45 protein-coding genes and 1 tRNA gene (1 of these 46 running past the window's edge) are annotated in these 57,671 nt (G+C 54.0%); 20 read left to right on the top strand and 26 right to left on the bottom strand.

Going from position 1 to position 57,671, the window contains the following annotated elements; all coding sequences use genetic code 11:
- The 5 genes from HY913_06160 to HY913_06140 form a co-directional block, all read right to left on the bottom strand.
- Positions 1 to 113, bottom strand: partial view of a PAS domain S-box protein gene (locus tag HY913_06160; protein ID MBI4962842.1) — the 5' portion only. Its footprint begins 2,044 nt before the window's first position; the window shows 113 of its 2,157 coding nt (coding positions 1-113); the start codon lies at positions 111 to 113; its stop codon lies off the left edge, out of view.
- An 840-nt stretch (positions 114 to 953) separates the two neighbouring features.
- Positions 954 to 1,628, bottom strand: a complete 675-nt coding sequence (locus HY913_06155) for a TrkA family potassium uptake protein (protein ID MBI4962841.1) — start codon at positions 1,626 to 1,628, stop codon at positions 954 to 956.
- Complete coding sequence (locus tag HY913_06150) at positions 1,625 to 3,019, bottom strand: ATPase (protein ID MBI4962840.1); 1,395 nt, start codon at positions 3,017 to 3,019, stop codon at positions 1,625 to 1,627. Before HY913_06150 ends, HY913_06155 begins: the two co-directional genes overlap by 4 nt.
- Before the next feature lie 325 nt (positions 3,020 to 3,344).
- Positions 3,345 to 4,496, bottom strand: coding sequence for a sodium ion-translocating decarboxylase subunit beta (locus HY913_06145; protein ID MBI4962839.1), 1,152 nt, complete (start codon positions 4,494 to 4,496; stop codon positions 3,345 to 3,347).
- Complete coding sequence (locus tag HY913_06140; protein MBI4962838.1) at positions 4,493 to 4,657, bottom strand: OadG family protein; 165 nt, start codon at positions 4,655 to 4,657, stop codon at positions 4,493 to 4,495. Before HY913_06140 ends, HY913_06145 begins: the two co-directional genes overlap by 4 nt.
- 346 nt (positions 4,658 to 5,003) lie before the next feature.
- Here HY913_06140 and HY913_06135 point away from each other — a divergent pair, with 346 nt between their 5' ends.
- Both HY913_06135 and scpB read left to right on the top strand, forming a co-directional pair.
- A complete protein-coding gene (locus HY913_06135) occupies positions 5,004 to 5,795 on the top strand; it encodes an ABC transporter permease (protein ID MBI4962837.1) in 792 nt (263 codons plus the stop codon).
- Between the two features lie 179 nt (positions 5,796 to 5,974).
- Positions 5,975 to 6,754: a methylmalonyl-CoA decarboxylase gene (gene scpB, locus HY913_06130; protein MBI4962836.1), complete on the top strand. Its 780-nt coding sequence runs from the start codon at positions 5,975 to 5,977 to the stop codon at positions 6,752 to 6,754.
- Between the two features lie 162 nt (positions 6,755 to 6,916).
- Here scpB and pstB read toward each other — a convergent pair whose 3' ends face one another.
- The 8 genes from pstB to HY913_06090 all read right to left on the bottom strand — a co-directional run bounded on the left by pstB (position 6,917) and on the right by HY913_06090 (position 16,859).
- Positions 6,917 to 7,729: a phosphate ABC transporter ATP-binding protein gene (gene pstB, locus HY913_06125; GenBank protein ID MBI4962835.1), complete on the bottom strand. Its 813-nt coding sequence runs from the start codon at positions 7,727 to 7,729 to the stop codon at positions 6,917 to 6,919.
- An 11-nt stretch (positions 7,730 to 7,740) separates the two neighbouring features.
- On the bottom strand, positions 7,741 to 9,510 hold the full coding sequence (gene pstA, locus HY913_06120; GenBank protein MBI4962834.1) for a phosphate ABC transporter permease PstA: 1,770 nt from the start codon (positions 9,508 to 9,510) through the stop codon (positions 7,741 to 7,743).
- Between the two features lie 127 nt (positions 9,511 to 9,637).
- Entirely contained in the window at positions 9,638 to 12,229 is a 2,592-nt protein-coding gene (locus HY913_06115) for an ABC transporter permease subunit (GenBank protein ID MBI4962833.1), read from the bottom strand.
- 462 nt (positions 12,230 to 12,691) lie between these two features.
- Entirely contained in the window at positions 12,692 to 13,471 is a 780-nt protein-coding gene (locus HY913_06110; protein MBI4962832.1) for a prepilin peptidase, read from the bottom strand.
- Positions 13,461 to 15,071 (bottom strand): hypothetical protein, encoded by a 1,611-nt coding sequence (locus HY913_06105; GenBank protein MBI4962831.1) that lies wholly within the window; start codon positions 15,069 to 15,071, stop codon positions 13,461 to 13,463. Before HY913_06105 ends, HY913_06110 begins: the two co-directional genes overlap by 11 nt.
- A gap of 114 nt (positions 15,072 to 15,185) precedes the next feature.
- On the bottom strand, positions 15,186 to 15,395 hold the full coding sequence (locus HY913_06100) for a hypothetical protein (protein MBI4962830.1): 210 nt from the start codon (positions 15,393 to 15,395) through the stop codon (positions 15,186 to 15,188).
- A gap of 101 nt (positions 15,396 to 15,496) precedes the next feature.
- Complete coding sequence (locus tag HY913_06095; GenBank protein MBI4962829.1) at positions 15,497 to 15,838, bottom strand: hypothetical protein; 342 nt, start codon at positions 15,836 to 15,838, stop codon at positions 15,497 to 15,499.
- Between the two features lie 253 nt (positions 15,839 to 16,091).
- Positions 16,092 to 16,859, bottom strand: coding sequence for a DUF4115 domain-containing protein (locus HY913_06090; GenBank protein ID MBI4962828.1), 768 nt, complete (start codon positions 16,857 to 16,859; stop codon positions 16,092 to 16,094).
- A gap of 234 nt (positions 16,860 to 17,093) precedes the next feature.
- Between HY913_06090 and HY913_06085 the strand changes: the two genes are divergently transcribed.
- The 6 genes from HY913_06085 (at position 17,094) to HY913_06060 (ending at position 22,230) form a co-directional block, all read left to right on the top strand.
- Positions 17,094 to 19,685 carry a DNA internalization-related competence protein ComEC/Rec2 gene (locus HY913_06085; GenBank protein ID MBI4962827.1) on the top strand — a complete coding sequence of 864 codons (2,592 nt, stop codon included), beginning with the start codon at positions 17,094 to 17,096 and terminating at the stop codon, positions 19,683 to 19,685.
- A gap of 96 nt (positions 19,686 to 19,781) precedes the next feature.
- Positions 19,782 to 19,867: transfer RNA gene (locus tag HY913_06080), tRNA-Leu, on the top strand.
- 226 nt (positions 19,868 to 20,093) lie between these two features.
- Positions 20,094 to 20,387 (top strand): hypothetical protein, encoded by a 294-nt coding sequence (locus HY913_06075; protein ID MBI4962826.1) that lies wholly within the window; start codon positions 20,094 to 20,096, stop codon positions 20,385 to 20,387.
- Positions 20,388 to 20,520: 133 nt separating this feature from the next.
- Positions 20,521 to 20,964, top strand: a complete 444-nt coding sequence (locus HY913_06070; GenBank protein ID MBI4962825.1) for a DMT family transporter — start codon at positions 20,521 to 20,523, stop codon at positions 20,962 to 20,964.
- Positions 20,965 to 21,057: 93 nt separating this feature from the next.
- The gene (locus HY913_06065; protein ID MBI4962824.1) at positions 21,058 to 21,525 is read left to right on the top strand and encodes a protease inhibitor I42 family protein; all 468 of its coding nucleotides are present in this window, start codon (positions 21,058 to 21,060) and stop codon (positions 21,523 to 21,525) included.
- 66 nt (positions 21,526 to 21,591) lie between these two features.
- Positions 21,592 to 22,230: a DNA ligase gene (locus HY913_06060; protein ID MBI4962823.1), complete on the top strand. Its 639-nt coding sequence runs from the start codon at positions 21,592 to 21,594 to the stop codon at positions 22,228 to 22,230.
- Between the two features lie 77 nt (positions 22,231 to 22,307).
- On the opposite strand, the gene HY913_06055 is transcribed toward HY913_06060, so the two are convergent.
- Both HY913_06055 and HY913_06050 read right to left on the bottom strand, forming a co-directional pair.
- On the bottom strand, positions 22,308 to 23,507 hold the full coding sequence (locus tag HY913_06055; protein MBI4962822.1) for an acyl-CoA N-acyltransferase: 1,200 nt from the start codon (positions 23,505 to 23,507) through the stop codon (positions 22,308 to 22,310).
- Between the two features lie 253 nt (positions 23,508 to 23,760).
- Positions 23,761 to 24,318 (bottom strand): pentapeptide repeat-containing protein, encoded by a 558-nt coding sequence (locus HY913_06050; GenBank protein ID MBI4962821.1) that lies wholly within the window; start codon positions 24,316 to 24,318, stop codon positions 23,761 to 23,763.
- A 473-nt stretch (positions 24,319 to 24,791) separates the two neighbouring features.
- On the opposite strand from HY913_06050, the gene HY913_06045 reads away from it, so the two are divergent.
- The 3 genes from HY913_06045 (at position 24,792) to HY913_06035 (ending at position 26,461) form a co-directional block, all read left to right on the top strand.
- The gene (locus HY913_06045; GenBank protein ID MBI4962820.1) at positions 24,792 to 25,424 is read left to right on the top strand and encodes a LysE family transporter; all 633 of its coding nucleotides are present in this window, start codon (positions 24,792 to 24,794) and stop codon (positions 25,422 to 25,424) included.
- A 101-nt stretch (positions 25,425 to 25,525) separates the two neighbouring features.
- A complete protein-coding gene (locus tag HY913_06040) occupies positions 25,526 to 25,999 on the top strand; it encodes a GNAT family N-acetyltransferase (GenBank protein MBI4962819.1) in 474 nt (157 codons plus the stop codon).
- Positions 26,000 to 26,023: 24 nt separating this feature from the next.
- Positions 26,024 to 26,461: an MGMT family protein gene (locus tag HY913_06035; protein MBI4962818.1), complete on the top strand. Its 438-nt coding sequence runs from the start codon at positions 26,024 to 26,026 to the stop codon at positions 26,459 to 26,461.
- A 396-nt stretch (positions 26,462 to 26,857) separates the two neighbouring features.
- Here the strand turns inward: HY913_06035 and HY913_06030 are convergent, their stop codons facing one another.
- From HY913_06030 to HY913_06020, 3 genes are all read right to left on the bottom strand, one after another.
- Positions 26,858 to 27,370, bottom strand: a complete 513-nt coding sequence (locus HY913_06030; protein MBI4962817.1) for an O-acetyl-ADP-ribose deacetylase — start codon at positions 27,368 to 27,370, stop codon at positions 26,858 to 26,860.
- A 356-nt stretch (positions 27,371 to 27,726) separates the two neighbouring features.
- A complete protein-coding gene (locus tag HY913_06025) occupies positions 27,727 to 29,775 on the bottom strand; it encodes a TIGR04283 family arsenosugar biosynthesis glycosyltransferase (protein ID MBI4962816.1) in 2,049 nt (682 codons plus the stop codon).
- 81 nt (positions 29,776 to 29,856) lie between these two features.
- The gene (locus HY913_06020; GenBank protein MBI4962815.1) at positions 29,857 to 31,221 is read right to left on the bottom strand and encodes an iron-sulfur cluster-binding protein; all 1,365 of its coding nucleotides are present in this window, start codon (positions 31,219 to 31,221) and stop codon (positions 29,857 to 29,859) included.
- 187 nt (positions 31,222 to 31,408) lie between these two features.
- On the opposite strand from HY913_06020, the gene HY913_06015 reads away from it, so the two are divergent.
- On the top strand, positions 31,409 to 32,839 hold the full coding sequence (locus HY913_06015) for a DUF4139 domain-containing protein (GenBank protein MBI4962814.1): 1,431 nt from the start codon (positions 31,409 to 31,411) through the stop codon (positions 32,837 to 32,839).
- A gap of 145 nt (positions 32,840 to 32,984) precedes the next feature.
- On the opposite strand, the gene HY913_06010 is transcribed toward HY913_06015, so the two are convergent.
- The 4 genes from HY913_06010 to HY913_05995 all read right to left on the bottom strand — a co-directional run bounded on the left by HY913_06010 (position 32,985) and on the right by HY913_05995 (position 38,178).
- Complete coding sequence (locus tag HY913_06010; GenBank protein ID MBI4962813.1) at positions 32,985 to 33,521, bottom strand: universal stress protein; 537 nt, start codon at positions 33,519 to 33,521, stop codon at positions 32,985 to 32,987.
- A gap of 43 nt (positions 33,522 to 33,564) precedes the next feature.
- Positions 33,565 to 35,802, bottom strand: a complete 2,238-nt coding sequence (locus tag HY913_06005) for a PAS domain-containing protein (GenBank protein MBI4962812.1) — start codon at positions 35,800 to 35,802, stop codon at positions 33,565 to 33,567.
- Between the two features lie 277 nt (positions 35,803 to 36,079).
- On the bottom strand, positions 36,080 to 37,471 hold the full coding sequence (locus HY913_06000) for a (Fe-S)-binding protein (protein MBI4962811.1): 1,392 nt from the start codon (positions 37,469 to 37,471) through the stop codon (positions 36,080 to 36,082).
- A 35-nt stretch (positions 37,472 to 37,506) separates the two neighbouring features.
- Entirely contained in the window at positions 37,507 to 38,178 is a 672-nt protein-coding gene (locus HY913_05995) for a hypothetical protein (protein MBI4962810.1), read from the bottom strand.
- 639 nt (positions 38,179 to 38,817) lie between these two features.
- Here HY913_05995 and HY913_05990 point away from each other — a divergent pair.
- The 4 genes from HY913_05990 to HY913_05975 all read left to right on the top strand — a co-directional run bounded on the left by HY913_05990 (position 38,818) and on the right by HY913_05975 (position 44,078).
- Positions 38,818 to 39,594, top strand: a complete 777-nt coding sequence (locus tag HY913_05990) for a M23 family metallopeptidase (protein ID MBI4962809.1) — start codon at positions 38,818 to 38,820, stop codon at positions 39,592 to 39,594.
- A 164-nt stretch (positions 39,595 to 39,758) separates the two neighbouring features.
- Positions 39,759 to 40,946 (top strand): ankyrin repeat domain-containing protein, encoded by a 1,188-nt coding sequence (locus HY913_05985; GenBank protein ID MBI4962808.1) that lies wholly within the window; start codon positions 39,759 to 39,761, stop codon positions 40,944 to 40,946.
- Between the two features lie 135 nt (positions 40,947 to 41,081).
- Entirely contained in the window at positions 41,082 to 42,785 is a 1,704-nt protein-coding gene (locus HY913_05980) for a M3 family oligoendopeptidase (GenBank protein ID MBI4962807.1), read from the top strand.
- A gap of 69 nt (positions 42,786 to 42,854) precedes the next feature.
- The gene (locus HY913_05975; protein ID MBI4962806.1) at positions 42,855 to 44,078 is read left to right on the top strand and encodes a DUF4185 domain-containing protein; all 1,224 of its coding nucleotides are present in this window, start codon (positions 42,855 to 42,857) and stop codon (positions 44,076 to 44,078) included.
- A gap of 355 nt (positions 44,079 to 44,433) precedes the next feature.
- On the opposite strand, the gene HY913_05970 is transcribed toward HY913_05975, so the two are convergent.
- From HY913_05970 to HY913_05955, 4 genes are all read right to left on the bottom strand, one after another.
- A complete protein-coding gene (locus tag HY913_05970) occupies positions 44,434 to 47,511 on the bottom strand; it encodes an efflux RND transporter permease subunit (GenBank protein MBI4962805.1) in 3,078 nt (1,025 codons plus the stop codon).
- A complete protein-coding gene (locus HY913_05965; GenBank protein ID MBI4962804.1) occupies positions 47,508 to 48,629 on the bottom strand; it encodes an efflux RND transporter periplasmic adaptor subunit in 1,122 nt (373 codons plus the stop codon). The genes HY913_05970 and HY913_05965 overlap by 4 nt, the downstream gene beginning before the upstream one ends.
- A gap of 429 nt (positions 48,630 to 49,058) precedes the next feature.
- Positions 49,059 to 49,481: a hypothetical protein gene (locus tag HY913_05960; protein MBI4962803.1), complete on the bottom strand. Its 423-nt coding sequence runs from the start codon at positions 49,479 to 49,481 to the stop codon at positions 49,059 to 49,061.
- 168 nt (positions 49,482 to 49,649) lie between these two features.
- A complete protein-coding gene (locus tag HY913_05955; protein ID MBI4962802.1) occupies positions 49,650 to 51,125 on the bottom strand; it encodes a TolC family protein in 1,476 nt (491 codons plus the stop codon).
- Between the two features lie 926 nt (positions 51,126 to 52,051).
- Between HY913_05955 and HY913_05950 the strand changes: the two genes are divergently transcribed.
- The 4 genes from HY913_05950 to HY913_05935 all read left to right on the top strand — a co-directional run bounded on the left by HY913_05950 (position 52,052) and on the right by HY913_05935 (position 57,417).
- Positions 52,052 to 54,190: a hypothetical protein gene (locus tag HY913_05950; GenBank protein ID MBI4962801.1), complete on the top strand. Its 2,139-nt coding sequence runs from the start codon at positions 52,052 to 52,054 to the stop codon at positions 54,188 to 54,190.
- 378 nt (positions 54,191 to 54,568) lie between these two features.
- A complete protein-coding gene (gene rfaD, locus HY913_05945) occupies positions 54,569 to 55,555 on the top strand; it encodes an ADP-glyceromanno-heptose 6-epimerase (GenBank protein MBI4962800.1) in 987 nt (328 codons plus the stop codon).
- Positions 55,556 to 55,732: 177 nt separating this feature from the next.
- A complete protein-coding gene (maf, locus tag HY913_05940) occupies positions 55,733 to 56,341 on the top strand; it encodes a septum formation inhibitor Maf (GenBank protein ID MBI4962799.1) in 609 nt (202 codons plus the stop codon).
- Positions 56,342 to 56,727: 386 nt separating this feature from the next.
- The gene (locus HY913_05935; GenBank protein MBI4962798.1) at positions 56,728 to 57,417 is read left to right on the top strand and encodes a YggS family pyridoxal phosphate-dependent enzyme; all 690 of its coding nucleotides are present in this window, start codon (positions 56,728 to 56,730) and stop codon (positions 57,415 to 57,417) included.
- Positions 57,418 to 57,671: the final 254 nt, after the last annotated feature.

Genomic DNA, 57,671 nt, shown 5'->3' with positions numbered 1-57,671 from the left:
GTTAGTGTGATGTTTCGGCTCAACAGGCCCGTAAGGTCAATGGTTTCCGTACCTAGACCCTCTGCCTGCTGGTCGCTTTCAACTTCCAGTGGTGGAACACTTGGCTCGGTCATTTGTTCACTTCCCGGTTGGCTCCGTGAACTACGACTTATGTGGGAAATCCGGGCAACGCACGGTTAGTGCATGGATCGGTCCCCCTGCATGCAATCGTCTCCATCCTTAATTCATATTAGGCAGCGGCTATCCCCCCATAATCGTTTCAGTCCCGCAATCGGGTTGGCCCCGCCACGGCCGGGCATGATTTACCCGAGCCGTATTAATCAAATCCAGCGTCTCGATCCTCGGATCGCGTCAATTAAGCATCCGGCCCTTTTTGCAGCACACCGCTTCCAAAGACGAAAGACTCGCTCTCCCGGCGGACTGCTGGTCTTACCAGGAGTTGAGCGCGCCGCATTTGGTCGGCTTGCCCCCACGATAGAAACACATGTGACCGGGTTGCCGGCTTCTAAGATATCAATTAAAACCCCTTCCAGGTGAAGCCTGGCTTCACAACCATTCTTATCCCCCCACTGAAGTCTTGTCAAGGCACAACTTCTCCGATGGATCTCCCGCTATGGCTGGGCCTGATAGGGCTTCCCGGGGTAACTGATGAGGAAATTGAAATGGGGGAACTGCCGCGGGAGCCTCATTCAATTGAATACCATCACGCCTATGGAAATTCGGTCCAGCCAGGAAGACAAGGGCCAGCCGAAACGTACGGTGATCCGCCGGTGTGCCAACTCGTATTCAACTACCTGTCCAGCAGTTCTCGAAAGCAATCACGCCTTAACGTGGGGGTGCCCCTGCCGGCTTGGCCAGCCGTGCAACCTTTTCTTGATTCCGGTCTTTGCCGTAATGATATTGCCTGATCCCTGTAAGGCGCACACAGTTTGGCACTGGCCTTGGGCAGTTTGTCAACCTCTCTCGGAGTCACGGCGCAATTTGAACAGATCCGCCTCTCGGCCGATAAGTACTAGAATATCACTAGGTTTAATTACGAAATCGGGGCCAGGAAGAAATACGAAACGTTCCGGTACCAGTTCCTTAACAGCAATGACGAAGACTCCGAATTTTTCGCGTACGTTCAGGTCCTGAAGAGTCCGTCCGTAAAACGAGTCAGGCGGTGCAACGTTCATGACTTCGAAGTCTTCCGCTAGAGGTATGAAATCCAACAGATTCGGATTTTTGATCTGTGCTGCAACTCGTCGCGCTGTTTCTCGCTCGGGGAAAATAGTTTCATTGGCCCCGATGGCGTGCAAAATCGTGGCATGATCCTCACTGACCGCTTTGGCCCGGATGCTTTTCAGGCCGAGACGTTTCAGGTGGAGGGTGCACAATATGCTGGCCTCCACGCTCTCTCCAAGGCTCACAACCGCCTCATCGAATTCGGAATTTACCACTTGCCTGAGAACAGAGAACTCCCTAGCGTCGGCTACAAGAGCGCGCTGCACATCGTCGGCTATCGCGTTGACTCGTTCCTCGCTGGTATCCAAGGCCAAGACGTCGCATTCGACTGCCAGAGCGCGAGCCAATGCATTCCCGAACTGCCCGAGCCCTACGACACAGATGAGTTTCCGGTGGCCCTTCATCCTATCATCACCTTTCCTTTGGGGTAGCTTATCTTAATGATATCTCTAGAAAACATCCACAGCGCCACCGTCAACGGTCCAGTTCTGCCGACAAACATTGTCGCGCAGATCCATAGCTTTCCTGTAATCGACAATTCAGGCGTCACACCGGTCGAAAGTCCCACTGTTCCGAACGCGGAAACCTGCTCAAAGATGAGGTCCAGCGCCGATACCCGGAGATGAGTCTGGGTGGACAGCATGATCAGAATCCCTATCACATTCCAAAATACCGCCAGCGCCAACAGGAAGTCCACTCTGTTGAGGACGTCCTGAGGTATTTGGCGGTCGAGCAAGCGAACTTCTTTTCTACCGCGGACGCTCGCTTTGAGGCGCGCAAGCCATATAGCGAATCCGGTAGTTTTTACTCCTCCAGCGCAGGAGGCCGGTGACCCACCGATAAACATGAGCATAACCAGGATAAACAATGATGCCGAGGGCATACGTCCAACATCCACCGTATTGAATCCTGCTGTCCTGGCGGTAACGGATTGAAATAGGGCATGCAGCAACTTGTCTGTCCAGTGAAGGTCCTCACCCAAACCACAAAAGAGGATGCCAACCCCGCCCCAGAAAAGCAGAAGAGCTGTTACAATGAGCACGACCCGAGCGTGAAAGGAAAATCGTGTAGCCGCAGAGAAGGACCTAGCCTTCATAATCACACGTGCATTGGTCCATATCTCGTGGAGCACCATATAGCCCAGGCCGCCCGACACTATGAGGATCATGATAACCAGTATGCTGCCCGCCGACCCACGAACTTCCACAAGATTCATCGTAAAAAGAGAAAACCCAGCGTTGCAGAAAGCCGAAATGGCGTGAAATACTGCAGAGAATGCCGCATTCGGGGCTTCCATGCGACCGAGAAACAACGCAAATAGGAGCGACGCTCCAGCTGCTTCCATCAGGAACGTAATCGCGAGTATGGTCCTGAAAGTGGAGCGGAATTCGGTGGCAAGGTCTTGTTGAAAAAATGACTCGCTCACTACAGCCTGGGATCTCAATGGTAGGCGTTGACCGGCAAGAATGAAAGCCAGAGCCGCAAGGGTCATTATTCCTAGACCGCCGATCTGTATAAGGGCAAGTATTACGGTTTGTCCAAAAAGAGTGAAGTCCTTCCCTGTATCCAGGACGGCTAGGCCAGTGACACACACCGCGGAAGTGGCTGTGAAAAGCGCATCCACAAATCTCATTTCTTCGGCCTTGTTATGAGACCATGGTAGCCAAAGGACTAAAGCGCCCAGCAATATGGCGCCTGCAAAGCTTCCCAGCAGCATGCTCTCAGGCGACGTTAGGACCCGCGCGGCGCCCTGTTTTATGTAGACTTCTATGGTGGCAAATGTAGGTTGCTTCATATCTTCCTTCGCATAATCCCTACGGGACGAAATACCATATATCAGGTTTTTCTCTACGGCAATTGGATTTGGGATCGCGAAGCGAGCGATGGACCGGTCCAGGCTTGGCAAAGATGATCAGTCGGTCGGTCGGAGTATTTTGGGATAGGATCGGCGGACCTTTTTGTCCCTTTGAGTCCAGCTCCACCGCCCAAATATGAGGTCAGGAGGGCGGGTTTTCTCGGCAGAACAAAACAGATGCCTCAAAGGGCCACGCTAAGGATTACGAGAACTCCCATTTTCATTTGGTTGCACGCGCGGCAATGTGCTGCATTTCAAGGAGAGGCTATACCAGTCCCATGCCCTTGAGAATAGACAGCATTATCGCCGCTGCCATGACCGATCCTATCTGGCCGCCGGTGTTGGCCCCCATGGCATGCATAAGCAGGTAGTTTTTCTTGTCATACAGTCGCCCCTGGTTCTGCACCACTCGGGCGGCCATCGGGTATGCCGAAATACCTGCTGCACCTATGAGGGGATTGATTTTTCCGCCCGAGAGGAAGCACATGAGCTTCCCGAACATTACGCCCGCCACAGTGTCGAGACAGATGGCCAGAAGGCCCAATCCGAAGATTTTGAGCGTCGCCACCTTCAGGAATGCATGGCCCTCCATGGTTCCGCCGATGGCAAGACCCAGAAACAGCGTGACCACGTTTGCAATCTCGTTTTCAGACGCGTTGGTCAAGCGGGTGACCACTCCACTCTCTTTGAGAAAGTTCCCCAGCATAATCATGCCCATAAGCGGAAGACCCTTGGGGGCGATCAAGCCTGTTACAACGGTCACAAGAATGGGAAACAGAATCCGGGTGTTCTTGGAAATGGTTCCTTGCACCATTTTCATATGAATGGTTCTTTCCCGCTGCGTTGTAAGTAACCTCATAATAGGCGGCTGAATAATGGGTACCAGCGACATATAGGAATAGGCCGCGACGGAAACCGCGGCCAAAAGGTGTGGTGCGTATTGAGTGGTGACATAAATCGCGGTCGGACCGTCGCATGCGCCTATGATCCCTATGCACACGGCTTCGGCTTGAGAAAATCCCAGTGCCAACGCAAGAAGCAGGGTCATAAAAATCCCAAACTGTCCAGCCGCACCTAGTAGCAGGATCTTCGGATTCTCCAGCAACGGGCTAAAATCCGTCATGGCTCCGATCCCCACGAAGATCAGCAGGGGAAATAATTCGGTGATGATTCCTGTGTCATAGAAGAACTTTAAGATACCCCCTTGCTCCATCAAATCGCCCAAGGGAATATTTACCAGGAGGCAGCCGAACCCGATAGGGACAAGCAAGAGAGGCTCGACGTCTTTCTTTATCGCCAGATAAAGCAGAACGCCTCCGATTATCATCATGATTATGTTAGGGAGCCCCTTAGCAGTGGCCAGGTAGGCAAATCCCTCACCCAGACCGGAAAGCGCAATAAGAATGCTCTCAATCATTTTGCCCCTCCTCCTTGGGAATTCCCGGCTGAAGGCGATTCCGGCACCGGTGGAAAGGCTTTCTTCAGGAGCATTATGCACAAGCTAAGAAACCAAAGAGTGAGGAGCGTCCCCCCCATACCCACTACCGTAACACTTATGCCGAAGACCCATTTGTCCATGAGTTCTCCCTGATAGACATAGAATGGTTTTGCACAAAAAACAGATCGCGATAATAGCAGGCCAGAAGTATTTTTCAATTGTCTTTTTTAATGCAGATGGTTCGCTATGGCGAACGTCCTTACCCAAGTCCCGGCCTTTTGAAACCAGTCGCCGGAAAGAGCCAAAAGCCTTGACCGGCAAATGCTGAAAATCTAGTATCATGTCGGCAAACCGGCGAAGCATCCCTACATTCAATCAGCGAGGTTTGCGAGTGCAACTTAGTTTGACGAGGTGCGATCAGTGACGCGGACGACAAGAATTACCGGTATTGCCCCTTCTGCTGCGGAGTTTATTAATCCGCTGAAGATGTTTCACGACCTCTTCTCCTATCGAGACATGATCAGGCAGTTTGCTTGGAGAGAAGTGGTCGGACGTTATAAGGGCACGTACTTAGGATTATTTTGGTCATTGCTGAATCCGTTGCTGACACTGGCTGTGTATACCGTGGTGTTCGGCGTCATCCTCAAGGCCAGGTTCGGGCCGGCCGCGGAAGCCGGAACAGGCCAGTTCGCCCTGGCACTCTTCTGCGGAATAATCATATACAACGTTTTCTCGGTATGCGCTTCCAAAGCCCCGTCAGCGATTTATGAGAACCCAAGCCTGGTGAAAAAAGTCGTTTTTCCGCTGGAGATCCTGCCTGTCGCCATATTGTTGGCAAGCATCGTCAATGCCGGCTTCGGCCTGGCCATCCTGATTCCCACGCTGCTCATCCTCTCCCCCGAGATATCGTCGACCATTTACATGTTCCCCCTGGTTCTGTTGCCGCTGTGTGCGCTGAGCCTGGGCGTGGCGTGGTTCCTGGCCTCTCTGGGAGTCTTTGTCAGGGACGTGGGGCAAGCCATCGTGATATTGCTTCAATTGCTTTTCTTCGCATCGCCCGTAATCTATCCGCTGTCTGCGGCACCCGGGATGTTTCGAGCGCTTCTCAGGCTAAACCCGCTCACCACTATTCTTGAGGATGCGCGACGCACCCTGATATGGGGCCAACCCATTGAATGGGGTTGGTGGTTCGCGGTGACAATCGTTTCGCTGGTGTTGATGCAGCTGGGGTATGTGTGGTTCATGAAGAGCAAGAGGGTCTTCGCAGACATTATATGACACAAGACCTTTGGTCGCAATTTAGCATGAGCAGCGGAATCCACTGATCCCTTGAGCGCACTAAACTTGATACCCAAGAAGACCCCGGGAATATCTTTGTGAAGGTCGAACTTGAGGAATGCAGAGGGACAGGGCGGTCATCGGAATCCGTGCACATGGAATAACAAGGAGGATCGGATATGGGATTGGTCGAAACAAATCTTTCAAACGGCATAGGCACTATTACTCTCAACAACCCTAAGAAACACAATTCCCTGAGTAAGGAACTGATCGACGACCTCTGTTGCGCTCTAGAAGACATGAAGAAACAGGGGGTCCGCGTGGTCATTCTCAGGGCGCCTGCCGGGTCAAAGGTTTTCTCGGCCGGACACGATGTGAACGAGTTGCCGCTGGACGGCAGGGACCCGTTGACGTACACCGACCCGCTTAGACTTGCCGTGAGGACCATGGAGCATTTTCCTGCACCGGTAATTGCCATGATCGAAGGGAGTGTGTGGGGTGGGGCCTGTGAACTCGTTATGAGTTGTGACATCATCATCGCTGCGGAAGATTCTACCTTTGCCATTACTCCCGCGAAACTCGGGGTTCCCTACAACATTTCAGGTGTCCAGAACCTAATTGTCACCGGAGGCACGCCGCTCTGCAAAGAGATGCTGTTTACCGCGGAGCCCTTTCCGGTAAAACGTTTGGTCGACGCGGAGGTCGTGAACCGTGCAGTTCCCGTCGAGCAACTGGAGTCTGTTGCCCGGAGCATAGCCGAGCAGATTTGCCGGAACTCACCCCTCGTCATTAGTCTTCTCAAAGAAGAAATTCGATTGCTGTCAACTTCTCATAACCTCAGCCCTGAGACTTTCGAAAGGGTGCAGAGCATGCGACGTCAGGTATACGACAGCCATGACTACAAGGAAGGAATAGGGGCGTTCTTTGAAAGACGGCCGGCGGTTTTTCAAGGAAAATGAAATTGCTCCCCACAGGAGGGCCAGGCACGGATAGTTTCGCGAGATATAGCAGTTCTCGAAAGCAGTAATCACGCATTAATTTGTGGGTGTCCCGCCAACGCGGGACTGGCTTGTCCCGCAGTGCGACTCCATTCGGAAAAAACCTTTGAGAATCACTAAGTATTAGCCGAAGCGGCCTGTTACGTACTCCATTGTCTTTTCGACCTTAGGATTTGTGAATATTCTCGAAGTCTCGCCGTATTCGATGAGCCTGCCCAAATACATGAAGGCGGTATTGTCAGAGACCCGCGCAGCTTGCTGCATATTGTGGGTCACTATTACGATGGTGTAGCGGCCGCGCAACTCATCGATCAAGTCCTCGATCTTTCCTGTGGCAACGGGGTCCAAAGCCGAGCATGGTTCATCCATCAGGAGCACGTCAGGTTCCCCGGCGATTGCCCGAGCAATACAGAGCCGCTGCTGCTGTCCGCCGGATAATCCCAGAGCATTCTCATGAAGGCGGTCTTTAACCTCGTCCCAAAGTGCGGCTGATTGAAGGGCGGTTACAGCGGTTTCCTGGAGGACTCGCTTGTCCCGGACCCCATCTACTCTCAGCGGATAGATAACGTTGTCAGCTATTGACATTGGGAACGGGTTCGGTTTCTGAAACACCATCCCCATGGACTTGCGCAAGCCTATTACGTCAACGGCAGGACTGTAGATGTCGGTCCCGTCCAGGAGAATCTTTCCCTTGGTGTGCAGGCCGTCTATCAGATCGTTCATTCGATTGATCGCCCTCAGGAGAGTTGACTTCCCGCAGCCGGAAGGTCCGATGAGAGCCGTAACCAGACCTTTCTCAACGGTCATGTTCGTATCGAAAAGGGCCTGCTGTTGACCGTACCAGAGATCGAATTGCTCAATGGAGAGCACGCGCCCGTGAGGACCTTCCTTAACGTGATAGACCGTGCCGTTGGAATTATCTTCCCTGATGGGCATCAGGATTCCTCCTAAAACTGTCCTATGGAAAACTTGCGTTTCAGGCGATTGCGAATCATTATCGACGCGGCGTTCATGGCGAACACCAAACTGATCAGCAAGAGCGTTGTCGTGTACACCATGGGTCTGGCCGCCTCGGAATTCCTCGATTGAAATCCCACGTCGTAAATATGAAATCCTAGGTGCATGAAACTCCGTTCCAGGTGTATATAGGGGAAGATTTGATCAATCGGTAATTCCGGAGCCATCTTGACCACGCCCACAAGCATCAGGGGCGCTACCTCGCCCGCGCCTCGTGCCATGGCCAGGATCAACCCGGTCATGATTCCGGGCATGGCCCTCGGGAGCACGATATATTTTATGGTCTGCCATTTGGAAGCGCCACAGGCCAAGGACCCTTCGCGCATAGATTGAGGCACAGCGGCAAGTGCCTCTTCGGTGGCCACGATGACTACCGGGACGGTCAAGAGGGCGAGGGTCAGGGAAGCCCACATTAGGCCTCCGGTGCCGTAAGTCGGTGTGGGGAGACGTTCGGGAAAAAAGAGTTGATCCAGGCTCCCTCCCAGCACGTAGGCGAAGAACCCAAGACCGAAGACCCCGTACACAATAGAAGGCACGCCCGCCAGGTTGTTCACACATATTCGGACGAGAGAAACCAACCGTCCCTGTTTGGCATACTCCCTCAAGTACAGCGCTGCTATGACTCCGAAAGGGGAAACGGATAGAGCCATGAGAACCGTCATGCAGAAAGTCCCGAAAATGGCCGGCATCACTCCGCCTTCGGTGTTTGCTTCACGCGGCTCTTGGCTAAGGAATTCCCACCAGCGCGATAGATACACTCCGGCCTTTTGCTGGAAAGTCAAGGTGTTGGCCTGATATACACGGACGATATCAGACAATTTGAATGTCTTTTCTTTTCCGCTCACGTCTGCCAGGGAAATGGTGTACTTCGCGTCCTTTTCTTTGATGCTTGCAGCTTCCGATGAAAGGTCCCGATACTGGGCGTCGAGTTTTTCGGACTCTTGCTTGAACTTTGACTCCGCCTGTTGATATTCAGGGCTCTTTTGGCCGTGGGCCAGTTCGACCTTTCTGAGCTTCAACCGGCCCTGTTCCAGGTAATAGTTCACCGCGGCGATTTCATTTCGTTCAATATCGTGGATGCGTTTCCGGCGATGGGCCGCAGCCTCTTGTTCCGCTTGGAGTTTGGCCAGGGAAAGGGAATTCACGTCTAAAACGGTTCCGTTAAGGTCAAGCTGCCGGATGGTGCCTATAAATGGCCCCCATTCAATCCGCTCAAAGAAAAACATGTCGGACGGCCGAGTGACCTTGTCTATTTCATACGCGGATACCCAGCGGAAATCCTGATTATATAGATCGAAATTGCCTGTCTTGTAGAGAAATCTACGAATAAGCCCTTTGTTGACCTCGATCTCCTTTCGAGCCGCTTCCGAGAGTGTTGCGATCAACTCCGGCCCAGGCCTGTACATCTCAGAGCGCGATAATTCTCCAGCGATCGTGGTGCCGTCGCGAAGCGTAGCCACTTCAATAGATTGCGGATAGAAGGTCAGTATGCCGTTGTACAAGATGAGGATCAGAAATGCGACTATCATCAAGATGCCGACGACCAGCGCGCCTCCGAAACCCCATAGAAAGGGCTCGCCTCTGGCCTTGAAATCCCAGACCAGGGACCTTCGAGGCACAATAGGCCCCCGATCAGCCACCTCTTCCGCTCCGTCGGGGCCTGGCTTCTCCGCGACAGGCCGTTTCGTAGCGTCTATCATGATGCCTGATTCAAGCGTCCTTGGTGTTTCGTCCAATGGCTCTGCAGCGGCTGCCGAAGCTCCATCCGCACCATCCTTCATTCCGAATTCCTTGTGTGGCCTCAGTGGCAAGGTTGCCCTCATGCCCTCATAGCTGCATCGCGCGTTTGCGGAACCTCAAGCGCACCAATTCCGCCACAGTGTTGATGACGAAGGTCATCCCAAACAGAACCAACCCCGTCAAAAAGAGCACCCGGTACAAGGTGCCATCTTTAGGCGCTTCAGGAAGTTCCACGGCAATATTTGCAGAGAGGGCCCGTAGTCCATTGAAAATATTAAGGTCTATCAGAGGCGTGTTCCCGGCGGACATCACGACTATCATGGTTTCGCCCACCGCACGTCCCATTCCAATCATAATCGCGGAAAAAACACCGCTCATTGCCGTGGGCAATATGATCCACATTGCGGTCTGCCAAGGGGTTGCGCCACATCCCAGGCTTGCCGCCCGCAGGTGATCCGGAACTGCGTTGAGCGCGTCTTCGGCCAGTGTGTAAATTATCGGGATGACCGCAAATCCCATGGCAAAGCCTACGATGAACGTATTCCGTTGAACGTACGTTGAAACCACCTCTCCTCGAGGGTCCACACCCATCGCTTCCAAAAAGAGAGCCAAAATGTAGGAAAGGCCTCCAATTACCGCGGCCAGGGCCATCCACCGTAGCAGGTCCAGGATCGCCGAATAAAGCGGGGGAAAATTGCGGAGATAGAGGCTGAAGCGCTGACCAAAAACCCGCGACGCGGCGAGACTCACGGCCACTGCCATTAACGGCAAAATGAGAATAAAGAGGAACGGCGCAGGACGTCCCGTGTCGCGATTGAGCCACGCCTGAAAATTGCCGTTGAAGAATACCTTCTCGAATAGGGGACCTGCCTGATAAGCCAACCACAGCGCTGCCCCCACAACAACGAACATCAAGAGGAATTTCGTCAATCCATGCAAGCGCAAGGCCAAGGATGGGGGCAGGAGTTGCCACAAATAGGCCGCCAGCACAAGTGATAGGGGCACAATAGCGAACACCAGCATTACCGAGCCGATCCAGTTCTCCACGAATGGAGCGAGCACAAGCGCGGCCACAAATCCAAGAACAACCGATGGAATGGACGCCATGACCTCCATAACGGGTTTGACTTTCCCGCGTGCGCTCTGTGGAAGGAACTCCGAGGTGTAAATTGCCGCCAACAAGGCAACGGGGACGGCAAACAGCAGCGAATAGAACGTGCCTTTCAATGTGCCGAAAATTAACGGAACGAGCGACAACTTAGGCTCGAACGCGTCCGTTGCTGCGGACGATTGCCAGGTATAGGTTGGTTGCGGGTAACCCTCATACCAGACTTTCCCGAAAAGAGTGTGCAGGGAGACTTCCGGATGAGGTATGTCAATGTCCCAGAAATTAACTTGCCCCCCTTGGCCCAAAAGCAGCAGGCCATTCAGTCGCGGCGCGAGAACTAGCCCATGTGGCGCCACGCCCTGCTGAGCGGTAAGTCGAAGCAGAGTCCTTTGGCTCGTGCCGTGGCGGACCCACACGCCTCCGCGAGCGTCCGCTGTGGCGAAGGTTTTTCCACGTGCTTCCGCTGCGAATCCAGTGACAGCCGCAATTTGTGGCTCGAGTTTGCGGGTCTGAACAAGAGAAAGCCCATCGGAAGAGGAGGCGCCTTTCTTCTCCAATAGAAAATATATGCTGAGCGACCCGTCCGATCCGCCTACAACCAAAGAGACGTCGCCGACGAGGAAACCCAAAGCGGTCAAACCCACGCCTGTTGGCAGCACATCCTGAGTGTCCACCAATTCAGGGTGATTCAGGTCCCTTGTGGCGAATCTGTAAATTCTGCCACTTTTCTCTGCAAAATAAACCTGGTCTCCCGCTTCAGTGACCGAAATCTGCGACACAACCGCGCCGGCCGGCAGCGCGGGAAGAATCGTCTTTGTAACGTCAGTCTTCACCTTCCTGGTAAAGAGGTTCAGCTTGGATTCGGCGATGTTCAAGCTTGCCACCCCTTGGCTGTCAAGAGCTACGAAGGTCCTCTTGGGCCTTTCGCCAAAGTCGGTCAAGCGATAGTTCAGCGCCACTATGGGACTGCCGGTTTCCGAGACAACTACCTGCTCATCCAGTTGCACTTCCACGGAGATCTTGCGAATCTGTTTTCCAGGGATCACTGAAAACACAGCCGAGCCGTCAGTACTGTCTTGGGAATCCAATGGCTTGAGGTCAGGTGGCGCCGGATCCGCGGGCAACAGATCGTTCTTGAAAATAATTCTCCCGAATCGGACGCTGCCGTCGGAAAACCCGAAGGCCGCGTTTGTAGTGTCGAGGGTCTGCGCAAAGGCCGTAACGGTCTTGCCTCCAAAATCGAAGCTCGGGGCTTTGAGGGCAGTACCGGTCCGTGCGTGCCAGGCAAGTATGGTTCCATCTCTGGTTATTCCAACGGCAACGGTCCGGTAATCGTCCATGCTCAAGCCAAGAGTCTCTTTAGGCTTTCCTTCAAAAGCGTAGTTCGAGGCGGATTCCAGGGAGCCACCTCTAAACAAAGGCGTTACCTCATACACAAGAAAAACCATCATTAAAAGAACCGCGGCAATTACCAGGACTCCGCCGATGGTTATCGTGCGGTCGGCGATGCGGTCTACAATTAACACCCAGCGGCGGGTCTGCTTTGGTCCTGCTCCTGCTGTATTCGCCATAAGTTGACGACTTTCCTCAATAGTTGCGATAATACGGATCTGCGTTCAAAACGAGAACGTCCCTGGTGTCCTCAAAGGCCCTTCTCACTTGATCGCTGTTTTGGCCAAAAGTCCGTCTGCCCAAGTCCCGGACAAGACATGGAAGCTGTCTTTCATGAAGTTTTTCTGACCTCTCCGGCTAAGAAATGTTCAATACTCTCGTTCATAAGGCTATGCGGTGACGCCCGGAAATTGAGACAGGCCCGACGCGGACATGGCTCCCTAAAAATCCTGCCGGCGCGGGACATCGGTGTCGGAGAAGGAAGCGGCTCCCAGACATGCTACTTCGATGCGTATCAACGTAGGGTATCTATATATGCATCACAACAGAACGATGGGCCATTTATGTTAGAGAATTGTTAGGACAGCAATAGAAGATTGTGAGACCCACCAAAGGCCTGTCTATGGCTAAATCGGCCAAATTTATCCGAAGAAACGGTCAATTATCTCATTTCCGAAAAACACATAGAATACGGCTGCCGCAGTCAGGAACGGTCCGAAGGGGATGGGGGTCGTGGAATCAATTCGCCTGGTCCACATGGATATGAGGGCTCCGATCGAGCCCATCAGTGAAGCGGAAAACATCACGAAGATCACGCCATACGGACCGGTGAAGGCACCAATCATGATCAACAGCTTCACATCCCCTCCGCCCAGCCCTTCTATTCCCCGAAGCCTTTCATAAATCAGTGCCGGCACATACAAAGCGACTCCTCCCAGGCCTGCCCCGAGGAGCGAGAACCTCCAGTCCACGCCGGGAACGTAACCCGCGGTGGCCGCAGCAATCCCAAGAACAATTCCGCTTAGAGATATTACGTCCGGGATGATCATGTGGTCCAGGTCAATCCAGAAGACGGCCATCATCGCGGTGCAAAATACAAAGAAAACCCCTAATTCTGCTGTCAGGTCCAGCTTCATGTAAAGGGCCAGGCCCAGACAGGCTGTCAATAACTCTACTAAAGGATATCTCCAAGAAATTCGGGCCCCGCAATCACGGCACCGCCCGCGAAGGAAAAGGAAGCTGACCACCGGTATGTTATCGTAAGGTCTAATGGGATGGCCGCAGTCAGGGCAATTTGAAGGGGGGTAAACGATCGACTTTCTTTCCGGGAGCCGTACAATAACCACATTCAAGAAACTGCCTATCGCGGCTCCAAACATAAAGATCGCCACCGCCCTGAAAAGATCTACGTCAAACTCCATGTGAAGTCCTGTGTTCGGAGCCAAAAGCCTTGTGGCGGCCGTCAACCTCCTCGGCCTGGGAAACCCCGGCATCTCCGATTTCCCGTGAGACCGCGCGGTAACCGAACCTATTTTGGATTATTATCGCTTCCTGCGGATCAGGCACGACCACCACCAAATCCTCATGTCCGATAGAGGTTAGCGAGAGGTTGCCCGGAAGCCTCCATTCCTTTTCCTCCCGCCAATCCTTGTCGCCTGATTTTTGTATCTGGAAGAAATACTGCCGGTCTTTCGGCAGTTCGCGCAGGGTTGCTTCCGTGCCATAAATGACGCGCCCCGCACCTAACTTGATCAACGCGTCCTTTCGGACAGCGATTCCGTACGGCTCGAAATTCCAACGAATCAAACCACGTCTCCATTGCACGATCGTAGAAAGCTCACCTGGAGGACATTCCGTAAGCGACACGACAGGGCACGAGCCTCGCGTCAATTTGTGGCTCCCCCGTATTAATTTTTCCTCAAGCATACGCTGAAGTGTGTCAAAAGCCGTGTGACAGGCTCCCGCTGCGGCGTCTATCAGGGAGCGGCAATACTCGGCAACGGTCTGGCCGGGCCACGGCCCCGGACATGAACGCGTATAGTGAATCAGGTAATGCTTCTTGTCGTTTAATTCTTCCAAAACAGGCCATCGGGGCTCTTTTGACCCATCACCCTCGCGACCTGACGGCTGAAGTGTATTTTTCGGGCCTCCCCGACTCCTGACGATGTTTTGGGTCTCATGTTCGTTGTGAGAAGAGACGCCTTCCGGTTGGAGCCGCACAACTTTGATCTTACGCCTGCGAGCAATCTCCAATATTGCCGCCATGTTGCCTCCAGGTCTGACTTCCCCGACCAAGAGGACCGAGCTTAAGGCCGCGACAACCTGATCACGCTCCCCAAGCCTGCTCACGTGAGGCGGAACGCGGCCGGGTGGAAATGATGAAATGAAGAGCGTCAGCGCCGGATGGAAAAGGTCGCCGTAGGCTGAGAGGAATTGCTCGGCTTTCGTTGGCGAGTCCATGACCGGCAGGACATCGTCGCAAGCCAAAATCACGGGAAAACCTTTTGCAAAGCAACTAACCAGGGAATAGGATAGGCTTCCGTAACTCGACACAACAGCCTTGCCAGGCTCCATCGCTGATCTGACCAGCTCCTTGGTCGCATTGACCCAGTGATCCTGCGGGGAAACCTTGCGAGACTTCCGAGAGTTGAGGACAGCGCACGCGGTGAGGTCGAGCAACGTCCGGTCTCCCTTCGCGAAGAACACCGGAGGCACTTGGTGTAGTGCGGACCCCGGGGGATTAAGCCCGTCGCGAGCCACCACAAACACTCCGCTGTTTAGCCATTTGATGGCCGTCGCCCTCGCATCCCGCAAAGTGCTCGTCGTGAAAGCACGCGGGGATTGGGGGACCCCCGCTCCTTGGAACGCGCAGGCTAGACCCTCCAAGGCTTCGCTGTTACAGTGAATGTCGAAATTAGGCACACGAGATATGATTAGTGATCTGACACGCGCGTCCAACTCTTTACGACGTGAAAGAATGGCCGCGGTGAACAGAGCTGCCGGGAGATGCTCCGGGCTCAAGAATCGCCTTCCAGTCTGGTCTTTCCCTGGGTTAGGATGGCCCACTGCCTCGGCTCACGTTCATCTGGCTTACCCGACAGGATCGTCCGCGGGTCCAGATGCAGACGGCTTAGATCAGCGTTTGGAATCCATAGGATTCCTTTTCTTAAAGAAGAAAAAGCTGTTTGAGTGCAGCCCGGCCATAAACTCCACGCCTTTTCTCCTTCGCTTGTTGGCTGTGAGCCTTTCCTTCAGACGAAATCTCGGTTTTGTGTGCCTCATCTCGACTGTTCCACGTCTCACGGGGGCATAGTCAGCCAGGTAACCGTTCTCCTGGGCAGCCATAAGGGCTCGGAATCACAATGGGGTAGGTCCGGAGGACGAGAAAGCCTCCCATGCCGGACTCACCGGGCATAGAGCCCCCTCAAGTCCTGAGAACGATCACGTTAGCCGAGCAATTCCGTGAGGTCATCCTCCACAGCGTAGACGGAGCCGTCCCTATCGGTATAAAGGCTTATCTTGTCCGTAATGTTGTACTTCGCTTCGGAAAGCACTACCACGCGGCCTTTGGATTTTTCCAGAGCCTCTGTCTCCGCCTGTGTGGCCTTCCATGGAATTTCGTCCTGATCCAGAACGTAATTACCGTTCCAATGGGTATTGTAAGATGTGCCGGTTTTCTTGAAAAGATCTTTCGTCGTGTGCCAACCTTCTGATTCTACCACGGGCATCAGGTCTTCCTGCGCGCGAATCGGTATTACCAGAAGCAGCTTTTGCGTGGGCTGTTTCATCCTGACTCCAATATCGGACTTGAAATCCGATTGATAGCATATTTAGGGCGTCTCCGGTAGCTCGGGGTGCCCCTTCACTTTACCATCTAGTCACGGGCCGGTTCTACTTGCGGCGCCGTGCGCACTCCGTTCAAAATCCCCCCAAACGTCTTTGGAGACGCAGAGAAAGCTACTCTCACTCTGCCTTTATTAAAGGGGAGCAGGGGGATTGACCCCGCGTAAGAGAAGACTTGCCCTGCACTACAATAGGTTTTCATGGCAAGGTCATGGACAGGGCCTGATGGGTTTTCCCGAGGGCCGGCAATTCCCTGCCTTCAAACCGTACTCTGATGCCGCCGGCGTTGCTCGTCTGGACTGAAAAGCTCTGTTTTGCCGTGAAAATCTGGATATCCCCGGGGGCCATCATCAGTTCTTCGGCCGGGCCGTTGTCCGGTTCAACTCGGATCCAGGTATTTGCAAAAGCCTTGATTTCCAGAACCTTCTTCCCGGCCTGCGCGGGGGCCGGATCGCCGAAAGCGGTATCATCATTGATTTGATCGGTCTCTATGCGAGCTGTAGACTCGGTGAATCCTCGCGGCTGCGCGGTCGTAACTTTAGGCCGGGCTGCCTCGTGGCCGTCATCTGAAAGGATCAGTCGAGTCACCCCGGTAAGAACTAAGATGCTCAGCGAGACCACTCCGAGCGCGGTCAGCACAACCGTAAACCATCTGGTGGAAACGAACGATCGTGACGAAGTCTTTTGATGGAAAACAGGGTGCTCCTCTTCTGAGTAGTCGGGCATCTCTCCATCTTTGGTAAAAGCCTCGAAACGCTTGACAGTTTCCTCCGGATTCAGCCCCAATTCTTGGACATAAGACCTTATGAAGCCTTTCACGAATACACGCGGAGGGAGCAGATCGTAACGATCCTTTTCGAGAAAGTCGAGATTTGATGCCGGAATTTTTGTGCCGACAGCAATGTCCTCGAGAGATTTCCCTTTCTCTTCGCGAAGGCTCTTGAGGTACGCTCCAAAGGATTCCATCTTCTCCGGAAAACCTTTTGTGCCAATGGGACTTTCCGCTTGTTAAGCGCGCGGATCTGTGTGAAATTCGTCAGTGTTCCCCCGACAGCACCGGCCCATGTGAACCTTCCATAACCGAATCCTGTGGAACCTTGGCCTCCCAGTGGCCGAGAGCAATCACGGGGGAAACTCTGGACTTCGATTACCATTCCGAGACCCGATGATCAAGAGTTTATTCAAGTTCGGATCTCATTGATGCCCAAGCGCTTTCAAGACAACCTGGAACGATATCCTGGAGTATTGGCGGCCTTATTTCTATGCTCCGGCATAATTGTGGCTTCTCGCGCCGATCTGCCCCTGTCGGTTTGGTTCCTCGCCGCGCTGCTTCCAATCCTGCCCCTAGTCCTTGTCGCGCAGAGAGCCGAGAAAAAACCGCTGCTATGGTGCGCAGTGGGGGCTCTTTTTTTCGTCTTGGGCCTATGTTTGACGACCGAGCGACTCAATCCGCGCGAAGGCATTGAACCTTCGGTGCAAAAGTGCGTGATCCACGCCACCGTTGCCAAGACCTGGGCTAGAGGACCCGATTTTCGGACGCTCCTGGTGTACTCGGGCAGGAATGTTACTCAGGGAACGTCGCTGCCGGGCGCCGGCAGGCTCTTGATCAGACATAACAAGGTCCCCTTGTGCGCCGGTGACAGAATAGCCTTCCAGAGCCGAATACGCACACCCCTAAACAGGGGTAATCCAGGTGAGTACGACTGGGAGACTGACTGCAAGAATGAGGGCATACTTTGGCTCGCCTCGGTCCGAGGAGAAGATTCCGTAGCAGTACTTAAAAGGGGATCTTCGTTCCTGCCCGGGGCGATCCTGTTCCGGGCGCGGGAAGCCATGGCTGGCTTCTTGGAAACCCATTCAGGAAGGTTCCTTGGCGAAAGTTCGGCAAAGCCTGTGAAGGGTATCCTGAAAGGCATTATCGTCGGAGACATGGGAGACATAGATCCGGACTTGAACCGAGACTTCGTGGATTCCGGGCTGGTACATGCTCTCTCTGCCTCGGGCTTGCACGTTGCTATAGTGGCATTTCTCACTCTTATGCTGGTAAAGGTTGGCGTGAGGGCCGTGCCGTCTGTCCTCCTTTGGCTTCCTTTGCGAAAGCTCGCGGCCCTAGCTTGCATCCCCGCGGTGGTAACTTACTGCCTTCTGGTTGGAGCGCGTGTTCCCGCGGTGCGGTCCATGATCATGGGGCTGGTAGTTGCTACGGCCATATTGCTGGACAAGAAGTGGCACTCCTTCAACTCCCTGGCTCTCGCGGGGATTATCATCCTGCTTATTTATCCTCTGTCGCTTTTCACTCCAAGCTTTCAGCTCTCATTCGCGTCGGTCGCGGGAATTCTTCTGATGGTTTCTCCGGTCATGAGTCGGTTGTACGGCAAGGACTCGGAAAGCACCCTTGACTCAGTGGACGCGGAGGGTGGAAGGCACGAGGGTCTCGGCAGATTGTTGCACGGTCTGCGACCATTAACAGCGGTTGCGTTGACTTCCGCCGCCGCGACGATAGCGGTCTTGCCTTTCCTGGTCCAGACGTTCCATTCGTTTCCGGTCTATACCGTGTTCGCCAATCTTGCCAGCGATTTCATGATAACGGGTGCTTTGTCTATTGGCTTGCTTGCCACTGCCGTCGGAGTAGGCCTTCCGGAGGTGGGGTCGTGGGTTTTGGCGCCGGCAGCCTTTTTGACCTTAATGATAATCAAGATTGCGTCTTTTTTTTCGGCCCTGCCCGGCAGCACGGTTTTGATACCGCATATGGGAACCACGGAATTTGTTGTTGCCACTGGAATAGCCTTTTTTATGCTGTGGTACGTAAGAGGACCTCTCGGAAGGAAGTACCATGTGATTTCTGCGTCAGGCCTTGCTTTGGTCGCTGTCGTCGCAATTCCGCCATGGGTCGGTCCGGACGCTGATCTCGAGGTGCGCTTCTTAAACGTGGGCAAAGGGGATGCTGCCTTTGTTCGAGCGCCGGGCACCAGAGGATTGCTGATAGACGGGGGGGTGGCGAACGAGCACTTTGACTGCGGCAGGAGCATAGTGGCGCCGTTTCTCAAATGGAACGGGAATCGGTCCTTGGACGGGATTTTGATCAGTCATCCTCAGATGGACCATATGGGCGGAGTGCTTGCTGTGATAGGTCGAATGCCCCCCTCTCGCGTTTGGTGGAACCCGGTTGATGTTCAATCCAGTTACCTCGATGCGATAGTGGCCGCGGCCCGAGCGGAAGGCGCGATGATCTTGCCGGCCGACAGGCATCAAGAGCCGGTACGTCTGGGTGGAGCCACGCTGCGTTTCCTGAACCGATCATGTCCGCGAGGGAAAGGCCGGATGTCCCATTATGAGGTAAACGATGCTTCTGTGGTTTGCAGAGTGGAATATGGTGATGTCTCTTTTCTTTTCACGGGTGACATCGAGAGGGAAGGCGAACGGGAGCTTCTTGCGGCCGGCGTGCCTCTCGCCGCGACGGTACTCAAGGTTGCCCATCACGGGGGCAAAACCTCTACCAACAGAGATTTCCTAGAAGCGGTTCGTCCCAAGATAGCGGTCATTTCTTGCGACGGCGCGGATCTCGGTGCGTTCCCTAACCAACAAGTCGTGGAACGCCTTGCATCCGCGGGGGTTCAGATATTCATTACCGGCCGAGACGGCGCTGTCACTGTCAGGACTGACGGCAGGGACCTGCGGTACGAGGTCGGCCGTGCCGGCAAGGGAAAAAGAAAAGAGGAACACAGTGAGCCCTTCGCATTCTCAATCATGAAACGGCAGCACGCAACCGCTGCGACCTGGCCGCTCAACTGAACGGACACTGCCTCCGCGATTTCAGATAGCTTGACAATTTATGAACGGAGTATAATAAGACCTCCTCTTGGTCGACGAGCATTGGGAGGACCATGCGCGAGAGTGGCGGAATTTGGCAGACGCACCGGACTTAGGATCCGGCGGGGCAACCCATGGGGGTTCGAGTCCCCCCTCTCGCACCACAACTCTCCGAACGCACCTTTGTATCACCGTAAGTTACGGGCCTGTCCCTTCCATTCGATCTTGATTTAAGGCTTCTGCAGCGATTTCTCGCAACAAGACCTTGCTAAACCGCGGCCGGAGAATCACATTTTGATTAGACCTGGCGCGGACACGGCCATGTCGAGTCGTAGCCGGGCCCCTTGAGGCCGAAAGGGGCTCGGATCGGTAAATTGGAGGTATGAAGTTATGAGAAATATTCTTATTGCCATAGCCGTCGGCGTCACATTGGCATTGGCTATGGTCCCGAGTCTTTCCTGGGCACAGTACTACTACCCGTATTATTACTACCCGGGCACTCCACCCCCCCCGGCTTATCAGCCGAATCAAGGCCCTGGTAATCCTTTCCTGTACAGGTTGGCCCCTAATCCTCGCGTCTACCGCCAATGGAACAATCAAATTCGAATTTGGGATTTCCAGGAATACCAAAGAAGCCCCCTCAATCCGGAGAGTTCTTTGGAATACATGCTCAGGACCTTTTGATAATTCCCGCGATCCACTGACACAAAAGCCTCTTGCCCAAAAATAGGCTAGAGGTATGGCGCGTCCTGTAATATACGTTGTTGGAAAGGGTCGCCCCGAGTAGAGTTCCAAATCCGGCTGAGGTTACTATAAAATGGAGCTGTTTTACCTTCTTCTTGCGGCTATTGCAGGCGCTTGCGCGCCCACTCAGGCCGGGATAAACTCCCAACTCCGTATATTAATTGAAGATCCGGTTCTGGCTGCTCTCATTTCATTCGCTGTGGGAACGACAGGTCTTTTGATTTATGCCCTTGTCGTTCGCCTGCCCTGGCCTGCCATGCAGACACTGGTGCAGCTCCCGTGGTGGTTGTGGTCAGGCGGGCTGCTTGGGGCCTTTATCGTGGCCGTTACCATTGTTCTCGTCCCCAAGCTCGGAGCCGCGACATTGATGGCATGCATGATTGCCGGCCAGATGGTTGCCTCATTGCTCCTCGACCACTATGGCATCGTCGGGTACTCCGAACACCCCGCGTCCATTTGGAGGGTCTTGGGAGTAGCATTGGTCGTATCAGGGGTAGTAATCATAAAGAGGTTCTAACACCACCGGGAACAGGCTGCCCGAAGGCTCCGCGAAGGGACGAACATATTACTTTCAGTGGGACAATCGGCCACGGGGCCAGGGGGCGACCAGATGCCCGCAGCGCGCGGTATCATGAGAGGAGAATCCGTGAAAACCACAGTGATTGTCTGGATCTTAGTTTTTCTCTTCGCGCCCCTTGGTATGGTTCCCGGCCTGGCCGAAGAGGGCCGACAGGTTCCAGGGGCTGCTGCTCCTCAACCGGAGAATTCCAAGCAGCCCACTCTGACGAAATCTTATGAAGTTGCGCCTGGCAAGCGGTTCAAAATCATGTTGGAATCTAACCGAACGACAGGGTATCAGTGGCGATTGGCAGGGGCTTTGGATCAGAAAGTGGTCAAATTGATAGGCTCCGCGTACCAGTCGCCCGAGGCGAAACTTCCGGGAGCAGGAGGCAAGGAAATCTGGACATTTCAGGCAGTCGGCCGCGGAAGGACTGAAATTTCCATGCAATACATCCGTACGTGGGAGAAGGGGAAGCCGCCCGCGCGGACTGCCAGATTTTCGGTCGTGGTCAAATAGCAAATCATATCAGTGACCTCGTCATTCTACAGCATCTGCTTAATTGACATTATCTTGCGGGGTAATGTGACCAAAGAAGATCCCCTCAGGCCGTACCGAAGCAAACGAGACTTTTCCCATACCCCGGAACCCAAGGGCGGCAAACCAAGACCCGCCCGAAAACATCCTCGTTTTGTTATCCACAAGCATCAAGCCAGAAATCTGCATTACGATCTCCGCCTGGAAGTAGATGGCGTGTTGAAGTCCTGGGCAGTCCCGAAAGGCCCTTCGACAGACCCACGAGTCAAGAGACTTGCAGTGGTCACGGAAGACCACGCCCTGGAATACATCGATTTCGAAGGTGCAATCCCTGAAGGAGATTACGGCGCGGGCGCAACAATAGTCTGGGACGCTGGGACTTACAAGAATATGAGTGAAAAGGATGGCTTAGTCGTTGCCATGGAAGACGCGATCGACCGCGGGCACGTAAGCGTCTGGTTGGATGGGAATAAACTAAAAGGAGGATTTGCTCTTAAACGCTTCGGAACAGGCAAGCAGGATCAGTGGCTGCTTATAAAGATGAAGGATGAACATGCCGACCCGGACAACGATCCGGTGGCTTCTCGGCCCGAGTCGGTCCTCAGCGGGAAAACCGTTGAAGAACTGACCGAGCAGGCTAAGCTTGGGCAGACGAACAGGAAAGTCAATAAGAGACCCAAGAGGTAGCCGAGGGCAGCTGACCGCGTAGACAGGCAAGCGTCAATGGCCCGATTCCGGGCAGGCCCCTCAAGTAGGCAACGCGCTCAAGCGAATTGTCTCCTTGGCAAAACGCTTGCCTCAACCGGCTCACTTGTGGACACGATGGGTTTCCGATAGATCCTGTACCGGTTGTGAAACTTGCCTCCCGTTTCGACAACAAACTGGTTGATGGACGCGTTATCTTCCAGGGTCCATCCGAATTCCAAGTATCGATATTCCGGTCGGCCTCGGAGGACCTTCACCATCTGGTCGAAAACCACTACAGGGAAACCGAGTTTCTGATAAGGTTTCTTCACGCCAAACAGGGCCCCGCGAACACCGTTTATCCCGTTTTTGCTAAAAAGCATGTGGTATAGGCCGCGCAGGCCTATTTTCCCGTTAAAGAGCCTGAGAAGAGGATTGATATCGGGGATCATCATTACCACCGCCGCAGGTTCATCCCCGTGATAGAAAAAGACGACCAACTCCTCATCCAAAATACGGACGAGATTCTTCCCCGCTTCTTGCATTTCTTCGGCTGTCATCGGGACAAAACCCCAGTTCTCCGACCACGCGGACAGGTATATGTCCCCGATCAGCGCCATCTCGGCCTCGAAATCCTTTTTCCTGCCCTGCCTAATCTGTACATTTGTTTTCCTCTTTACGCGATTGGCAAGGCGTTCCAAACGGTCGCTGGCCCGGTCCGGGTGGGTATCGACCACCAGAGACAGCAGGTCCTTCAGGAAAGTCAATAGGTCCTTTTCTTTACGAAATCCGCACGATTCTATCAAGCTCGCGTAGTACGGAGGGTTGTAAGGCAGCATAATCCGTGGTGGATGTTCAAAACCTTCTACCAGGAGCCCGCATTCGTAATTCGTTGACGGGTTCAGCGGACCGCGGAGAAACGTCATGCCCTGATCGCCCGCCCACCGCTCTACTGCCGAAAACAGAGCGGCCGCTGCGTCCGGATCATCGCGGCACTCGAAAAACCCCCAGGCTGCGGCCTTCTCTTTATGGTACTCGTTGTGATTGCCGTCAATTATTCCCGCTATCCTCCCCACCACTGTTGAGCCTCGATAAGCCAGAAAAAGCGCCTGCTGCGAAAAACGCCAAAACGGATGTCGCCGGGTGTCCAACAGACGCCGGACTTCACGCTTGAGAGGCGGCGCCCATTTTTTGTCACCGGCATAGATTTGCCACGGCAAGTCTATGAATTCCTTCAGATCTGCGTTGGACGAGACTGGAGAAACGTCCACTCCGGACATGTACTGGAATCCTCCGTGGTGGCCGAAAGGTGTTGCGGAAAGTTGCGTCGACATTGCGGCCGCGCGGTCGGGAAACAACATCAGGTTCCTGCATCGCTTTCGGTGCGCGCCGACCGTAGTCGTTACCGGCATTTTTTACCGTGGCCTGTTTTAGGGCCTCTATTTGTTCAATTACTATTATTACGCGCGTTGGCGTCTGACAATCTAAAATCACCCACGCGGTCGTGGGAGCGATGGTGCTGACCATGAAGACTCAAGCGTCCTCATCCATTCCGGTAACCCATTCGAGATTCGCGCCCGCCAACCTCGTCCCGACAAGCGATGCTCCTTCCAGCTTCGCGCCGATGAGATTCACCTCGTTCAGGATGGCTTCAAACAGGTTCGCGCCGGTCAGATTTGCTCCGCAAAGATTGGCTTTTGTCAGGTTGGCTTCGGACAGGTTGACCATAGCCAGGTGAGCCCACGCCAGATCCGCGGAGCCCAAATTACAATCGGAGAGATCGGCTCCCGATAGATTGACCTTCCTCAGACTGGTTCCGTACAATTCAGCGGAAGTCAGTTTCGCTCCAGGCAAATATGCCCCGGTCAAGTCCGCGCCGGACAAATTAGCCTTGGTCAAATCCGCAAGGGCAAGCCGCGCGCCCGGCAGTCTGGCATTTGCCAGATTCACGCCGATCAGATCAGACTCGGACAAGTCCACGTCCAAGCTCACCGCCCATTCGATAAGGGCGGCCAAGGACTGGGCTTTTCCGCTGAAAATTATCGCGTTCGTGAACCTGTTTTGTATGTGTAATCGTCTGCCGGTGTCCATCAAGCCGGTGCCCCCTGGGGAGTCATTGCACATCCATTTGGACCGGGTCGGACAGTGAGCCGCTACGGCTCAGGACAATAGCAGTGAGCCCGGTTGAAAAGCAACAAAAAACCTAACCTCGCAGTAATCATGCAATAAAGCGGGGAAGTGGCACAATATCGTTTTACCGCAGAGCGCGCGGAGGGCGCAGAGAAGACGTAAGGGCGCACGGCCGTGCGCCCTTACGCTCAGCGATCTCGGCGATCTCTGCGGTGAATAATCTCTTTCTTTGCTAGCTGAAGCATCCCCGCGGAACTGAATGATTACACCGCGCATACAAATCTGCTTCCGGCAATAAGCCCGCGTGAGCTAACGGGATTTCGCTGCGGGCTCGGCCGGAAGCGGAGAGTTTTCCGCTTGACATGAGCGCCAAACCAAACCATTACTAGCGAGTCTCCTTGCTACATCAATCGCCGCGTAACCCGGAACACCATATGGTGGTTAGTTTTTTCATAAAGGGCCTCATTATAGGTTTTTCCCTTGCGTTGCCGGTGGGGCCGATTGCTCTACTCTGCATAAGGCGAACCCTCGCCAGAGGCCCGGCCGCGGGGATCGCTTCAGGTCTGGGAGCTGCCTGTGCTGATTTGATTTTCGGCGCGATTGCCGGCTTCGGCGTTTCCGCGGTTGCAGATTTCCTGGTTGAGCACCAGGTGGCTCTCCGTCTTGTCGGCGGAGTGTTCCTCTGTTATCTGGGGGTGAGGATCTTCCGGTCAGTGCCCAGGGAACGAACCGCGGGATCTGAGGATACAGGCCTTGTCAGGTATTTTGCATCCGCGTTTGTGCTTACTTTAACTAATCCTATAACTCTATTCGCCTTTGCCGCCATTTTTGCTACCTCGGGTGTCGGGCTGGCTTCTGACGGGTTTCTTTCAGTCGCACTGCTCGTTTTGGGGGTGTTTGCCGGATCAGCCCTGTGGTGGTTGGTACTGAGCGGTGTGGTGAGCATCTTCCACCGAACGATCAGCCTCCGAGGCATTCAAATAGTAAACCGAATCTCAGGCACGCTCATAGCGGTGGTTGGTGTGATCATCCTGATCAGTATCGCTGGACTGGCCAACCATTGGTAGTTTGCGAAGGGTTAAGCGGGCTTTTGGCCGGTGGCTGTCCGGCTAACGCGCCTGCCGACACAGCCGCAACAAATTGCCATAAACCTTGTTGGAAAGTATCAATGCAGAATGCAGCACTTATCTTTCGGGCGACCGATGGGGATGCCGAAGCCATTCTCGCCCTTCAGCATCTGGCCTACAGAAGCGAAGCTGAATTGTACGATGATTTCGAGATGCTTCCACTGACTCAGACCATCGAAGATCTGAAGGAAAGCTATGGCACACATGTCTTTCTCAAGGCCGTGGCTGACGGTCGGATAGCAGGATCTGTCAGGGCCGAATTCCAAAATGGAACCTGCCGGATTGGGCGCCTGATTGTTCACCCGGATTTTCAGGGTAATGGGATAGGAACACAACTGATGGAGAGGATTGAGGCGTTCTTTGGGACCGCAGGAAGATACGAGTTGTTCACAGGTCATCGGAGCTTCCGAAATCTTCGCCTATACCAGCGCCTGGGGTACCGGGAATTTAGCCGCCAGGCAGTTTCCGACAAGGTCACGTTAGTGTTCATGGAGAAGATTGGGCGCAACAAGTGAACTTTTATAGGAGAGGACCCTCAGATGAAAAATTCAAGAAAACCCTGGGCCGAGAAGCTCCGCCCTGACATGGAACCCAAGACGGTTGAAGCGCCTCGCGGTGGCGGTATAATGCTGGTTCCAACACCAATGCTGGTTGCTGAAGAAATCAAGAAGGTTCCGTTTGGGGATGTTGTCGCTGTCGATGAGCTTCGGCAACGACTTGCCGCTCGGTTTCAGGCCGACCTGACTTGTCCTCTCACTACGGGGATCTTCATCAACATCATTGCCGGGGCAACCGAGGAAGACCTAGCAAAAGGCGCCGCCATCACCGCTCCTTATTGGCGGGTCGTGAAAAAGAACGGCCTCTTGTTGGAGAAAATCCCTCCAGGTGCGGCTCGCCAGGCCGAACACCTGCGCAACGAAGGGCACGCGGTCCAACAAGTCAAAGGGGTCTGGCGGCTGGTTGTTGGATCCGAGTAAGGAATCTGCGGGAGACGCTTCTGATAGCCATGGAAAGTTCTGTCAGAATCGAATCGCAGCGCTCGGGCGAGTTGGCAGCAGCACGCGCCAGCCCTTCGAAGGCCACTTCCGATAAACTTCCCATGCATCCAGGATTCCCCGAAGGGGAATGCCGTGAGTAGCCCTGGGTGAAACCCAGGGAAAGAACTCCCACCAATCGCCGTATCGACCCTGAAGGGGTCGGCCCCTTCAGGGCCGCATGAAATTAATTGTAGGTGCTGTGTACCACGGGTTTCACCCGTGGCTACTAATGGGACTCCCCTTTCAGGGGAAAAACTGGTGTGATACCTATTTTCGCGATTACTTCTTAGAACTTCTATACAGAATGGTTCTCTCTGCAATTCCTGATCACGGAGGCTACAGGGCCTGCAAATTCTTGCGGTACACGTCCAAATCCGCTTCCGAGAAAAGGGCAAAAACCACCTTTTGAATCTCGGGAAAGCGCTCCAACTGGGCCAGTGTGGTTTTCAGGGCTATTTTTGAGGCGTCAGCGATGGGGTAGCCGTACGCGCCGGTGCTTATGGACGGAAACGCAATTGAGGTCAGGCCGTTGTCGTGGGCAACTTCAAAGCACCGCTTGTAGCAGCTTTCCAGGAGTCTCGGTTCGCCCGACGCCCCGCCCCGGTAAATCGGCCCTACAGTATGAATTACATGACGAGCTTTTAGCTTGTACCCGCGAGTGATTTTTGCCTCCCCTGTTTCACAGCCGCCGAGAGTTCGGCATTCCTTGAGGAGATCCGGCCCTGCGCCCCGATGAATGGCGCCGTCTACGCCTCCTCCACCCAGCAGCGAGTTGTTGGCCGCATTTACGATGGCATCAATGTCCAGTTGGGTGATATCGCCTCGAATAAGCTCAATTTTCTTTTTCATTTCGTCCCTCCCCGCTCTCGGCTTGTCGAGTAGTCTGATCTAATACCGCTTCGCTTTCAAGAAAAAGACCTGGGTCTCCAACTTGTCTGGCACTGACCTGGTTCCCAGGTCAGTGGCACCCAATTATTCAAACTCAACACCGACGTCGGGTGCCACGGCCCTGCCCGAGCAGGTCCGTGCTTCTTCGCTGCGATGTTCGAAGTATCACTGCAGATCGGTATAACGATATCCCTTCGACAGGATATGCGGACGGCCTGACTCGGTCAACTACAGAGATTATTTTATAGTGATTCTCAAAAGTTCTTTCTGAATGGAGTCGTCCCGCGTTGGCGGGACACCCATGAGTCAATCCGTCATTACTTTCGAGAACTGCTATATTTGCTCGGGGAATGCATCCGAGCAAGCAACTTAGGCGGTACTCCCAGCATATAGGCTATGATAATCAATTGATGTATCGCAGTGGTCCGCAGGACCCCATTCTCTTCCCATCGCCTCGCGGACGTGGTCACCGCCGCAGGAGCGATTCTGATCTGGCCAAATTTTTTCAGCCGTCGAATAAGCTCGAAATCCTCCATCACCGGAAGACCTTTGAACCCGCCTATTCTACGGAACAATTCAGCCTTGATGAAAATTGCCTGATCCCCGTATGGGACGTGCAGTCTCTTGGATCGAAGATTAGCCAGCCTTCCGATGAATGCGAGGCCCGGCAATCGGCCTTGGATTCTAAGCTCAAAGGCCCCCGCGGCAGTGCCCGGCTTATCGAGTTCCCGTAGGACATGACAGGTCCAGCCGTCGGGCAATTGTGTGTCCGCATGGAGAAACAGCAGTGTCTCCCCGGTGGCATGCATGGCACCCAGATTCATCTGCAAGGCCCGTCCTGTCGGTCCTCTGAGCAATTTAGCGCCGTGGCTGCGGGCCACATCGGCAGTTTTGTCCGTGCTGCCTCCGTCCACAACCAGGACCTCGGCATCAGGCACGGTGTTGATCGAAGACAAGCATTGGCCCAGGGATGATTCTTCGTTGAGAGTGGGAATTATGACTGAAATTCTGCCCGGGACAGGGTCCGGCGATGCTGTTTGGCTGTTGCCCGTGCCTGTTTTCGAGAGAATCTCAAGGTCCTCGGGTCGGTCCACATCGCTTAATAGGTTGACGAGAGCGGTAGACAGGCCATGCTCGCCCGCGATTCGCAACGTCGATTCCAGCACGGTCCGGGTCCCCCACGGTATGTCTTCAAAAAGCGCGCGGTTGGGCGGCCTCCTCAGTCCGATCAAGTAATAACCGCCGTCTGTTGCCGGCCCCAGGACCAGGTCCCGATTCCGCAACTCCTGCAAGGCCTTCTCCATTATCCCATGGGAAAGCCCTGGTATGTCCGTACCGACAAGGATTACTCTGTGGGCCCCCGCGGTAAAGGCTTCGTCAAAAGAGGAAGACATCCTCTCACCAAGATCCCCCTCTCCCTGGGGACTGTATGCACAATCCGGTCCTAGCCATTGTCTAAATTCGGCTTCCGTTTCGCCGTGGTAACGGATTTCCAGTGAAACAAGGCGGGTCCTCTTGAGTCTTCTTCCTTCCTCCACGATTTTCGCGGTCAAGCGCCGGTGGAGGTCCGCGGCTCCTTCCTCGCCCAATGCCGGGATCAGGCGGGTCTTGGTTTCGCCGGGTCTAGGGTAGCGAGTGAATATGATAAGCCTTTCTTCGCATTCCCTCCGTGTGCGAAGTCCGCCCAGTGCGGCTAGAAAAATCGTGCCGAGTATTTTGGTACCAGCTCCGACCACTCCCCGTAACGTGCCTGAGACCTTTGACTTCCCTATCCGCCGACGGTACGAGACCGGCACTTCCATGAACCGAAGACCGTCCCGGGCGGCCTTTATCTGCATCTCAACAGTCCAGCCGTAGTCCGGGTCCCGCATATCAAGTCGTTGGAGGGCAGAGTGCCTGATTGCCCGAAAGGGTCCCAGGTCAGTGAACCTGGCGCCCCAAAATAGTCGAATAAGAAAGCAGGCCAGCCAATTGCCGAAGCGGGCGAGCAGTGGCAGCGCTCCTTTTTCTCTTTGGCCCAGCGTTCGAGACCCTATGACAAGGTCGGCCTCATTGCTGATTATTGGATCGACCAGAAGAGACATCTCTTCAGGATGGTCGCTGGAATCGCCGTCAATAAACACGACCACGTCCGGATTGTTTAGCTCGGCCAACGCTGTCAGGCACGCGGAACCATAGCCCCGCCGCGGCTCGTAAACTACCCGTGCGCCATGCCCGCGGGCCACAGCGGCAGTCCGATCAGTGGAGCCGTTGTCGCCGACGATGACTTCGTCTACCCAGGCGGGAATGGCTGAAATCACTTTCCCTATTGAACGCTCTTCATTCAGCGCGGGAATTATTACGGCAATGCGCGAGTGGTCCCTCATTGGAAGCCTCTCCTGTGGCGGAGAGTGTATCGGGTTGCTTTCCGATTAGCAATTGTGGAGCCGACCAAGCGTGCCGGCTCCTTACCGGATCTTTTTCCTGAAAGTGCTACCGGCCGGTTTCGGCATCCTGGCCACCACTTTGTCGTCCGTGACTTGGCTAAGAAACGGCCAGACCAGCCTAGCCATAGCCTGTGAGCCTCTGAAGAGGGAAGGGTGCTTTGCCGCCAGGCCAAACGCGGCCATCCCGGCTCTCTCTGCCTGGGAAGTGAATCCTTCTTCAACACGGCGTTCTCGCAGCAACCGAAGGAGCTTCCCCAGAGGGACTTTCACCGGGCAGACTTCGGTGCACGCGCCGCAGAGCGTTGTCGCGTCGGTCAACGGATGGGCCGCGTCCATTCCGTTTAAGAGGATAGTGAGGATTATGCCCATGGGGCCGGGATAAGTGGACCGGTACGCGTGGCCCCCGATTACCCTGTAGACAGGGCATACATTCATACACGCGCTGCATCGGATACACTTGAGTATTTCCCAATACGGACCTTTGAGAATTTCGGAGCGTCCGTTGTCTAACAGGACTATATGAAGCTCTTTTGCTCCGGTGTTCTCGTGCGGTTTTCTCGTGCCCGTAATCACCGAAAGATAACTGGAAAGCCCTTGCCCTGACGCAGAGCGGGGGAGAAGCTTGATGAACGTCGTAAGGTCCATCAGACCGGGAAGCATTTTCTCGATGGACAGCACCGCGATGTGCAACGGGGGCAAGGTGGTAACCATCCGGCCATTTCCCTCGTTGGTGAATATCACAAGGCTCCCTGAGTCGCTGATAGCGAAATTCGCGCCGGAGATCCCCGCGTGGGCAGAGAGGAACTCGGTTCGTAATGCCTTTCGTGCCATCTGAGTCAGAATAGTCGGGTCATCGGTATATTCGACGCCCAATTTGTCCGCGAACAGGCGCCCCACTTGCTGGCGGCTCTTATGAATAGCCGGAGCGAGGATATGGGACGGGGGCTCTCCGGCAAGCTGCACGATGTACTCGCCGAGATCCGTTTCCACCACCTCCATGCCGTGAGATTCGAGATACGGGTTGAGGTGGATTTCTTCAGTGACCATGGACTTGGCCTTAACGATCTTCTTGGCTTTTCTGTCCCTGAGAACGTTGAAGATTATGTCTCGTGCCGCCTGCGCATCCCGCGCGCGGTGCACAACGGCCCCGGCAGCAGTCGCATTCACAGCGAATTGGTCCAGATATCCGGACAGGTCTTGAAGGACCTTTACCTTGATCTCGGACGCGCGATCGCGCCATTCCTCTAAAGGTACGGACGAAGTCGCTTGCGTCCTTTTGGTTGTGAACATGTCCGTGGCGGTTCGCATAGCCCCCCGCAGGGCTATGTCCCGAACGGCTTCCGCCGCGTTCTTCCGAAAGTTGAACTCCGTTCCCATCCAGCTCATCACCCCTCAGCAAATTTTCGACAATTCCATCTAAGCTTTTTACACCGTAGTGCCGTCATCCGGCATCTTTATTTCATGGATCGAAAAATTTTCGAACGGCCTAATGTAACAACCTCGGAGTTTTTGCGAAGCCCTTCTCAGATTCGGATTGGTCAAAAGATTATCTCGTCGAATGGAGGTTCATACCATGAAAGTCACATACGGCCTCTTTCTTTTGATTGCCATGTTTGCCCTTGCTTCGTCCACAGCCCACGCGTCGGACCCTGCGACCGCAAGTTCCGCGGAAGACCAAATTGGAGTGGAAGTCACGGTATATAACAACAACCTCGGATTGGTCAAAGACACCCGAAAAATAGCCCTCACTAAAGGTATCGGAGAGTTGCGATTCATGGATGTTGCATCCCGGATCATGCCTGTTACTGTCCACGCAAGGTCGGCAAGCGACCCGAAGAATTTTACCGTCCTTGAACAGAATTATGAATATGACCTGATAAATGCAACCAAACTTCTTGACAAGTATGTGGGCAAGAAGATCAAGCTCATCGACTGGAACAAGTTCCAGGACAGGAAGGAAGTGGTGGAAGCAACGTTGCTGAGCAACAACGAAGGACCTATCTACAAGATAAATGACGAAATTTTCATAGGGCACCCCGGGACCCAGGTTTTACCGAAGTTGCCCGAAAATCTCATCGCGAAACCTACCCTCACCTGGAACTACGAGAACGGCTCGGGTGATTCCCACAACCTGGAGGTGTCATATCTGACGCAGGACCTGAACTGGAAAGCAGACTATGTAGTGGTGATCAACAAAGACGATACGACGGCCGATTTTTCAGGCTGGGTCAGCTTGGATAACAACAGCGGCGCCACGTACAAGAATGCTCGCTTGAAACTCGTTGCAGGTGAGGTTCACCGAGTTGCCGCTGTGGCGGAGCGCCGCATGATGGCAGTCGACCGAGCCGCCCCGGCCATGGCCAAGGCCGCGCAATTTGAAGAAAAGGCCTTCTTTGAATACCACATTTACGATTTGCAGAGAAAAACAACCCTCAAGGACCGGCAAAGCAAGCAGATAAGCCTGCTGGAAGCCCACGGCGCGGGAATTCAGAAGGAACTCCTCGTGTACGGAATCAAAGCCTACTTCTCAAGCCAGTACCGGGAAAAGAATCCCAAGCAGCCGGTAAACGTGTACATCAAATGTAAGAATTCCAAAGAAAACCAATTGGGCATGCCTCTCCCGGCCGGTGTCATGCGCCTGTACAAACAAGATGAGAGTGGGAGCCAACAATTTATCGGCGAGGACAGAATTCAGCACACGCCAAAAGATGAGGAGATAAAACTGAAGATCGGGGAAGCCTTTGATGTGGTGGCCGAACGAACGCAGACGGACTATAAGCAGATCTCCACGCATCTCCATGAGTCCGAATGGGAAATGAAAATCCGGAACCGCAAGGACCGTGAGGTCACGGTGGGAATAGTGGAGCCGCTGTTCGGAAGCTGGCAAGTAATCAGTAACACACATCCGTACAAAAAGGTCGATGCCCGCACTATTCGGTTTGACGTGAAGGTACCCAAGGACCAGGAGGTGAACGTGAAGTATCGAGTCCGCGTAGGGATATGATTATGGTAAAGAAGAGCGTCTCAAGTGAAGGTCGCTTTCAAGCAAGGTTTCTCTCCACCGGGAGGACAAAAGACCCCAGAGGCGAAAATGTTGAAGGCAGGGGAAGCCCCTGCGGGGCTTCCCTCGTTTGTCGGCTGGTGGATTGTCACTTTGACCCGTTGAGCATTTCCCACTTTCCTTCAGGGATGTCCAACTGATCCAGGAGGGCCTTGGCCTTTTCATTAATGTGAAAAACGTCGGGCGATTCCGGACCGACTAGAATAAGCGGACCGTGAAACCTGCCCGCAAATTCTTCGATGGTGGTCGTGCCTCCAAAGTCTGCACCCTTGGCCTGGTAACCAATCACCAGAACTTCGTAGTCGCCCCGCTTGAAACACTTTTTCAGCTCCCATTCATCACTGCCTTCACACAGACGAAAGCCCACATCGACATAGTCGCCGAGGCGCTCATCGTACTTCAGGCGCAGCTCCTTGTCTTTTTCAGCAATGATCGCCGGTGTCACGACCGCTGTCTTCTCCTTGTTGGCGTCCACGAAAACCACGTCGCGGCGTACCGCGTAAGGTGATTCGAGAAAATGGAAGACATTGAGTTTTGCCTTGTGCTTTCTCGCCAAAGAAAGGGCATAGTCAAACGCCCAATCGCCTTGTCTGGAAAAGATGGCGCACAATCCGATTCCTTTCATGCTTTGCTCCTCCCATGTAATAGCTTATTCTCTAAACGTTTGTTTAAACGGCAGCTTTGACCGCTTCTTCGTTTCGCACTGATTTCAGCGGGATTTCGATAAAAAAAGTTGTTCCCCGTCCCAGTTGAGATTCTACGTTGAGGCCTCCGCCATGCTCCTCAATCACTTTCCTCGTGATTACAAGCCCTAAACCCGTCCCCTTGGCCCCCTTTGTTGAATAGAATTTGTTGAAGAGGCTGTCTTTGACTTCTTCGGGGATCCCTTCTCCACTGTCGCTCACTTGAACCAAAAGCCGGCTCCCTTCAATGCGACCGGCAACCTTGACCCGACACGGCCCTGCGGGTGCCTTAGAACGGCACGCGTCCAAAGCGTTTGAGACGAGATTCGACAGAGCGCTGTGGATGCCCGTGGGGTCCAGGAGGAATAGGCCCATTTCCGCGTCAAAATCCCTTTTGAAGCTTACCGCTTCCTTGGCGGCCCTTTCTTCATAAAGATCACAAACTTCGGCCAAAAGCGTTCCCGGATCGCATTCCTTGTACTCCGGGGTCCTTTCCTTGGAAGCGTAAAGAATGCCTTGAACCAGGTCAGAAACCTTTTGGACGTTATTCTTCACCATCTGCCAGCCGGCCTCGACTCTGTCCTGCTTGCCCCGCGTCAGGCCGGAATCCATTACGTACACGCCGCCCTGAAGCCCTGACAATATGTTTTTGATATTGTGCGACATGCCTGCAACGGTCTCGCCCAAGGTGGCCAGTTCCCCTTGAAGGCGCTTTATTTCCGTGATGTTGGTGCTCATCTCCATCACAGCTAGAATATTGCCTTTGTCATCGGTGACCGGAGCTGTTGAGACCACGACGTACGTAGGGTCCCCGTTCCGTCGCCACACTTCTTCGGAGGTGTGGCTCTGGCCGTCCATAAAAGTCTTCTCCACCGGGCAATTTTCGCACTTGCTGTCACGTTTCTTGTAAACGGCAAAGCACTTGTTCCCGACGTTCTTGGGTCCGAAGTCGCGATCGAAGAGCGCATTTGTCTGCGCTATATTGAAATCGCGATCCACCACGGTCAGATAACAAGGGGCATTCTCAAAGAGATATCGGTACTCCTCTTGTTTTCTTCGCAGCTCCATCTGAAGTTTTTTGAGTCTGGTGACATCCACCGACATTTCCAGTACTTCTGAAATGTTTCCCACGTCGTCGTATATGGGAGACGTCTTAACCATCACATAGGCGTCCTCATCCTCCAGTTTCCAGACCTCCTCCGATTGATGGGAAAACCCGTCTGCAAATGTCTTTTCCACTGGACATTTCTCGCACTTGGCGTCAAGTCCTTTGTAACCCGCAAAGCAGTTCTTGCCCAATTGATCGCCGAACTGCTCGCGAAACGTTCTGTTAGCCCTCACAATGCGGTAGTCCTTGCTGACCACGGTCATGTAGCAGGGAGCTTCCTCGAACAGGCTTTTGTTGTACCGGCGCCGGTGATCCAAATCCTCGGTCCGTTCCTTTATGCGCCGTCCCATATCTTCGAAAGAGCGCGAGAACTCAGCCATCTCATCGGAGCCGGTCATGGGCGCATCAAGTCTGAATTCCCCTCGCGCCATTCTCGCTGCATCACCTGTGAGCTTCGCGAGATTTCGGTTCACCAGAAAGATTGCCGCCAAACCGTTGACAGTGGAAATAAGAATGAAAAGCAGGATTCCGAATACCACCGTCTGTTTGGTGCTCCTGGAAATCTCCTCCTTCACACGGTCCAAAGGAAGCTTGACCTCCAATGCCCCCAACACTTTTTCCGATTGCGGATGAGCGTGGCAGGCTGCCGAGGAGCAGCTCTCGGTGTTGACCAGGGGGTTCACCACGTAGATCGATCTACCGTCATCCGCGAAGCGATGCCTGATCCGCGTGTCCCCTGCAATGCCTTCCAAAAGCGCTTTCGTCCTAGCAGCAGAGCGGCTTTCCGCCAGATCGTGACTCGAATAGTGCAACACCCCCTTGGCGTCATAGATGTTGATCCGCTCGAAGCCTTGTCCGCCTATGGCCCGTACGATCTCGCGGATGACCTGCCTGTCGTTGGTCATCATCCCGTTCCAGATCGCCGCCTTTATGACCTCTGAGTCCTTTAGCGCCCCCTGGATGATCTTATCGACGAGATTTTTTTCCTGCGTAGAAATCGAGTGATATGAGAAAGCCAGCAGAGCCGTCAACATTGTTAGCCCAGCGTAAAAGCTGAGCTTAAAGCTCAAACTATGGGTAAACTTCCCGATAATCCTGACGGCTGTCTTCAACATATTGGCGACTTCCGCGGGCGACATTAGGAGGACCGAACGGTACCCTCGGTTTGGTTGGAGCCGCGGAGCTTGATCAGAGTACCTTGTTGACGCCGCCGGAATATGGACCTTATCTTGAAACGGCCCAAGAGGATTTAACCCCCTTGGGCCTCTTCAGTGCCATAGCACGCGCAACCGGCCGGGCCGGTGATGTTTACGACAAGAGCCATTGACGGCGTCACGTCCCAAAGAACGGGTTGGCGGGCCTGAACAGCTCTGGAACCGATCGCTCCATCCGTTAGAGCACGAGGGCCGCGGCCACAAGCTCCGCCAAGTTCATCACTTTGGCGTCAATGTGGTAATGCTCGCAAATCTCTTTCAACTGGTCAGTACAGTTGTGACAGGATTGCAGCACGACATTGGCGCCGGTTGCACGGATCTCATCCGCTTTGATCTTCCCTGCAGCGATTCGGCGTGGAGAGAATTCGGGCATTGCCAATGCACCGCCACCGCCACCGCAGCAGAAGCTAAACTGCCTGTTGTGCTCCATTTCCACGAAGTCATCGACCGCGGCCCGAATAATGGTCCTGGGTTCTTCCATGACTCCCCCGGACCTGGCGATGTTGCAGGAATCGTGATAGGTGAAGCGCTTGCCTGCCCACGCGGACTTGTCAATCCGGAGCTTTCCTTCCTGAATGACCCTGGCCATCAATTCCATTACGCTGGTGATCTTGAATGGAACTCCGCCAAGCCAATTGGGCATTTCCCATCTTAGGGCTCGGTAACCGTGGCCGCACTCGCCCGAAAGAAGGTATTCGCATCCCAGCCTCTGAACGTCCTCGGCCTGCCATGTAGCGAACTGCTTGGCATCAGGGTCGATTCCGTTGAACATCGCGTAATTGGTCAGGTCCCAGTACCTGGAAGAAATGGTGAAGTCGATCCCAGCGGCGTTCAGCACTTTCGCGGTGGCCTGGATGGTCAATGGATAGTACTTGGGCTCTCTCGGGTTTAAGGTAAGAAAGTATTGAGCGCCTTTCTTATCAACCGGAATGCTGAAGTTCGAGCACCCCTCTTCGTCCTGGAGTTCCTCTTCAATCCACTCGATGGTCTCCACGAACTCGTCCTGGGGGACAGCCATGTTGTTCCCGTGATTGAAATGCGCGTCCACAGTATCCTGCAAGTTCGCAGGCACTCGGCCCACTGCGGTCATTATGCCGCGAGCACCTCGGGTCAGCAGACCGTAATCCACCCCCATGGGGCAGTTGAACGTGCAGCGTCGGCACATGGTGCACCCGCCCCACAGCTTGTCGTACATTTCTTCAGCCAGTTCCTTGGTGAGCGGTTGTGCGCCCACAAAAGACGGGAACACCTTGGCCATCCAGTCATATCGGCTCTTGTACCACTTTCGGAACCGGTCAGCTTTGTACGCAGGCAACAGGGTCTTGTCCTCCGGTATGGAAACGCTGTAGTGACACGAGTCGGAACACATGCCACAGTGGATGCATCCCGCGAGGGAGGCCGCCACTATCCGGTTGAGCTTGGAAGGAAGAAGCTTCTCCATTTCCGCAAGCATTTCCGGTGTAAATTCAGTTTTGATGGGCCACTTTCTTTCGGTTGGGGACCCAAGTCTTTCGGGTTTCTCGGGCTTCGGTTGAGCCTGGGTTACTTTCTCTTCTGCCGGATCGGGCATTTTGTCTCCTCCGATATTATTCTCTAAGTAATCGATTACTTTGGATTCTGGTTCAAAATCCCCCGGCCTCCGAACGTCACACCGAAATTGACGCGGCCGAAGGGATAGAGCACATAGTGTCCTATCTTGCTGAACGGAACGTAGAGCAGGAAGAACGTGACCATCAGGAAGAACAGCCACATCCAACCGGTCTCCGCCTTTCCTTGGATCCACAGCCACATCGTTACGAACCCGACGGCGAAAAACACGGTCATGAGAATGATAGCGAAGTAGTCATCCGGGCTGCTGATGATCCTGATTTCCGGAACCGTGAGCCGTCGGTAAATCCGCCGCAGGCCGATAAGGAAGGCCAGGCCCATGAACACCATGATCACCTTTGAAACCAGAGGGGTCATAAGCCACGGGGTCAGAGGAATGAAAAAGGTCGACCCGATGGTGAGCGCGACAGCTATGTGGAAGATAAGGAATTCCCCATAGAAATAGAGATGCTTCTGAGTGCTCTCCATTTCCCAAGGCCGGAGCACATTTCCGATAGAATGGATGGCGCCCGCAACCCGATCGCCTTTGAGTTCGGCCTTTTCGGGCGGAAGCGGTTTCTTCAACAGTTGGCGGATCTTAATCCCGTACATTAGTGCCATAAAACTCAGGCAGACGTACTGTACCGGTTCCTGTAGGACCCACAACGCGTGGCTTACATTGTTCTCCATAACTTGTCTTTCTCCCTCCGGTGAGACAGTTTTCTAGGCCCGGAATGGGCGCTTTTCCAAGGTGTTATCGCTTCTTCTTACTGTTGGTCATGTGGTCGGAAGCTCTGAGCTTTGAATTCATCTGGATGAGTTCGTTGGTTTGGAACAAGAACCATCAAATTATTTCTTACAGCCGCACAGTCAATTTGTGGGACCAAATTCAAGATAATTTACCTCACTGAATAAGTCAAGAACTTATTTTGACAGAATGACTCAAGCCCAAGCTGGATTATCACGTACTAAAACAATAGTAAACCAGAGCATTTGTCTGGCAGACCTATGGGGAAAGAGTTCGAGACAGAACACGCGAAGGAACCCACCGCGGGGACACGTACGCGCCGGATAATGGACCTGTCCGATCCTCACGACGACTTTCGACAAAAGCGCCAATGATATTATCGTGATATCATGCCGATCGCCTGGCGGCTCCCACTCGGCGAACCCGAATAGTAGCGGACGGGGCTTTCGAGACCGGTTTCCTTTGGCTCGGGAAGCTGTTATTTAATCGATCGCTGTTGACAACGAGCCAACTTTGGTGTACGGCTGGGTCTCAGGGCTTTTCTTGCGTGTTGCAATGGCATTGGATCAATGGATATGGGTATGAAATCAAAGCTGCGTTTCCTCACGGTTCTTCTTATACCGCTCTTGGCGTCTTGCTCGTCAATGATGGGAGTGGCGAAGAAGGACCCTGCACCATGTCATTCCAATTCCCCTGTGCTCGCAACCAATTCGGAGAAATCTTATTCCTCCGGCGACAAAGAACGATTGCCGCTCGCTGTGGAACTCTGTTCCTTTCCGCGCTCCGGCGGCAACGCTTGTGAACCCTCGGGCGAAGCCCAGAGCGCTCATCGAGGTCATGATCAGGCCACCGCGTGCAGAAAGAATCCTCGAGTTCCCGATCTGAAGTTTCCTGTCCCCGCAGGTGCTCTTTCTTCAGGGTTCGGGTTCCGTCGAGGGGTATTCCATGGGGGATTGGATATTACTGCCTGCAAAGGCGAGCCTATTCTTGCTTGCGCGGACGGCACAGTTGTGGCCACAGGCAGCCGCAAAGGCTATCGCAGCTACGGCCAGACCGTCCTCATCAGCCACGGCAACGATGTCTATACTCACTATGCCCACGCCAGCCGCGTCCTGGTGCGGCCGGGCCAAAAGGTGTGCAGAGGGGAGAAAATAGCTCTCGTGGGAGCCACCGGCAGAGCTACCAGCCCTCATTTGCACTTCGAGGTTCGTGTCGGCAGCCAACTTCTCAACCCCTACCCGTACTTCTCGCCTACTCAGCTAAAAGGTGTAGTAGTAGCCAAGAATTTTTTTGGCCGTCCAATGGGCCCCGTAAGTTCCCGCGGTCGCTTCCTCACGATTTCATCCTCTCAACGCTGACAAGAGACTTTCACATACCGGTTCTTGCGATCAACGCATCCCTCTAATTTTGACGGAAAGTTTTTCCCGTTGATGTGTCTAAAATAGCAATTCGCCGGAGAGCGACTCCAGGGGAAATCACCCGCCTGATCGCAGTCCGGACATCCAGGGCAGAGAGGGCAAGAATGAATACGGAGAAACGACTTCGCTCCGGAATTAGGATCCTGCAGACGAAGGTTTTTAGCCTACCATTTCTTGTGGGTCCTCTTTTATTGCTGTTCTTTGTCCCTGCTGCGGTTCAAGCCTCGGGTGAACTCTTTCAAGCGATACAGAACGGGTCTCAGGCTCAAGTTGAGACAATATTGAGCGGTGGAGCGGACGTCAACGCTCGGGATGATAACGGTCTCACCCCGCTCATGGTGGCCGCATTTCTTGGCCGTGCCGACATTGTCCGGGTGCTGCTGCAACGGGGAGCGGATGTCAATGCAAGAGATCAGCAGGGTGAAGGAGCCCTCATCAAAGCTTCCGCCGCGGGCAGGGCGGAGATCGTTCGGATGCTTTTGGAAAAAGGTGCGGACGTTAATGCTGAAGAACAGCTGGGCATCGACTGTCTGATGGTGGCCGCATTCAACGGCGCCGCGCCGGTCGTCAAGGACCTTTTGTCGGGTGGTGCAGATCCGAACCGCGGTGACAAAGACGGAGAGACCGCTTTGATCAAAGCTGCCGCAAGGGGTCATGCTGAAGTAATGAGGCTTTTGTTGGCCAAGGGAGCCAAGGTGGATGCAAAGCAGAGGAACGGGATTACGTCACTGATGGTGGCCTCGTTTTACGGCCATACCGAGGCAGTGGATGTACTGCTTCAGGTCAAGCCCGATGTGAATGCCCCTGATAACAATGGCGAAACCGCTTTGATAAAGGCTTCGGCTCGAGGGTTTGAGAGTATCGGCAGCCGCCTATTACAGAATGGCGCGGCGGTAGACGTCCGGCAGAGGAACGGCATCACGGCTCTGATGGTCGCTGCCTTCGGCGGTTACACTGGAGCTTTGAAGACGCTTCTGGACGCGGGCGCGAGCGTTGATGCCGAGGACAGCGACGGCGAGACCGCTCTGATGAAGGCATCTGCCGCGGGGTCAAATCAAGCGGTGGAACTCCTTTTGCAGAAGGGCGCGGACGTGAACCGCGTGCAGAAGGACGGAGTAAATGCCCTTATGTTGGCGGCTTTCTACGGCCACCCCCAGGCAGCCAAAATGTTGTTGGATCATGGGGCCCAGGCCCGGTCCACCGCCAAGAATGGCTTTACTCCCCTTACCCTGGCCGCGGGCAGAGGCCACCTGGCGGTCGTGGAAATCCTAAGACAGCGAGATGCTGAATAAACCCTCTCTTTTCTCACTCCGGCTCACGCAAATATTCATTTGGCCGCGCATGGTATAGGATCTCTCACTCGGGCCTTCCCAAACCACCGGTTTCCCGCTAAGATTGAGCGCTACAAACGAGTCGGAGGAGGCCTGATGTTTGATTTGCTTCCCAATGATGCCAAGGCGGTAATGCAGTGGTCGTGGACTGAAATTGAACCGTATTATGATGATCTTGTCGGACGATCCGTTACCGGGGACACCGTTTCCGCGTTTCTTAGGGATTGGACGAGGTTAAGCGAACTAATAGACGAAGCGTATAGTCGTCTGATGGTGGCCACTACCGTCAATACCGCGGACCAAGAGGCGGAGCGCCGGTATCACGCGTTTTTGGATGAGGTTTATCCCCCCGTGGAGCAGGCGGAGCAGAAGCTACGCCAGAAGCTCCTGGAATCCGGATTGACGCCCGAAGGCTTCCGGATGCCACTGTCGAAAATGCGTTGGGAATCGGAGATTTTCAGGGAGGCAAACCTTACTCTGTTGGTACAAGATCACAAGCTATCAACGCAATACGACAAAATCATGGGAGGACAAACAGTCCAGTGGAATGGGCGCGAGGTTACTCTTGTCCAATTAAGGCCTTTTTTCCAGAGCAAGGATCGGTCCGAACGAGAAAGGGCTTGGCGCCTCGCATCTCAACGACAACTGCAAGACCGCGAGGCCGTCAACGCCCTGTGGCAACAGTTCGTGGAATTGAGAGTCAAACTAGCGGCCAATGCAGGCTTTAGCGATTATCGCTCCTTCCGATGGAAGCAACTACTCCGCTTCGATTACAGTCCCTCGGACTGTATGGAATTCCACCGCGCCATCGAGCAGGCCGTGGTACCGGCCGCGGCCCGTATTTGCGAAAAGCGTCGCAGGCTTCTCGGTGTAGACACTTTGCGGCCTTGGGACATGGAAGTGGACCCGTTTGGGCGAGGTCCCTTGACTCCGTTCCGGGAGACCTCGGAACTTCCGGCAAAAGCTTCTGCGATCTTCCACAAAGTGGCCCCTCCGCTGGGGGCCTATTTTGACATTATGGTAAATGAGGGCTTACTGGACCTGGACAATCGGAAAAACAAGGCGCCAGGGGGTTACTGTATCGAGTTTACCGCTTCCAAAAGACCTTTCATATTCATGAACGCTGTCGGTGTCCATGATGACGTTCAGACTCTGCTGCACGAGGCGGGACACGCGTTTCATGCTTTCGAGAGGGGTCCGCTGCCGTACTATCAGCAACGGCAAGTGGCTATGGAATTCGCGGAGGTCGCATCTATGGCCATGGAATTGCTTGCCGCGCCGTACCTTTCCGAGCAGGAAGGAGGATTCTACAGCCCGGCCGATGCAGCCAGGGCCAGGGCGGAACACCTTGAGCGGGGAATCCTCTTTTGGCCGTACATGGCCGTAGTGGACGCGTTTCAGCACTGGGTCTACGAGAACGCGTCCGAGGCTTTGAACCCTTCTGCTTGCGACGCGCAATGGCGGCTCGTCTGGGAACGTTTCGTCCCGTGGATTGATTGGTCCGGATTGGAAGATCAACTCGTTACAGGATGGCAGCGCAAGCTGCATATTCACACTGTCCCCTTCTACTATGTTGAATATGGCCTGGCACAACTGGGCGCGACCCAGATATGGAGCAATGCGCTAAGAGACCAGACCGCGGCTGTTGCATCCTATCGCAAGGCATTGGCCCTGGGGGGAACAGTGCCCTTGCCGGACCTCTATGAGGCAGCCGGGGCCAGACTAGCTTTCGACAGGCACACGCTGGCGTCAGCCGTTTCGCTCATGGAACAAACCTTCGGTGATTTGACCGAAGATTGAGACCCCTGCGATTTACACCATTCAGCGTTGATGGAGGTAAGCACGGGGGACGAAAATGAAGGAATAGGTATGCGCTTCAGCTCCCCTTTTCAATACCCGGTTGGATTTTTTGTGCTGCTTGCAGCCCTTGCAGAGCTTTTCTTATTGTCCCCCGCGCTCGAACCATGCTGGGGGGACGGCCGGGGAAATTACGTTGTGCAAGCCTCCCGAGCTGTCAAAGTGGCTCAAATTGTGGGCGAGTTCGATAGGGAAGTGGGCAAGCCTACCCAAAGCCAGACCATGACCCGGTTCAAGCTTTATTCCACCGACCTTGGGGCCTCATTTCGGCACCGCGGGCGGACTTATTTGTTATTCGGCGATACGGACGGGGCCGAAGGAGGAGACGCCATTGCCTATGTAACCGAATCGTCCCCTGAAGCAGGTATTAAACTGAATTTTCTACACAATGAAAACGGCGTTTACCGGCCGGTATTTATTCCCGGAGTCCTCCAGGGAGCCTACGAGGTACCCATGGAAGGCACCAGCGTCGCGGAGAAGATGTACGTGTACCATACTACCGGCCACAGGCCGTCATTCTTGATGGGCAGATCGGTGGTAGCTGTTTCCGAGGATGACGGCATGAATTTCAATTATTTATACGATCTTTCAGACAGGCATTTCATAAACGTGTCCGTGGTGCAAGTTGAAACCGGCGCTTGGAAAGGCTTGCCGACCGCGGAAGGCACGGACCTGTTAATGTTCGGTTCCGGCCACTATCGGAAGAGCGATGTGAGGCTCGCGTGTCAGCCCGCGGACAAAATCGAGTCGCCATCGAGCATCTGTTATTTCGCCGGCCTGGACAGTGAAGGAGCGCCCGATTGGAGTTGCAGGGAAGAAGACGCTGTTGCACTCTTCGATCAACCGTGTGTGGGAGAATTGTCGGTGAGATACAACCGGTTTATACGGAAGTGGATCATGCTGTACAATTGCGGCACAGAGCGGCAACTTATCAATATGAGGACCGCAGACTATCCCTGGGGCCCATGGTCGGGACCGCAGGTCATCTTCGATCCGAAAACCGATGGTGGATTCTGCCGATTCATGCACTTGGACTGGAACATCGAAAAGTGCGACAATCTGCAGGACCCCGGACGCGACTTCCATAGCGGCGATCCTTACGGTCCGTATCAATTCGAGGACTTGGCTACGGGAGACGGGAACTCGACAACGATCTATTTCACCATGTCTACATGGAACCCATACACGGTTGTCCTAATGAAGACTACTTTGACACTGGTTTCGAGGCCTGATTAGAAGTGGTCGCAGCCTTTAAGCCGCCCAAAGTTATCGAGAAGGCCCTTCTAATAGAAATCGCATAACTATATGGATTATGCCTTTGGCTCCGTTTGATGATGCGAGGCGCCATGAATATGTCATTACGAGGGCGCAGCCCAAAGCAATCTCTATTGGTGGGACAGGCGTCTGGCCTGTCTGTTGAAATGACGGGCAGGATGCCCGTCCCACCGAACATGAGATTGCTTCGTCCTTTCTCTCCTCGCAATGACAACGCTGAGCCCCTTCCCGTGGCAAAACCTCGGAACCATGTCTCCCGGCTCGGGCAGGTATTGCGCAGTCAAGGAAACAATCCATAATTATGAAACGGTGGCTCTCAAGCTTCCGATCGCCTGCCTTTTGTGAAAATCACGTAGACACACGGCATGAGAAACAGTGCCACAGGCACCAACATGATGAGTCCGCCTATTGCTCCAACGGCCATGGGCTGGAGCATGTCGCCGCCCTCTTCAATATTCAAAGCGAGAGGGATCAAGCCCATAATGATAGGAACCGTCGTCATCAATCGAGGACGGAGCCTGATTTTGGCCGCAGCGATCACAGCGTCGAAAGCAGACAGGCGATCTCGGAAACGCAACTCCTCCGCAAAGGTCATGAGTAACACTCCCTCGTTGACTGTGGCCCCGACCACGACCAAGACGCCAATGAGCACAGTGGCCCCGATCGGAAGACCTGTCAAGTAGAAGGCATACACAAGGCCTGCCATACAAAAGGGGACGCATCCCAGAATAAGGATCGGAATCCTGAGGCTATTGAATTGCACGGCGAGAACGATGAGGGAAAAAAACAAGGCAAAGGCCAGGACACCTATCGCAGTGCTCTTCATCTCGGCCATCATTTGGGCCTGCCCACCGAACCGAAACTCGTACCCAAGAGGGGGCTCCAGTTTTTGAATCTCCGTCCGCAGTTCTGAAAGGGCCTGTCCAACGCTCACTCCGACAGCGTCTCCGCGCACTATCACTTGCTTAACCTGATCCTCGCGCCCGATTTCGACCGGACCGACCGCCTGGTTCACTTTTGCTACATCCTTGACTCGCAAATAGCCTCCCTGAGCGCACTCCAGAATCAGCCTCTCAATGTCTTGTTTGGAAGTGACGTTTTTTTCAGGGATAATTACGCGCACATTGTAGTACCTGTCGCCGTCCCTGTATCGGGTGGCCACCGCGCCGGTGAGGAGCGACCGCAGGGTGGTAGCCACGTCCGCCATCGAGACCCCCAAATCCGCCGAGAGTTGCCGATCCACCTGCACCTGATACTCCGGCTTAGTCATGTCCAAGGAGACGTACACGTTGGCAAAATGTGCCAACCTGTTCATGGCCATCGCCGTTCCCTGCGCCAGTTCGAACAGCTTGGGAATTTCCTGGCCTTTTATCTTGACTTCAATGTCAGCATCTCCCAGTTTTCTGATCCCCTTGACCTGAGGTCTCATCACCATGGCAATGCCTCCCGGGATAGGGATCTTCTTAACCACTTCAGGTCGAAGGCGTTCCGTGAATTCCTTGGTGCTCAGTTCTCGCTTATTCGGAGGGACGAGCTGTATGTTAATTTCCCCTTCATTGGCGATAAGGTAAGTGTATATTCCCCAGACCTTCCCCCCGACGAGGGTGAAGTATGATTCTATCATCGGGTCATCGGCAATTAAGTTTTCAATCCGCCGAAGGGCTTCGTCTGTCTGCCATACCGAAGCCCCGGTGGGGAGGCGCACTTTTACCATGACCCTCCCGTCGTCCATCTGCGGAAGAAACTCGGTCCCCAATTTCTGAACGCCAAAGGCTGCTCCGATCAGAAAAAAGATGGATACGGCGACAACCGTCCACCGGCGGTTGATGGCCCGGCCCAACAGAGCGGTATATTTATCCGTCACTTGGGTGAACAAGCGCTGGAACCGCGTATCTTCCGTTTCGACCTTCCCTCGCCTACCCAAAAGCAAGGCGGTGAACATCGGTGTCAGTGTAACAGCGGTCGCCAGGCTTATAAGAACCACGCCTGCAATAATGAGGATTAACTCTCGAAAAAGGAGGCTCACAAGCCCGGGAACAAGCAAGAACGGGACAAAGATAGCCATAAACGAAAGAGTCGCAGCGACAATTGCCGGCCCGACCTCGGATGTAGCGGAAATGGCGATTTCGTCCATGGCTGCATTCGGCGTCTCGTGCTTCAGGCGAGTTATGTTCTCGATGACCACAATGGAGTTGTCCAGCACCACGCTGATGGCAACGACCAGCCCTCCCAGGGAAAAAATGTTGAGCGAGAAGCCCGCAAGCTTCATGACGCCGAAATTGACCAACATGGTAACGGGCAGTGCCACGAACATCACCAGAACTTGGCGCCAACTGCCAAGGAAGATATAAATGATGAGAATTATGAGAATAGCGCCCTCAATGGCCGCGTTGCGGACACCAGCGATTGCCGATTCAATGTAATCAGCCTGGTTCTCCACCATTCCCAGTTGAATACCCGCCGGAACGGAGGGCTGTAATTCCTGAATTCTTCTATTGACGGCCTTGGCAACTTCAACCGTGTTAGCGTCCGCCTGCTTCAGTACGCTCAACTTGACGCAGGGTTTACCGTCCAGCCGTGTGATGACCCGAACGTCCTCGTTCGCGTCTTCAACCTTGGCCACATCCCGCACATAGACCTTATTCTCGTCTTTTCGGGCTAGAATGACCGACTTAATTTCCTCCAGGGAATGATATTCTCCGGTAGTCCTGGCTATGAACTCACGCGGCCCCACTGTGACCCGGCCACCGAATTGCTCGACATTTTCGTCGCGAAGTCTCTTGACCACCCCCGAAAGAGATAGTTGGTGCTTTTCGAGCGCATTTCCGTCCAAGTTGACGCGTATTTCCCTTTTGAGACCACCCACGATGTCCGTGCCCGCGACGCCAGGTACGGCCGTAAGTCGGTCCTGAAGCCAGTCTTCAGTCCAAGTCCGCAGTTTGACAAGATCAAGTTGTTCCGAGCTGATTGTGAGCTGAACCACCGGCAATTGAGAAGGGTCAGCTTTGATCATGAAGGGTGCTTCAATGTCCTTGGGCAGGCTCTTGGTCGCGCGCGCCATCGCGGCCAGACAATCCTGGTACGCCACGTTCACATCCACGCCGTACTTGAAATTCACCAGAACCGTGTACAGCCCTTCAATGGACGAGGATTCCAGATAGTCCAGGCCGTCTACGGCTGCCAACTGGCGTTCTACGGGATCGGCCAAATCTTTATCAATTTCTTCGGGCGTTGCACCGGGCCATGATATGTACAGTCGAATCAGTGGGTATGTGATGTTGGGAACAAAATTTACAGGGAGTTGCCAAAGGCCGTACACTCCGAGAACCACTAAGGCGATCACGATGGCACTGGTTGCTATACGGCGCCTGACAGCCGATTCGGTTATCTTCATCGTCCTGCGTCTCCCTTATCTTTGCCTGCTTGAGGCTTCGGCGCTTCAGCGTCTTTCTTCCCTGCCCCTGGAAGTCGTATCTCCATGCCGTCTTTCAGTTTTTCATTGCCTGCGACAACGATCTGTTCGCCCGCCTTGATCCCGGACAGAATCTCGATGTTTCCTCCACCTTCAATGCCTGTAGTGATCTTGCGTTGGAGGGCCTTGCCTTCCTCAATCACGTAGGCGACGCGCAACCCCTTGGGCGTCACAATCACGGCCTCCGATGGAACGGCGAGAGCATCCTTGAGAGTCCTCAAATTAAGGCTCAACCTGGCGAACATGCCTGGAACGAGGTCAACCGGGTCCACAACTTCCACCTCAACGGCGCGAGTTCGCATTCGTCGATCTAGCTCAGGATAAATGCGAGAAATTTTTCCGCCAAACGCCTTGCCCTTGTAGGCATCGAGCTTTACGGCCACGTCCATACCCAAACGGAGTTCCTGGCTTTGACCTTCCGGCACGGCTGTGCGAACAACCAAAGATTTGGGATCAAAAATCTCAACCATCACGGTTCTGGGAACCACATAGTTTCCATCAGCAACCATAACCTTGGAAATTATGCCGTCCCAGGGGGCTGTTATGTCGTAATCATCTGAACTTTCCTTGACTTTTTCTCTCTGCGCCGTGGCCCGATGATATTTTGTGCGAGCCAAGTCCAATTGGTCCTTGGGAATTGCCCCGCTCTCCACTAATTGTTCGATCCGCGCCAACTCTTCTTGTTCGGTCTTCACGTCTTGCTTGGCAGAAAGCAATAGCGCTTCGGTGGCTTTCTTTCTTCCGATGCTGAGGACTTTTTCACCTTCTTTCACGGGGTCGCCTTCCCTCAGGTTGCAGTTACAGACAGGGCCTTCAGCTGGGGAGGCTAGGCGCGCAACCCTCGTTGCCTCGATCGAACCGGTCAGCTCTAATGTGCTGGATATTTCCCCTGTTTGAACCGCCTGCGTTACAACCAACGGCTTGGGTTTCACTCGCTGATTTTTTTGATTAAGGGCCCTTGAGTCGTTTAATCTATGAACTCCCCAAGCAGCCAGGCTGAGGATGAGAAGGCCCGAAATGATTAACAGAAAACGTTTCATAAGATGTCCCTCAGTTCTTTTATTCAGCCCCGCACCGACGGCCCGGGAGTCCTCACGATTTTTGGTACAATCCGCTCCTTGTCTCTTGCTAGACTACCAGTCAATACCGGGGCCGACTCCAAAACTCGCGGGAGTTTTGGCGAGTTTTCCACTTTGATACACGGTCGCCATCAATTTCACGAGACGAGCTAACAATGGCACTGCCCGATTCTAACCCCAGGCCTTTCCGACCCACGGCATCCACGGTGGCCGGACTCGGGCACGGGAGGGCTGAAAGCCACCTGAACGTTCCTGAGATTGTGAACGCGACGTCTGATCTCTAAGCTGACCAGAGCGAGGCACCACAGGCCCCATCCGTAGAAGGCGTCAACTCGGTTAGCGGCCTCCCGCGTTGGGTTCCGAGGCAGGACATGCCAAAGGCGAGAAATCTCAAATCAGGAGTGACTGGTTTTGAACGAAGATAGGTCCGGCTCTTTGGCGATCTCTCGCCAACATCTTGGAGCCGGTGTTTTTGAGGGTGGGATTGGAAGATTTGGACGCATCTGCACCAATTACAAACGCAACAGCGGTGTCGGGGACTACAGTAAGCAACGACCTGACCGGATAGGTTTTCAGTTTTCGGAAAAGCTCATAACACTTGTCTGGCTTTTGGTGGTTGCCTCGGGACTGAGAAAAGCGAAAGCCCTGCCCACAGCATGACTTCCCGGCTTCGCGCTGCCCCGCAAACACATGACACGAGCCGTTTGTTTTCATGGGACAGTTCACCCGTGTCAGATAACACTCGGGCAAGGGGAGAGCGAGACCTGTCAGTAGCATCATGCCCAAGACCAGCGCTAGGCCTTTTCGTTCCATGGTGCCATTCCTAACACCACGACAACGGCGGTGTCAAGATGATAGCGTTGCCTCGGCCCTTTCTGCCCGAGTCATCTTTCTCGCTGTGAGGCTCGGATTGGCGGCAATAATTCAATCCTCTGAGAAGAAGGATCATCTTTCTGTTTCACGAGGACAAAAGGAACCACATCATCGCTTCTCTCCCGTTGCAAGGCCCAACTGCGCGAGAGCGATGTTGTATTCAGCGAGGGCCCTGTAATAATTTGTCTGAGCATCTAGCATGGCGCCTTGGGCATCCAGAACGTCCGTGATCGAACCTTTACCCAGGTCATACTTTTCGCTCTCGATCCGAAAGCTCTCCTTGGCCTGTTCAATTGCCTTCCGGGTGGCTTGGACCCGTTGTTGTGCAGAGCTGACATTCAGCACGGCGGTCTCCACATCCTGCCTAATCTGGAGTTCAAGCTTCCGCAAATTGGCCTGGGCAGAGGCAAGCCTCGCCTCTTGCTCGCTGATTTGTCCCCTGATTCGGCCGCCGTCAAAAATCGCGTAATCAGCCACGACCCCGATGTTTCCAACCGGCAGGGATGCGGAGACTCCGGGGGAATTGAAAGTGGTGCCCTGCCCGAGTGGCGGGGGCGTCCTAACGAACCTGTTTATAAACGCAGCGGCATTGTCCGTGATGCCCGCGGCAGCCCTGGTTCCGTAACTGCCTGCCAGCGATACTGTGGGCCATCGGGCTGCCCGTGCTGAGTTGACTTTGGCGGTTTGGGCTGCCAAAGAGGCTCTTGCCGCCCGATAGTCCCCGCGCTCCGCGTAAGCCATTGCAATGGCTCCATGAACGTCCAGCGCTCGCTGGCTCAGCCTCAGGTCACCTTGAACCGCAATGGGCCCGCTGCGGTCTCCAATTCCCATAAGAGTGGCGAGTAAGCGCCGTTGTATTTCCAAAACCGTCTGTTCGCGTACCAGGCGCTGGTCAAGATCTGAAAGTCTCACTTCCGTGCGCAAAACGTCCACCTTGGCGGCCTTACCGACCCTCATCATGTCCAAGACTCTCTGGCGCTGCCTCTTTAATACATCGGTAGAAAACCGCAAGGATTCAATCAGGGGTCTTTGTCCCAAAATTGTATAGAACGTGCTGGAAACATTGAATAACAGCTCTTCCCAGGTGCGAGCAAGACGATGGTTAGCCGCTTGGCTCAGGAGATTCGTAGCGTTGATCTCACTCGTGATGCGTCCGCCGGTAAACAACGGTAACCTTAGTATGATGTCGCCGGCAAAAATGCTTGAGCTGAACATGCCCGGATCGTTGTTCTTACGGACGGGTACCAGCCTCTGATTTTGCAGATAGCTGGTATAACCGGCCGTACCTCGTAAATTTGGCCATCGTTCGGCAGACGCAATGTTCCACTGAGCAAGTGCAGTTTGCACATCCCACATTCCCGCGGCCAGGGATGGGTTGTTCGCCCGCGCGATCTCAATGCATTGCTCCAAAGTCAGCCTTTCTGGGGCACGCTTAGCGCTAGGTGAGTGGAAAGATCCGGAATCGGGGAGAGCGGCGACTTGTGGGACCGTCTGATGGTGCTGTGCCCACGGCCTTAGAGCCACACAGCCAGCCGGGAATAGAGATAGCGCAACGATAATAGCCACTGGACCAGCAGCTCTCATGATTCCTCCCAAAACCGGGCGCAAGCGAGGGCCCGGCAATCATTGCAAGTACCGAAGGCCAAGTTGGACACCAAGCCTCCGTACAAATGACAAAAAATCTTGCTATCTATTTACATACAAACCTATGGAAGATTTCTCGCGCGGGCGGACCATATCATGGCAGACCTCTGCCTGTCATCTGCAAAAGACTTTTCACCTCAGATGCATAATGCCTATGGGTTCTTTTTTGTGGTTTCGGATGGCAATCAGGGGAATTTTGAAGAGGTAGCGAGGGTGACCTTTGCGCAAAGGTCACCCGCTTGCTCATTTGCAGAATCAGGTTTTTATCCTAAGGCTTCCGGCAGGTCGTTCGACCAGATCCTATCTAATTGGCCGGCTTGGTTTGCGGCGCGCGGTTCTTGGCTTTAGAGGACTTAGGTCGTGGACGGTCCACTTGGGTGGTGTACCCATAGTCTGCCGCACCGTAGCCGTAGCCGTAAGCACTGTATCCACCGTACGAAGATCCCGGCGAATAAGAGACGCTTCCTCCTGACCAGGAGGGGAAGCAACCGGCTCAACCGGCTTCCGCGAAACAGGGCGCCATTGCTAGGGTCAATGCGGCCATGATAACAAACAACTTCAATAACTTGGAAAACAACATCTTACCTCCTTTCACCTCACCCCCTGCTTTTGAGGGCAAGTTAATTTACGTTAGGATTCGTATTTTGTCATTTGTTTTTTGCGCGACCCTCCGAGCATTCGGTTACGTCGGGGAAAGACTGTCATTGCGACCCCGATGGAAAGCGGGATTTCACTCTTCGCAATGAAAGAGAAGTGAAAATCGCCGCTCGCAACTGAGGGATGCCCCCTTCTGTTCTATTACTAATTGACATCACTGGTTTTTTTTGATACAGTGCGGCATTCCAATCTCTGCAAAGGGGTAACCGATGAAGGCAAGCGGCCTGCTTCTAGGATGCTTTCTGGTCTTCGTCTCGGCTTTGGCCAGCTCACCCATTGTTTTGGCTGCGGACCAAAAGAGTCCGGACGATCTGCTATTGGCAGCGTTCGAGGCTGAAAAGGACGGTGGAAATTCCGTCGTGGTCATGGAAAAATTTCAGGAGGTTATTAAAGCCGATCCTGAAAACTACTATGCCCTTATCAAGCTTGGTTTGATGCAAATGGGTGAGGGCAAGAAGAAGAGCAAAGCCCGCTTGCAGGAGACCGAGGCAACGAAGTATTTTCTTCGCGCTGCGCTGGCACGGCCGACCAGTCCCGAAGCATATCTATATTTGGCCCAATTGAACTATGGTTTGGGTTACATTCCCGAAGGCGACCAATACTTGAACATGTCTCGAAGCCTGGACGGCCACATTGTTTATGACGAGGTTTGCCTTGCAGGATGGCGCTATGAAGACACGGGCAATTATTTCGCCGCTGTTATGACCTACGCTCCGGCAGCCCTGTCCCGGGATTCCCGGTTCAAGGGTGACCCTTACTTGATGAAGAGACTGTACATGTCGGCCTTGCTCTCCCCGCCGCCATATGACTGGGCTTTGCTTGTTACCAAACTAATGATCGGTCCACAAGCCGATCAGATAGTCGAAGGCTTGAAAAAGCTGGTTAACGAATTCCTGCTCAGCCACCCTCGATTCGCCAGGCAATTGAATTCTCAGATGATTGTCAATTACATTTTGCGGATCCTCACGGTTCAAGTACTGGGAAGAGCGGTGAACCTGACAGACAAGGTCCCCGATCGTCATGAATTACCGCAGTCGCTGCACAAGCTCTTTTTTTGCAGCCCTGACGAAATCCCTCGGCAGCGCTTTTCCGATCCGTATGAGGCATTCGTAAAAGCCTCTCCAGGCACCCCGGAAGACCATAAGCGTGTTCTGGCCGAACTGAAGAGTCTAAAAGAAAATGCCGTCACTGCGACAGCAAGCATACGAGATGATGAGGAGCGGGCCAAGGAACTTTTCATCTGGCTAAAGAAGAATGCTCTGCGCGATTATCATGCGTTTGACGGCATGTCAGCCAAGAGTGTCGTCGACGATCATAAGTATCAATGCTTGAGTGGTTCCATCCTTTACACGCTTATTGCCCGCGACGCCAAATTGGATGTTAAGGGCTTTTTGATTCCCGGCCATGCCTACGCGGTGCTGAACAAAGAGAAACAGATAAGAATCGAGACCACCGCGGAAGAAAAGGAGGGGTTCGATTTTGATCCGGCTAAAGCAGCGAAGAGATCTCGCGAGCAAGATCGGGCCGTTTACAGGTCAGCCTTCGACTCATACGGCGTGATTTCCGACCCTATGAAACTGATTGCCTATCAGTTCAGCAACGCAGCTAGCCAAGGTATAGCTAACCTGGTACTCAACAAGTATGAGCCGCTTTTCCGAAAAGTCCTCGAGAATGAATTGGGGTTGGGCCCCGTGGCCCAAACTGAATCTATAGAAATGTGGCGACGCTACGGGCAAGTCGGTTATAAGACCAAGAGGGGTGTGGTCCGGGTACCCACCGACTCCCCGCAATTCAGCACGCTAATTCGGTCTATGGCAGTGAAGGATGAGAACTTTCGCGAGGAGTTGATCAAGCAACTTGACCAGAATATCGAGATGATAAAGGTAGCGAGAGGAATGGCCCCATTTGAAGTCAAATTCCGTCATCTTATCGATAACTGGACTCGTCAGGCCGCCATTTATGAACTTGTCGTCGCCTTAGCAGCCGCGGAAGACAGAGAGAAGAAACGATTGGCGGCTAAGGTCCAGGCCGCTAAGCCGGAAATGGCCGTTGCGGCCCGGCCGGTTACCGCGGACGCAGCGAAGGCAGGTCCGGCCGAGGAAGAAAAGATAAAACAGGAAGAACAGCAAAGCTGGAACACGGAAAAGCAACATTGGCTCAGAGGGCTGAAGCGGCTTTCTGATGCAGTGAAGCAATATCCCTGCAGCGAGCCGCTGCAAAAGTCTCTGAAGCAGGTATACAGCGAGGCTCGGGCCGAAGCGGTGAAACGCCAAGATGGGGCCGCGATCGACGCTCTCAATGCTCTTACCAGGGGTTTGTTGGCGCCGCAATCAAGCGTCGGAAGATAGACAATCGCCCTACGCTCGGCATCTGTAGGGGCGGGTTTTCCAACCCGCCTTTATTCTTTCGAACATATTCCCCGCTCGTACCCGAAACCTTGCCGAAAAAACGGTAACTGTTTAGTCTTGCGACGGAGACAGCTCGCGCGAAATACGTCATTGCGAGCGCAGCGAAGCAATCTCTGGCTTTGAGCGCTGAGATTGCTTTCCCGCGGAACGCGGGACTTTGCTCCTCGCAATGACAGAGAACCGACAATCCCCACGCGTGAAGTGAAGAGTTACGAAAACCGATCAATTTGGGTTGCAAATAAGCGCCCAAAAATGGACAATCTAACGGCACGCACGGGTTTCCGTGGAGAAATCCCTTCAGGGAGGCTAAGTGGTTCCTTGATAATAGTAACGGGTGGTGCCGGATTCATTGGCAGCAATATCGTGAAGGTCTTAAATGAGGCCGGTGAGAACAGGATTCTGATCGTCGATCGCCTTGGAAAAGCCGATAAGTGGAAAAACCTTCTGGACCTGAATTTCCTTGACTACGAACATAAAGATGATTTCCAGGCCAAACTTGAAAGGGGACTGTTCGACAGCGGGATATGGGCTGTCTTCCATATGGGGGCGTGTAGTTCCACCACTGAAAGAGACGCGGACTACCTCATGGACAACAATTATGGGTTTTCTCGGAGGCTGGCATCGCGGTTCGCGGCCAAGGAAGGCGTTCGCTTCATATATGCGTCAAGCGCCGCCACTTACGGCGACGGCTCGGCCGGATATTCGGACGAACACCATTCCGTCCCTGATCTGCGCCCGTTGAACGGGTACGGCTACTCCAAGCAGATCTTCGATTTGTGGGCTTTGAGAACAGGATTTGTTAAACGGTCCGTGGGGTTGAAGTACTTCAACGTGTTCGGGCCTAACGAATACCATAAGGCCGACATGCGCAGCGTAGCGATCCGATCGTACTTTCAGATCAAGAAGTCCGGCAAGGTAAAACTTTTCAAGTCCTATCGGCCCGAATACAAAGATGGTGAACAATGCCGTGATTTCATCTATGTCAGGGACGCTGTGAAAATAACTCTCCACTTTCTCGAGAAACCTGACATCAACGGCATATTCAACGCGGGTACGGGGAATCCCAGGAACTTCAATGACCTGGTCGGTGCGGTCTTTTCCGCGCTGGGACAGAGCCCGAACATAGAATACATAGACATGCCTCCCGGGTTGGAAAGCCGCTATCAATACCACACTCGCGCGGAAACGGACAAATTGCGTGCCGCTGGATATTCCGAACCGTTCTCCTCTCTGGAAGACGCGGTTCGAGACTATGTTTCAAATTACTTGGAACAGGACCCAAGGGGCGAAACAGGAGAAGACTGATAAGTAAGAAATTTCTCACCGCGGAGATCGCCGAGTGTACGGCGCGCACGGCCGTGCGCGCCGTACCTCTTCTCTGCGTTCTCTGCGACCTCTGCGGTGAATTGGTATTGGGCCTTCTTTTCGCGCAGTTGAACAGCCACCCTTCACATTTCGTCCCACTTCCCTTATAGGAGAGACATGGCCATTCAAAAAACTTCGCCGGACGTGGACCTTATACTTGCCTCGGGTTCCCCCAGGAGAAAATTCCTGATGAATTCCGTGGGCATCAGGTTCCGGGCCGTCCCGTCTTCTATTGATGAAAGCCTCATCGCCGGAGAATCTCCTCAGGAGAGTGTTCAGCGACTGGCTCTGGCCAAGGCCAAGGAGGTTTCGGAGCAGTTTCTTGGGAAATGGGTGCTGGGCGCGGATACCATTGTGGTAATTGACGGTCGGATTCTAGGGAAGCCGGCCGATGAAAAAGAAGCGCGCGCGATGCTGGCAAGGCTGGCCGGTCGAGCCCATTTGGTCTACACCGGGTACGCTCTGGTCAACTCCGCGTTCCCCGCGAAAGATCGGGTGCGGTACGCCGAATCCGCCGTGAATATAAGAGACCTCTCTAAGCAACAGATTGCGGGTTACGTACGGACCGGAGAGCCCATGGACAAGGCGGGAGCGTACGCCATACAAGGGTTCGGCTCGGCCATCGTGGAACGAATTTCAGGATCATACACCAACGTGGTGGGACTGCCGCTGTGCGAGGTAGCGCGTGACCTACAAGAATTGGGAATTTTTGACTTCTTGGCGTGAGGCTTGTAAGTGTTTGCAGAATGAGTAGCATTTGAAAGCATGCTGGGGCATAGGCGTTAAAACAAGCTGTTGTCCCGGAGGGACATCCCGACAGTAGCCCGGCGATTTATCGCCGGGAATGAGCGGCCAGTAGAACCTTCTGCGTTCCCGAGGGCCGCCCGGAGGATCACTCCGCCGGGCGGCCCTCGGGAACGCAGAACTGAATTATTGCTCATCGGTCACCCGGCAATGAATTGCCGGGCTACTATCATTGAGCCCCTCTGGGGCTCACAAATTCGGAGAGGCATGTTATTTTAACGCCTATGGCGGTCCGGGGAGGCCCTTTTTGTTCGGCCTCCCCGGTCACTCTTCAAAAAACTCATAGGTTTTACAGCCAACTATAAGCCATGATAGCTGAGAATCTTGCCAAAATAAGGGCCAGAATCGCTTCGTCGGCAACGCGTGCAGGCCGAAGCCCTGACGCGGTCCGAATTGTGGCCGCAGCCAAGGGCCAAGGCCGGCAGGGGATTGCAGAAGCCATATCCGCGGGCATAAATATCATCGGCCACAATTATCTGCAGGAAGCCGAACAGGAGACCGCTGCGGAAACTCGGGACCGTGTAAAATTGCACATGATCGGCCACCTTCAGAGGAATAAAGCAGGAAAGGCCGTTGCCCTGTTCGACGTGATCGAGACGGTGGATGACGCAAGGCTGGCTTCTGCCCTGGATGGTAGGGCCTCACTTGCGGAAAGGGTCGTCGAGGTCATGATTCAGGTGAACCTGTCCGGAGAGCCCCAGAAGTCGGGAATTCCGGAAGATCAGGTGGAAGGAATGGTGGATGCTATAAGGCGCCTACCGTTCCTCCAACTGAAAGGGCTCATGACCATGCCGCCTTTTTTCGATGACCCGGACCGGGCCAGGCCCTATTTTGCGCGTCTCAGGGAACTGAGTGAAACACTTATCGCCCGAGCGATCCTCACCGCGGATATGGACGAATTGTCCATGGGAATGACCGGGGATTTCGAGGTCGCTGTCGAAGAGGGCGCGACTCTGGTCAGGATTGGCACCGCGCTTTTTGGACCCCGAGCTGCATGAAAAATGGCCGCTATGGATTTCATGGTGGGACAGGCAGCGACTTTACCATGTCATTGCGAGCTCAGCGAAGCAATCTCTGCCTTTACGCGTAGGGGATTGCCACGGGCTCACGCCCTCGCAATTGTAGATGTTAGATAATTCGTGGACGAGGTATCCTCAGACAGGGGTAATAAGTCCATGAGAATCAACAGCCAAGATCAGACGATAAAGAGGAACTACATCCAGAAGTACCGGTTCTTGATCAGGGAATATGA

The sequence above is a fragment of the Desulfomonile tiedjei genome (assembly GCA_016212925.1).
Lineage (GTDB): Bacteria > Desulfobacterota > Desulfomonilia > Desulfomonilales > Desulfomonilaceae > JACRDF01.
This window is presented reverse-complemented; position numbering and strand designations above follow the sequence as displayed.

Excerpts from the sequence above, each read along its gene's own strand:
- HY913_06155 (MBI4962841.1), bottom strand. The coding sequence starts at position 1,628 with ATGAAGGGCCACCGGAAACTCATCTGTGTCGTAGGGCTCGGGCAGTTC.
- HY913_06150 (MBI4962840.1), bottom strand. The coding sequence starts at position 3,019 with ATGAAGCAACCTACATTTGCCACCATAGAAGTCTACATAAAACAGGGC.
- HY913_06145 (MBI4962839.1), bottom strand. The coding sequence starts at position 4,496 with ATGATTGAGAGCATTCTTATTGCGCTTTCCGGTCTGGGTGAGGGATTT.
- HY913_06140 (MBI4962838.1), bottom strand. The coding sequence starts at position 4,657 with ATGGACAAATGGGTCTTCGGCATAAGTGTTACGGTAGTGGGTATGGGG.
- HY913_06135 (MBI4962837.1), top strand. The coding sequence starts at position 5,004 with ATGTTTCACGACCTCTTCTCCTATCGAGACATGATCAGGCAGTTTGCT.
- scpB (MBI4962836.1), top strand. The coding sequence starts at position 5,975 with ATGGGATTGGTCGAAACAAATCTTTCAAACGGCATAGGCACTATTACT.
- pstB (MBI4962835.1), bottom strand. The coding sequence starts at position 7,729 with ATGCCCATCAGGGAAGATAATTCCAACGGCACGGTCTATCACGTTAAG.
- pstA (MBI4962834.1), bottom strand. The coding sequence starts at position 9,510 with ATGATAGACGCTACGAAACGGCCTGTCGCGGAGAAGCCAGGCCCCGAC.
- HY913_06115 (MBI4962833.1), bottom strand. The coding sequence starts at position 12,229 with ATGGCGAATACAGCAGGAGCAGGACCAAAGCAGACCCGCCGCTGGGTG.
- HY913_06110 (MBI4962832.1), bottom strand. The coding sequence starts at position 13,471 with ATGGAGTTTGACGTAGATCTTTTCAGGGCGGTGGCGATCTTTATGTTT.
- HY913_06100 (MBI4962830.1), bottom strand. The coding sequence starts at position 15,395 with ATGGCTGCCCAGGAGAACGGTTACCTGGCTGACTATGCCCCCGTGAGA.
- HY913_06095 (MBI4962829.1), bottom strand. The coding sequence starts at position 15,838 with ATGAAACAGCCCACGCAAAAGCTGCTTCTGGTAATACCGATTCGCGCG.
- HY913_06090 (MBI4962828.1), bottom strand. The coding sequence starts at position 16,859 with ATGGAATCCTTTGGAGCGTACCTCAAGAGCCTTCGCGAAGAGAAAGGG.
- HY913_06085 (MBI4962827.1), top strand. The coding sequence starts at position 17,094 with ATGCCCAAGCGCTTTCAAGACAACCTGGAACGATATCCTGGAGTATTG.
- HY913_06075 (MBI4962826.1), top strand. The coding sequence starts at position 20,094 with ATGAGAAATATTCTTATTGCCATAGCCGTCGGCGTCACATTGGCATTG.
- HY913_06070 (MBI4962825.1), top strand. The coding sequence starts at position 20,521 with ATGGAGCTGTTTTACCTTCTTCTTGCGGCTATTGCAGGCGCTTGCGCG.
- HY913_06065 (MBI4962824.1), top strand. The coding sequence starts at position 21,058 with ATGCCCGCAGCGCGCGGTATCATGAGAGGAGAATCCGTGAAAACCACA.
- HY913_06055 (MBI4962822.1), bottom strand. The coding sequence starts at position 23,507 with ATGTCCGGAGTGGACGTTTCTCCAGTCTCGTCCAACGCAGATCTGAAG.
- HY913_06050 (MBI4962821.1), bottom strand. The coding sequence starts at position 24,318 with ATGGACACCGGCAGACGATTACACATACAAAACAGGTTCACGAACGCG.
- HY913_06045 (MBI4962820.1), top strand. The coding sequence starts at position 24,792 with ATGGTGGTTAGTTTTTTCATAAAGGGCCTCATTATAGGTTTTTCCCTT.
- HY913_06040 (MBI4962819.1), top strand. The coding sequence starts at position 25,526 with ATGCAGAATGCAGCACTTATCTTTCGGGCGACCGATGGGGATGCCGAA.
- HY913_06035 (MBI4962818.1), top strand. The coding sequence starts at position 26,024 with ATGAAAAATTCAAGAAAACCCTGGGCCGAGAAGCTCCGCCCTGACATG.
- HY913_06030 (MBI4962817.1), bottom strand. The coding sequence starts at position 27,370 with ATGAAAAAGAAAATTGAGCTTATTCGAGGCGATATCACCCAACTGGAC.
- HY913_06025 (MBI4962816.1), bottom strand. The coding sequence starts at position 29,775 with ATGAGGGACCACTCGCGCATTGCCGTAATAATTCCCGCGCTGAATGAA.
- HY913_06020 (MBI4962815.1), bottom strand. The coding sequence starts at position 31,221 with ATGAGCTGGATGGGAACGGAGTTCAACTTTCGGAAGAACGCGGCGGAA.
- HY913_06015 (MBI4962814.1), top strand. The coding sequence starts at position 31,409 with ATGAAAGTCACATACGGCCTCTTTCTTTTGATTGCCATGTTTGCCCTT.
- HY913_06010 (MBI4962813.1), bottom strand. The coding sequence starts at position 33,521 with ATGAAAGGAATCGGATTGTGCGCCATCTTTTCCAGACAAGGCGATTGG.
- HY913_06005 (MBI4962812.1), bottom strand. The coding sequence starts at position 35,802 with ATGTTGAAGACAGCCGTCAGGATTATCGGGAAGTTTACCCATAGTTTG.
- HY913_06000 (MBI4962811.1), bottom strand. The coding sequence starts at position 37,471 with ATGCCCGATCCGGCAGAAGAGAAAGTAACCCAGGCTCAACCGAAGCCC.
- HY913_05995 (MBI4962810.1), bottom strand. The coding sequence starts at position 38,178 with ATGGAGAACAATGTAAGCCACGCGTTGTGGGTCCTACAGGAACCGGTA.
- HY913_05990 (MBI4962809.1), top strand. The coding sequence starts at position 38,818 with ATGAAATCAAAGCTGCGTTTCCTCACGGTTCTTCTTATACCGCTCTTG.
- HY913_05985 (MBI4962808.1), top strand. The coding sequence starts at position 39,759 with ATGAATACGGAGAAACGACTTCGCTCCGGAATTAGGATCCTGCAGACG.
- HY913_05980 (MBI4962807.1), top strand. The coding sequence starts at position 41,082 with ATGTTTGATTTGCTTCCCAATGATGCCAAGGCGGTAATGCAGTGGTCG.
- HY913_05975 (MBI4962806.1), top strand. The coding sequence starts at position 42,855 with ATGCGCTTCAGCTCCCCTTTTCAATACCCGGTTGGATTTTTTGTGCTG.
- HY913_05970 (MBI4962805.1), bottom strand. The coding sequence starts at position 47,511 with ATGAAGATAACCGAATCGGCTGTCAGGCGCCGTATAGCAACCAGTGCC.
- HY913_05965 (MBI4962804.1), bottom strand. The coding sequence starts at position 48,629 with ATGAAACGTTTTCTGTTAATCATTTCGGGCCTTCTCATCCTCAGCCTG.
- HY913_05960 (MBI4962803.1), bottom strand. The coding sequence starts at position 49,481 with ATGGAACGAAAAGGCCTAGCGCTGGTCTTGGGCATGATGCTACTGACA.
- HY913_05955 (MBI4962802.1), bottom strand. The coding sequence starts at position 51,125 with ATGAGAGCTGCTGGTCCAGTGGCTATTATCGTTGCGCTATCTCTATTC.
- HY913_05950 (MBI4962801.1), top strand. The coding sequence starts at position 52,052 with ATGAAGGCAAGCGGCCTGCTTCTAGGATGCTTTCTGGTCTTCGTCTCG.
- maf (MBI4962799.1), top strand. The coding sequence starts at position 55,733 with ATGGCCATTCAAAAAACTTCGCCGGACGTGGACCTTATACTTGCCTCG.
- HY913_05935 (MBI4962798.1), top strand. The coding sequence starts at position 56,728 with ATGATAGCTGAGAATCTTGCCAAAATAAGGGCCAGAATCGCTTCGTCG.